Source organism: Roseivirga sp., from assembly GCF_034669765.1.
GTDB lineage: Bacteria > Bacteroidota > Bacteroidia > Cytophagales > Cyclobacteriaceae > Roseivirga.
This window is the reverse complement of sequence record NZ_JAXMOQ010000006.1, coordinates 1-57,418: the sequence shown is the minus strand read 5'-3', so window position 1 is coordinate 57,418 and position 57,418 is coordinate 1. Positions and strand designations below refer to the sequence as shown.

At 39.3% G+C, this 57,418-nt stretch carries 59 protein-coding genes and 1 tRNA gene (1 of these 60 cut by a window edge); 32 read left to right on the top strand and 28 right to left on the bottom strand.

Annotated features, from left to right (window positions below; all coding sequences use genetic code 11):
• From VOI17_RS12980 to VOI17_RS12935, 10 genes are all read left to right on the top strand, one after another.
• Positions 1-66: the 3' portion of a PP2C family protein-serine/threonine phosphatase gene (locus VOI17_RS12980; protein WP_323757648.1), read on the top strand. The gene continues 1,155 nt to the left of window position 1, outside the view; 66 of the gene's 1,221 nt are visible here — the last part of the coding sequence; the start codon falls outside the window, past its left edge; the stop codon is at positions 64-66.
• Positions 53-673 carry a polysaccharide deacetylase family protein gene (locus VOI17_RS12975; RefSeq protein WP_323757647.1) on the top strand — a complete coding sequence of 207 codons (621 nt, stop codon included), beginning with the start codon at positions 53-55 and terminating at the stop codon, positions 671-673. The genes VOI17_RS12980 and VOI17_RS12975 overlap by 14 nt, the downstream gene beginning before the upstream one ends.
• The gene (locus VOI17_RS12970) at positions 670-1,782 is read left to right on the top strand and encodes a glycosyltransferase (RefSeq protein ID WP_323757646.1); all 1,113 of its coding nucleotides are present in this window, start codon (positions 670-672) and stop codon (positions 1,780-1,782) included. Before VOI17_RS12975 ends, VOI17_RS12970 begins: the two co-directional genes overlap by 4 nt.
• The gene (locus VOI17_RS12965; RefSeq protein WP_323757645.1) at positions 1,779-2,549 is read left to right on the top strand and encodes a TatD family hydrolase; all 771 of its coding nucleotides are present in this window, start codon (positions 1,779-1,781) and stop codon (positions 2,547-2,549) included. Before VOI17_RS12970 ends, VOI17_RS12965 begins: the two co-directional genes overlap by 4 nt.
• Positions 2,546-3,595, top strand: coding sequence for an asparaginase (locus VOI17_RS12960; RefSeq protein ID WP_323757644.1), 1,050 nt, complete (start codon positions 2,546-2,548; stop codon positions 3,593-3,595). The genes VOI17_RS12965 and VOI17_RS12960 overlap by 4 nt, the downstream gene beginning before the upstream one ends.
• A 99-nt stretch (positions 3,596-3,694) precedes the next feature.
• Positions 3,695-3,781, top strand: a tRNA-Ser gene (locus VOI17_RS12955).
• A gap of 93 nt (positions 3,782-3,874) precedes the next feature.
• Entirely contained in the window at positions 3,875-4,669 is a 795-nt protein-coding gene (locus tag VOI17_RS12950) for a MotA/TolQ/ExbB proton channel family protein (RefSeq protein WP_323757643.1), read from the top strand.
• Between the two features lie 21 nt (positions 4,670-4,690).
• On the top strand, positions 4,691-5,053 hold the full coding sequence (locus VOI17_RS12945) for a hypothetical protein (RefSeq protein WP_323757642.1): 363 nt from the start codon (positions 4,691-4,693) through the stop codon (positions 5,051-5,053).
• Positions 5,054-5,059: 6 nt separating this feature from the next.
• Positions 5,060-5,728, top strand: a complete 669-nt coding sequence (locus VOI17_RS12940) for a biopolymer transporter ExbD (RefSeq protein WP_323757641.1) — start codon at positions 5,060-5,062, stop codon at positions 5,726-5,728.
• 1 nt (position 5,729) lies between these two features.
• Positions 5,730-6,194, top strand: a complete 465-nt coding sequence (locus VOI17_RS12935) for a biopolymer transporter ExbD (RefSeq protein ID WP_323757640.1) — start codon at positions 5,730-5,732, stop codon at positions 6,192-6,194.
• Positions 6,195-6,392: 198 nt separating this feature from the next.
• Here the strand turns inward: VOI17_RS12935 and VOI17_RS12930 are convergent, their stop codons facing one another.
• Together VOI17_RS12930 and VOI17_RS12925 are read right to left on the bottom strand one after the other, a co-directional pair.
• On the bottom strand, positions 6,393-8,027 hold the full coding sequence (locus VOI17_RS12930) for an amidohydrolase (protein ID WP_323757639.1): 1,635 nt from the start codon (positions 8,025-8,027) through the stop codon (positions 6,393-6,395).
• Positions 8,027-8,800: an AMP nucleosidase gene (locus VOI17_RS12925; protein ID WP_323757638.1), complete on the bottom strand. Its 774-nt coding sequence runs from the start codon at positions 8,798-8,800 to the stop codon at positions 8,027-8,029. The genes VOI17_RS12930 and VOI17_RS12925 overlap by 1 nt, the downstream gene beginning before the upstream one ends.
• 32 nt (positions 8,801-8,832) lie before the next feature.
• Here VOI17_RS12925 and VOI17_RS12920 point away from each other — a divergent pair, with 32 nt between their 5' ends.
• Together VOI17_RS12920 and VOI17_RS12915 are read left to right on the top strand one after the other, a co-directional pair.
• Positions 8,833-9,294: a type I restriction enzyme HsdR N-terminal domain-containing protein gene (locus VOI17_RS12920; protein ID WP_323757637.1), complete on the top strand. Its 462-nt coding sequence runs from the start codon at positions 8,833-8,835 to the stop codon at positions 9,292-9,294.
• Between the two features lie 16 nt (positions 9,295-9,310).
• A complete protein-coding gene (locus VOI17_RS12915) occupies positions 9,311-10,402 on the top strand; it encodes an alkane 1-monooxygenase (RefSeq protein ID WP_323757636.1) in 1,092 nt (363 codons plus the stop codon).
• Here VOI17_RS12915 and aroQ read toward each other — a convergent pair.
• Positions 10,399-10,821, bottom strand: a complete 423-nt coding sequence (gene aroQ, locus VOI17_RS12910) for a type II 3-dehydroquinate dehydratase (protein ID WP_323757635.1) — start codon at positions 10,819-10,821, stop codon at positions 10,399-10,401. The two genes, VOI17_RS12915 and aroQ, sit on opposite strands and share 4 nt — an antisense overlap.
• Here aroQ and xerD point away from each other — a divergent pair.
• Complete coding sequence (gene xerD, locus VOI17_RS12905) at positions 10,805-11,749, top strand: site-specific tyrosine recombinase XerD (RefSeq protein WP_323757634.1); 945 nt, start codon at positions 10,805-10,807, stop codon at positions 11,747-11,749. The two genes, aroQ and xerD, sit on opposite strands and share 17 nt — an antisense overlap.
• A gap of 2 nt (positions 11,750-11,751) precedes the next feature.
• Here xerD and corA read toward each other — a convergent pair whose 3' ends face one another.
• Both corA and VOI17_RS12895 read right to left on the bottom strand, forming a co-directional pair.
• Complete coding sequence (gene corA, locus VOI17_RS12900) at positions 11,752-12,867, bottom strand: magnesium/cobalt transporter CorA (RefSeq protein WP_323757633.1); 1,116 nt, start codon at positions 12,865-12,867, stop codon at positions 11,752-11,754.
• A 42-nt stretch (positions 12,868-12,909) separates the two neighbouring features.
• Complete coding sequence (locus VOI17_RS12895; protein ID WP_323757632.1) at positions 12,910-13,767, bottom strand: universal stress protein; 858 nt, start codon at positions 13,765-13,767, stop codon at positions 12,910-12,912.
• 164 nt (positions 13,768-13,931) lie between these two features.
• Here VOI17_RS12895 and VOI17_RS12890 point away from each other — a divergent pair, with 164 nt between their 5' ends.
• From VOI17_RS12890 to VOI17_RS12855, 8 genes are all read left to right on the top strand, one after another.
• Positions 13,932-14,975, top strand: coding sequence for a quinone-dependent dihydroorotate dehydrogenase (locus VOI17_RS12890; RefSeq protein WP_323757631.1), 1,044 nt, complete (start codon positions 13,932-13,934; stop codon positions 14,973-14,975).
• A gap of 80 nt (positions 14,976-15,055) precedes the next feature.
• Positions 15,056-17,575, top strand: a complete 2,520-nt coding sequence (locus VOI17_RS12885; protein WP_323757630.1) for an FtsK/SpoIIIE family DNA translocase — start codon at positions 15,056-15,058, stop codon at positions 17,573-17,575.
• 19 nt (positions 17,576-17,594) lie between these two features.
• The gene (locus tag VOI17_RS12880) at positions 17,595-18,233 is read left to right on the top strand and encodes an outer membrane lipoprotein carrier protein LolA (RefSeq protein ID WP_323757629.1); all 639 of its coding nucleotides are present in this window, start codon (positions 17,595-17,597) and stop codon (positions 18,231-18,233) included.
• On the top strand, positions 18,234-19,049 hold the full coding sequence (pyrF, locus tag VOI17_RS12875) for an orotidine-5'-phosphate decarboxylase (protein ID WP_323757628.1): 816 nt from the start codon (positions 18,234-18,236) through the stop codon (positions 19,047-19,049).
• Positions 19,050-19,073: 24 nt separating this feature from the next.
• On the top strand, positions 19,074-20,360 hold the full coding sequence (locus VOI17_RS12870; RefSeq protein WP_323757627.1) for a DUF2851 family protein: 1,287 nt from the start codon (positions 19,074-19,076) through the stop codon (positions 20,358-20,360).
• A 57-nt stretch (positions 20,361-20,417) separates the two neighbouring features.
• Positions 20,418-21,050: an acetyltransferase gene (locus VOI17_RS12865; RefSeq protein WP_323757863.1), complete on the top strand. Its 633-nt coding sequence runs from the start codon at positions 20,418-20,420 to the stop codon at positions 21,048-21,050.
• Positions 21,051-21,166: 116 nt separating this feature from the next.
• Positions 21,167-22,132 (top strand): rhodanese-related sulfurtransferase, encoded by a 966-nt coding sequence (locus VOI17_RS12860; protein WP_323757626.1) that lies wholly within the window; start codon positions 21,167-21,169, stop codon positions 22,130-22,132.
• 1 nt (position 22,133) lies between these two features.
• On the top strand, positions 22,134-23,000 hold the full coding sequence (locus VOI17_RS12855; RefSeq protein WP_323757625.1) for a nucleoside phosphorylase: 867 nt from the start codon (positions 22,134-22,136) through the stop codon (positions 22,998-23,000).
• A 5-nt stretch (positions 23,001-23,005) separates the two neighbouring features.
• On the opposite strand, the gene VOI17_RS12850 is transcribed toward VOI17_RS12855, so the two are convergent.
• A complete protein-coding gene (locus VOI17_RS12850) occupies positions 23,006-23,599 on the bottom strand; it encodes a hypothetical protein (protein WP_323757624.1) in 594 nt (197 codons plus the stop codon).
• A gap of 498 nt (positions 23,600-24,097) precedes the next feature.
• Between VOI17_RS12850 and VOI17_RS12845 the strand changes: the two genes are divergently transcribed.
• Positions 24,098-25,471, top strand: coding sequence for a M28 family peptidase (locus VOI17_RS12845; RefSeq protein ID WP_323757623.1), 1,374 nt, complete (start codon positions 24,098-24,100; stop codon positions 25,469-25,471).
• 54 nt (positions 25,472-25,525) lie between these two features.
• On the opposite strand, the gene VOI17_RS12840 is transcribed toward VOI17_RS12845, so the two are convergent.
• The 6 genes from VOI17_RS12840 to tnpA form a co-directional block, all read right to left on the bottom strand.
• Positions 25,526-25,987 carry a RidA family protein gene (locus VOI17_RS12840; RefSeq protein ID WP_323757622.1) on the bottom strand — a complete coding sequence of 154 codons (462 nt, stop codon included), beginning with the start codon at positions 25,985-25,987 and terminating at the stop codon, positions 25,526-25,528.
• Positions 25,984-26,463, bottom strand: coding sequence for a GNAT family N-acetyltransferase (locus VOI17_RS12835; RefSeq protein WP_323757621.1), 480 nt, complete (start codon positions 26,461-26,463; stop codon positions 25,984-25,986). Before VOI17_RS12835 ends, VOI17_RS12840 begins: the two co-directional genes overlap by 4 nt.
• Before the next feature lie 13 nt (positions 26,464-26,476).
• Positions 26,477-27,001, bottom strand: a complete 525-nt coding sequence (locus tag VOI17_RS12830) for a hypothetical protein (protein WP_323757620.1) — start codon at positions 26,999-27,001, stop codon at positions 26,477-26,479.
• 331 nt (positions 27,002-27,332) lie between these two features.
• On the bottom strand, positions 27,333-28,259 hold the full coding sequence (locus VOI17_RS12825; protein WP_323757619.1) for an adenylate/guanylate cyclase domain-containing protein: 927 nt from the start codon (positions 28,257-28,259) through the stop codon (positions 27,333-27,335).
• Positions 28,260-28,267: 8 nt separating this feature from the next.
• Entirely contained in the window at positions 28,268-30,136 is a 1,869-nt protein-coding gene (locus tag VOI17_RS12820; RefSeq protein ID WP_323757618.1) for an ABC-F family ATP-binding cassette domain-containing protein, read from the bottom strand.
• A gap of 470 nt (positions 30,137-30,606) precedes the next feature.
• Positions 30,607-31,068, bottom strand: coding sequence for an IS200/IS605 family transposase (gene tnpA / locus VOI17_RS12815; RefSeq protein WP_323757617.1), 462 nt, complete (start codon positions 31,066-31,068; stop codon positions 30,607-30,609).
• Positions 31,069-31,519: 451 nt separating this feature from the next.
• Between tnpA and VOI17_RS12810 the strand changes: the two genes are divergently transcribed.
• Positions 31,520-32,800, top strand: a complete 1,281-nt coding sequence (locus VOI17_RS12810; RefSeq protein WP_323757616.1) for an efflux RND transporter periplasmic adaptor subunit — start codon at positions 31,520-31,522, stop codon at positions 32,798-32,800.
• Between the two features lies 1 nt (position 32,801).
• On the top strand, positions 32,802-34,142 hold the full coding sequence (locus tag VOI17_RS12805) for an ABC transporter permease (RefSeq protein ID WP_323757615.1): 1,341 nt from the start codon (positions 32,802-32,804) through the stop codon (positions 34,140-34,142).
• Positions 34,143-34,197: 55 nt separating this feature from the next.
• Here the strand turns inward: VOI17_RS12805 and VOI17_RS12800 are convergent, their stop codons facing one another.
• From VOI17_RS12800 to VOI17_RS12740, 13 genes are all read right to left on the bottom strand, one after another.
• Positions 34,198-34,965: an alpha/beta hydrolase gene (locus VOI17_RS12800; protein ID WP_323757614.1), complete on the bottom strand. Its 768-nt coding sequence runs from the start codon at positions 34,963-34,965 to the stop codon at positions 34,198-34,200.
• Between the two features lie 273 nt (positions 34,966-35,238).
• Entirely contained in the window at positions 35,239-37,482 is a 2,244-nt protein-coding gene (locus tag VOI17_RS12795; protein WP_323757613.1) for a sodium-translocating pyrophosphatase, read from the bottom strand.
• Between the two features lie 202 nt (positions 37,483-37,684).
• Positions 37,685-38,311: a flavin reductase family protein gene (locus VOI17_RS12790; protein ID WP_323757612.1), complete on the bottom strand. Its 627-nt coding sequence runs from the start codon at positions 38,309-38,311 to the stop codon at positions 37,685-37,687.
• Entirely contained in the window at positions 38,312-39,016 is a 705-nt protein-coding gene (locus VOI17_RS12785) for an SDR family NAD(P)-dependent oxidoreductase (RefSeq protein WP_323757611.1), read from the bottom strand. It lies immediately after the preceding gene.
• Positions 39,016-39,711, bottom strand: a complete 696-nt coding sequence (folE, locus tag VOI17_RS12780; RefSeq protein ID WP_323757610.1) for a GTP cyclohydrolase I FolE — start codon at positions 39,709-39,711, stop codon at positions 39,016-39,018. Before folE ends, VOI17_RS12785 begins: the two co-directional genes overlap by 1 nt.
• A complete protein-coding gene (locus VOI17_RS12775; RefSeq protein ID WP_323757609.1) occupies positions 39,674-40,081 on the bottom strand; it encodes a 6-carboxytetrahydropterin synthase in 408 nt (135 codons plus the stop codon). Before VOI17_RS12775 ends, folE begins: the two co-directional genes overlap by 38 nt.
• Before the next feature lie 164 nt (positions 40,082-40,245).
• Positions 40,246-41,076, bottom strand: a complete 831-nt coding sequence (locus tag VOI17_RS12770; protein ID WP_323757608.1) for an SDR family oxidoreductase — start codon at positions 41,074-41,076, stop codon at positions 40,246-40,248.
• Between the two features lie 119 nt (positions 41,077-41,195).
• Positions 41,196-42,191 (bottom strand): glycosyltransferase family 9 protein, encoded by a 996-nt coding sequence (locus VOI17_RS12765; RefSeq protein ID WP_323757607.1) that lies wholly within the window; start codon positions 42,189-42,191, stop codon positions 41,196-41,198.
• An 87-nt stretch (positions 42,192-42,278) separates the two neighbouring features.
• On the bottom strand, positions 42,279-42,860 hold the full coding sequence (locus tag VOI17_RS12760) for a hypothetical protein (RefSeq protein WP_323757606.1): 582 nt from the start codon (positions 42,858-42,860) through the stop codon (positions 42,279-42,281).
• Entirely contained in the window at positions 42,844-43,995 is a 1,152-nt protein-coding gene (locus VOI17_RS12755; RefSeq protein WP_323757605.1) for a BF3164 family lipoprotein, read from the bottom strand. Before VOI17_RS12755 ends, VOI17_RS12760 begins: the two co-directional genes overlap by 17 nt.
• Positions 43,996-44,153: 158 nt before the next feature.
• Complete coding sequence (locus tag VOI17_RS12750; RefSeq protein ID WP_323757604.1) at positions 44,154-44,744, bottom strand: hypothetical protein; 591 nt, start codon at positions 44,742-44,744, stop codon at positions 44,154-44,156.
• Positions 44,734-46,080: a 6-bladed beta-propeller gene (locus tag VOI17_RS12745; RefSeq protein ID WP_323757603.1), complete on the bottom strand. Its 1,347-nt coding sequence runs from the start codon at positions 46,078-46,080 to the stop codon at positions 44,734-44,736. Before VOI17_RS12745 ends, VOI17_RS12750 begins: the two co-directional genes overlap by 11 nt.
• A gap of 95 nt (positions 46,081-46,175) precedes the next feature.
• Positions 46,176-46,511 (bottom strand): hypothetical protein, encoded by a 336-nt coding sequence (locus tag VOI17_RS12740; RefSeq protein ID WP_323757602.1) that lies wholly within the window; start codon positions 46,509-46,511, stop codon positions 46,176-46,178.
• A gap of 574 nt (positions 46,512-47,085) precedes the next feature.
• Here VOI17_RS12740 and VOI17_RS12735 point away from each other — a divergent pair.
• From VOI17_RS12735 to VOI17_RS12720, 4 genes are read left to right on the top strand one after another with little or no spacing between them, the layout of a single operon-like run.
• A complete protein-coding gene (locus VOI17_RS12735) occupies positions 47,086-48,321 on the top strand; it encodes a pitrilysin family protein (protein ID WP_323757862.1) in 1,236 nt (411 codons plus the stop codon).
• Entirely contained in the window at positions 48,321-48,962 is a 642-nt protein-coding gene (locus VOI17_RS12730; protein WP_323757601.1) for an O-methyltransferase, read from the top strand. The genes VOI17_RS12735 and VOI17_RS12730 overlap by 1 nt, the downstream gene beginning before the upstream one ends.
• A gap of 2 nt (positions 48,963-48,964) precedes the next feature.
• A complete protein-coding gene (locus VOI17_RS12725) occupies positions 48,965-50,869 on the top strand; it encodes a LysM peptidoglycan-binding domain-containing protein (RefSeq protein ID WP_323757600.1) in 1,905 nt (634 codons plus the stop codon).
• A 42-nt stretch (positions 50,870-50,911) separates the two neighbouring features.
• Positions 50,912-51,862, top strand: a complete 951-nt coding sequence (locus tag VOI17_RS12720) for a DUF3078 domain-containing protein (protein ID WP_323757599.1) — start codon at positions 50,912-50,914, stop codon at positions 51,860-51,862.
• Here VOI17_RS12720 and VOI17_RS12715 read toward each other — a convergent pair whose 3' ends face one another.
• A complete protein-coding gene (locus tag VOI17_RS12715; RefSeq protein WP_323757598.1) occupies positions 51,863-52,204 on the bottom strand; it encodes a hypothetical protein in 342 nt (113 codons plus the stop codon).
• Between the two features lie 305 nt (positions 52,205-52,509).
• On the bottom strand, positions 52,510-53,622 hold the full coding sequence (gene dnaX / locus VOI17_RS12710) for a DNA polymerase III subunit gamma/tau (RefSeq protein ID WP_323757597.1): 1,113 nt from the start codon (positions 53,620-53,622) through the stop codon (positions 52,510-52,512).
• A gap of 313 nt (positions 53,623-53,935) precedes the next feature.
• On the opposite strand from dnaX, the gene rplM reads away from it, so the two are divergent.
• From rplM to tsf, 4 genes are all read left to right on the top strand, one after another.
• A complete protein-coding gene (rplM, locus tag VOI17_RS12705; RefSeq protein WP_323757596.1) occupies positions 53,936-54,388 on the top strand; it encodes a 50S ribosomal protein L13 in 453 nt (150 codons plus the stop codon).
• A gap of 3 nt (positions 54,389-54,391) precedes the next feature.
• Positions 54,392-54,778: a 30S ribosomal protein S9 gene (gene rpsI / locus VOI17_RS12700; RefSeq protein WP_068414784.1), complete on the top strand. Its 387-nt coding sequence runs from the start codon at positions 54,392-54,394 to the stop codon at positions 54,776-54,778.
• Positions 54,779-54,802: 24 nt separating this feature from the next.
• On the top strand, positions 54,803-55,627 hold the full coding sequence (gene rpsB, locus VOI17_RS12695) for a 30S ribosomal protein S2 (protein ID WP_068414787.1): 825 nt from the start codon (positions 54,803-54,805) through the stop codon (positions 55,625-55,627).
• Positions 55,628-55,777: 150 nt separating this feature from the next.
• Positions 55,778-56,611, top strand: coding sequence for a translation elongation factor Ts (gene tsf / locus VOI17_RS12690; RefSeq protein ID WP_323757595.1), 834 nt, complete (start codon positions 55,778-55,780; stop codon positions 56,609-56,611).
• 78 nt (positions 56,612-56,689) lie between these two features.
• Here tsf and VOI17_RS12685 read toward each other — a convergent pair whose 3' ends face one another.
• Positions 56,690-57,055 carry a response regulator gene (locus tag VOI17_RS12685; protein WP_323757594.1) on the bottom strand — a complete coding sequence of 122 codons (366 nt, stop codon included), beginning with the start codon at positions 57,053-57,055 and terminating at the stop codon, positions 56,690-56,692.
• Positions 57,056-57,418 lie beyond the last annotated feature (363 nt).

The following is a 57,418-nucleotide window of genomic DNA, read 5'->3' as shown; positions in this document are numbered from 1 at the left end:
AAGGAAAATGCCTTTGCTGATGACCTTACTTTCTTATCTTGTAGGGTAAATAATGCTACTCCATAAAACACCCATATTTGTCCATTGGCTTTACCCAAACTTGATTTGGAAACAATCCAGTAAGGAGAAAGTCATTTATTTGACCTTCGATGATGGCCCAATTCCAGAAGTTACCCAATGGGTGTTGAAAACGCTTGATGAGTTTAAGGCAAAAGCTACTTTCTTTTGTGTGGGAGAAAATATTCACAAGCATCCCGATATTTTTAAGGAAGTGATTAAACGAGGTCATTCGGTAGGGAATCATACTTGCCATCACTTGAATGGCTGGAAAACTGATGCTACCGAATACCTTAAAGACTTCTTGAAGTGTGAAGAAGAGCTTCAGGAATTCGATAGGGGCGGAAGACTTTTTAGGCCTCCCTATGGTAAAATAACGGCTAGACAAATTAGGCAACTGTCCTCCCGCGAAATCATTATGTGGGACGTGCTCTCTGGGGATTTTTCTAAAAAACTATCTCCTGAAACCGTATTGAAAAAGAGTCTTCAGTATTCTAAACCAGGAAGCATAATTGTTTTTCATGATAGTTTGAAAGCATTCAAAAACCTTCAATATGCATTGCCTCGTTATTTAGATCATTTTCAATCGAAAGGTTTTACTTTTAAACCATTATGATTGTTGGTGTTTTGATTGTTGCTTTTGCGCTCATCTTACTGTCGGAGCTCTTTTTAATATTGAGTTTCAAAAACGACTTTATAAAAGCTACTGAAATTGACTCTATTCAAACATGGCCCAATGTATCCATTCTTATTGCTGCTAGAAACGAAGAAGACAATTTAGAGGCATGCCTTAATGCTGTATTGAATGTAGATTATCCTCAGAATAAATTTCGAGTGCTGATAGGAAATGATCAGTCTACGGACAATACCCAAATCATAATAAACCACTGGATCAATCAACGGCAAAATGTTAAATCAATCCCCATTCAATCTAATTTGAATGGGCTTATTGCCAAATCGAATGTTTTGGCGCAATTGGCCGCAAAAGCTGATGGTAAGTTTTTTGTCATTTTAGATGCAGACGCTACAGTAACCAAGCACTGGCTCAAAACCATGGTTGCTCAAGCAACTCAAGGCTTTGATCTTGTGAGTGGCTATACCGAGGTGAAATCTGGGAGTTATTTTTCTTCCCTTCAGAGAATGGACTGGCAAAATAGCATCCATACATTAAAGGTGTTTTCAGACCGCGGTAATACACTTACTGCTTTAGGAAATAATATGCTGATTTCAGCAGAAGCCTATCAATCAGTTGGTGGTTTTGAAGTTCTAGGTAAAACCAAAGTAGAAGATTTGAAACTATTGTTGGCAGCTAAGAAAATGGGTTTAAGAACTTTTCAACTTATAGTAAATGGAGCAGCCTTAACTGCCCCATTAAAAAGTGTTTTGAGTTATGTTGATCAGAGGAAACGGTGGTTGAGCGGCATTATGAGTTACAGAGCACTCTCTGGTGTAGGTTTTATTATATATAGGTTGATGCTGGTTGAAATGCTAATTGTATTATGTTTAGTATCTAGTTCAATAGCACAGGTTGCATTGATTTCTTTTTTGGTATTAAAACTTATGATTGAAAACATTAGGCAACACCAAGTTAATAGTGCCATGGATGAAGTTGCCGTTAAGTTTAGTCTATTCAAACCATTTATTATTGCTCTTTTAGATACATTTGCCCTTGTTGTTTTAGTGCTGAACCCTAAGATCAGCTGGAAGAAAAGAAACTTTAAATGATGATTGAAACCCACGCCCATATTTATGCCGATCAGTTTGAAAAGGACATAGATGAGGTGCTAGATAGAGGAAGAGAAGAAGGTGTTTCCAAAATTTACATGCCGAATATTGATCACACATCGATTGATGGAATGATGGAGTTGGAAGAGAAGTATCCAGGTTTATGCATCGCTACCATGGGGCTTCATCCATGCTCTGTCAAAGGCGATTTCCAAAAGGAACTTTATATTATTGAAGAATGGCTTGGGAAGCGTGAGTTTGTTGCCATTGGTGAAATGGGTACTGATTTATACTGGGACAAAACTTTTATCAATCAACAAGTGGAGGCTTTTAAAATTCAGGTGGCTTGGGCAAAACAATACGAGAAACCGATTATCATTCATTGCCGAGAGTCACTAGACATGACCATTGATTTGGTAGAAAGCCTTAAAGAAGATAACCTGACAGGAGTTTTTCATTGCTTTACTGGCTCTGCAGCGCAAGCGGAGCGCATCCATAAACTGGGTTTTTATATTGGTTTAGGTGGTGTCGTCACCTTTAAAAACAGTGGTATGGATGAAGTCATTCCAGAATTAAATATGGATCATGTGGTTTTGGAAACTGATAGCCCATATTTGGCGCCTGTACCCTACAGAGGAAAAAGAAATGAGCCATCGTATTTAAAAATGATAGCCCAAAAAATAGCAGATTTAAGGCAGGTTGGGGTGGAGGAAATAAAAGCCAATACTACTATAAATGCCAATTCATTATTCAAAGTACAGTCATGATTTCAACCTTAGAATTTTCTCCAAACCCGAAAGCATCTATACTAATAGTATACACAGGTGGCACATTAGGGATGGATTATGATGAAAATGGAGCATTGGTGCCTTGTGATTTTGAGCGCGTTGTAGCTAGAATACCTGTGTTGAAGGAATTAAACATTAATCTTTCTGTAATTTCATTTGATCCTCCGATTGATTCATCGAATGTTAAAATTGAACATTGGGTACAGATTGGTCAAACTATTAAAGATAATTATGCTACTTACGATGGTTTCATTGTATTGCATGGTACAGATACCATGGCGTATTCCGCTTCGGCCCTGAGCTTTATGCTTCAAGGATTGAACAAGCCTGTGATTTTTACAGGAGCTCAATTGCCCATTGCATCACCAAGGTCGGATGGAAGAGAAAACTTTGTTACCGCCCTAGAAATCGCTGCAGATAAGAGGGATGGAGTACCGGTGGTTTCGGAAGTTTGTATCTTTTTTAACCACTTATTGTTGCGAGGCAACCGTTCAAAAAAAGTTGAGAGTCGTCATTTTGATGCTTTTGAGACGGAGAACTACCCCTCTCTCGCAGAAGCAGGTATTGTAATAGACTATAATTACGCTGCTCTAAAGGCATACAACCCTGCTGCTGAACTTCTTTTTTATCCTGAATTAAAGGATGAAATTGTTATTTTAAAGCTGTTTCCAGGTATTAACGAGCAGGTGGTAAGTCATTTATTGAATACCCCTTCTGTTCAGGGAGTGATCATGGAGAGCTATGGTTCGGGTAATGTTCCGCACCAACCTTGGTTTTTAGACTTGTTGGAAAGTGCTGTAAACAAGGGAGTTGTTGTGTTGAATGTCTCACAATGTAATGGAGGCAACGTTATTCAAGGTAAATATGAGGCCAGCAGTGCTTTAAATCGCATAGGTATTATCAGTGGCGGAAACTTAACAACAGAGGCGGCTACAACGAAAATGATGCACTTATTTGGTAGAAGCTCTGAATTAGATGAACTTAGAAAAAAATTGGTTACTCCGATTTCGGGTGAAATGAACTGATTTTTAATCACGGACAAAAACAAAAATCAATTTGCATTAAGTTTATTTTATTGATTTATTTGTCACCTTGCGATAAGCGCATTTGTTGATAAAAGTTGAGGAGAGGTGTCCGAGTGGCTGAAGGAGCACGCTTGGAAAGCGTGTATACTCGAAAGGGTATCGAGGGTTCGAATCCCTCTCTCTCCGCATGATCAACTAAAAACTTAAGTATAATTTCTTTTAACAATAATTATTAATAATTTAGAAACCGTTTTAACCTTTATTAATCAAAACTAGACTATGAAAAAGTTATTCTCACTATTGATGATCTTAGGCGTTCTGTCGATTGGATTCAATGCTTACGCTCAAGATGATGCCCAAGATGGAGCAACAGAGCAAGTAGAAAACACCATTCCAGAATCACCTGACTATTCAGATGAATTGGCAGATATGCCAGAAGAGTCTTTAGACCAAGTCATCAAACAAAAATTTATTGAAGGAGATCCTAAGTTTATGTCTCCAGTATTAATCTGTTTAATTCTTGGTCTTGCGATCTCTATTGAAAGAATTATCAGCCTTAATATGGCAACTACCAACACAAACAAGCTTTTGAGCAAAGTAGAAGATGCTCTAGAGTCTGGAGGAGTTGAAGCTGCTAAGGAAGTGACTAAAAACACTAGAGGCCCAGTGGCATCTATCTTTACTCAAGGTCTTATGAGAATGTCAGAAGGAATTGAAATGGTTGAAAAATCAGTAATTGCTTATGGCTCTGTAGAAATGGGTAGATTAGAAAGAGGTCTAGTTTGGATTTCACTATTTATTTCATTGGCTCCAATGTTGGGTTTCATGGGTACTGTAATTGGTATGATTGGTGCCTTCGATGCTATTGAAGCAGCCGGTGATATTTCTCCAGGATTGGTTGCTGGAGGTATTAAAGTAGCCCTTTTAACAACAGTTGGTGGTTTGATCGTTGCGATTATTCTTCAATTGTTTTACAACTACTGTGTTTCTAAAATCGATTCAATTGTTAACTCAATGGAAGACGCATCAATCTCTTTGGTTGATTTGCTAGTGAAGCACAATTTATCTAAGTAATTAACCTGTAAATAGATTATTATGGATCAGGACCAATTAATTAATTTAGGACTATACGCATCCTACATTCTGCTTGCAGTAGCAACGATTGCTGCTATTGTGATGAACTTAATAAACTCTCTAGGTAACCCTAAGAGTTTAATAAAAAGCGGAATTGGGATAGTTGTCTTAGGATTGGTATTCTTTATTGGATACTCAATGGCACCTGCTGAGATTGATCTTGTTAGCCAAAAAGCTTTTGACGCTAACAACATTGACCCTTCTGCAGCATCTACGTTAACTACCTATAAACTTATAGGTGGAGCAATGACCACAACTTTGGTACTACTTATAGTAGCCGTTGTAGGTTTAGTTTATTCGTCAATCGCTAGAGTCGTTAGATAATTTATTATGGCAAGAAGTAAGAACAGAGGAGGTCAAGAAGTGAATGCAGGCTCAATGGCCGACATCGCTTTTCTATTATTGATATTCTTTCTAGTGACTACTCAAATCGCCACCAACAAAGGTTTGACCTTGTTACTTCCTCCTAAACAGGATGAAGAGGAGCCAGAACCAGTAAAGCAACAGGAGAGAAATATCTTTAAAATTCAGGTAAACTCTCTGAATAAGCTGTTGGTGGAAGGAGAGACACTAGACGACCCAGCACTAATAGGGGATATGGTTTATGATTTCATTTTGAATTTCGGAAATATTTCTGACGTTGAGAAAGGCCCTACGGGTGAGAAAGTAAGCGATAGACAAACCTATGAATCTTTGCCTTCAACGATGAAAGCATACATTAACAACAGTTTGAGATCAGATAAATCATCTGATGGACCAAATGCGGCTATTGTATCGCTTAAAGCGGATAGAGGAAGTAGCTATGAGATTTTTATTCAAATTCTGGATCAGCTAAATGCTGCCTATAACCGAGTATATGGTGAAAGGGTAGGTTTAACCGATGAGGAGTTTAGAAAATTGAATAGAAACGATCCAAGAGATTTGGATTTATATGAGAGAGCTCGTTCAGGAATTCCTAAAGCGATCTCAATTGCAGAACCAAGTAAAGTAGGAGGCTGATATGTCAAAGTTTAAAAAGAAAAGTGAATCCACTCAGGAGATTCCAACTGCGGCATTGCCTGATATTATCTTTATGCTTTTGTTTTTCTTCATGGTAACCACCGTAATGAGAGAGACTGAGGTTTTGGTAAAACAAGAAATCCCAAGGGCTGAGCAACTAGTGAAGCTTGAAAAGAAGAAACTTGTTACCTATCTATACGTGGGAGAGCCTAAGGAACCGGAAATTTTCGGTACTGAACCATTGGTTCAAGCCAACGATGCGTTTATCGCTATTGATGGTATTGTTCAGTGGGTGAACACGGAGAAAGATCAACTTAGTGAAGTTGAACGTGATCAAATTACGATTTCTCTTAAGGTAGATAAGGATACCAAAATGGGGATTATTGTTGATATTCAGAATGAATTAAGAGAAGCCAATGCTCGTAAGATCATTTATGCAGCTCCGAAAAAGACAGATAATAACTAGTTTTGAGAAACTATATTTTAGAAAAGGCTACCATTTGGTGGCCTTTTTTTTGATACATATCTGATCATCCAGAGTATTTAATAATGGTTTCAACCATTATTAAATACTTACAAACAATATAGCCCACGGTTTAGACCGTGGGCTATATTGTAAATGTATTATATGAACCGTTTTTAACTTCAGCCCTAGGCTTTTAAATCAAAACACCTTCTTTCCGTTCAAGTAAGTAGCTTTTACTTTTAAGTTTCGTAGCTCAGACTCTGGAGCTTTCATCATGTCCTTTTGGGTGAAGATGAAATCTGCAAACTTGCCTACTTCAATGCTTCCCTTTTCGTTTTCTTCAAAATTGGAATAAGCTGCCCAAATGGTCATGCCCCTTAAGGCTTCTTCTCTGCTAAGTTTATTTTCAGCCTGCCATCCGCCTTCAGGCCAGTTTTCAGCGTCCTGACGGGCAACCGCAGCATGAAATCCGTACATCGGGTTAATGTCTTCCACAGGGAAGTCACTACCTAGTGCGATATAACCGTTTTGGTCAAGTAAGTCCTTAAAGGCATAAGCCGTTCGTACTCTTTCTTCTCCTAGTCTTTCAGCAGCCCAATACATATCTGAAGTCGCATGGGTAGGTTGAACTGACGGGATAATGTTATACTTGCCGAATTTTGGGACATCTTCTTTAGAAACGACCTGAGCATGTTCAATTTTCCATCTTAAATCGTTGCCTTCAGGAAGGTATTTGCCATAGATGTCTAGAATAACACGATCAGTCCTGTCGCCAATACAATGAGTGTTCATCTGAAAGCCCATGTCATAAATGGTTCTTGCTAACTCATCATAGTTGGCTTCAGTCTCTAAAAGGAAACCTGCGTTTCCTGGATCATCAGAGTATTCACTTAAAAGATTTGCGCCACGAGAACCTAAAGCACCATCGCCATACACTTTAAAAGAGCGCACATTGAGGTAATCTGTTTTGATCTTGCCCTTCTTTTTAAAATAGTCTATACTCTGTTCCGATGGAGCAACCATGGCATAAAGCCTCATGTTTAGTTCGCCTGATTTGTTCAGCGAATCGATTAATTCAATTGTGCTTACTTCTAAACCAGCATCAACAACACCCGTAAGCCCAACTGCGAAACAATTCTGCTGTGCCATGATAAGCGCTTCAATTTGGTCGGCACGGGTTTGCTCAGGAATGTACTTACCAATCAGGTCCATGGCGTTGTCCACCAACAAGCCAGTAGGCTTTCCGTCCTTGTCGAAATAGATTTTACCTCCGGTTACTTCTTTTGTGTTGCCGAAAATCTCGCTTTGGCTCATGGCAGAAGAGTTTGCTAAAGCCGCATGACCATCCACTCGTGAAAGGAAGACAGGAACATCTGGAAATAACTTGTCTAGCTTTTCCTTGCTCGGAAATTCTTTATTCTCCCAGTCATTCTGATCCCAACCACGCCCTACAATCCATTCATCGTCTGGATATTTTTCACGGTGTGCTTGAAGTATCTCCAAAATTTCATCAAAGGACTTTGTGCCTACTAAATCAGCATTTTTCAACCCTAAACCGTATCGGTAAAAATGCGCATGAGCATCAATAAGTCCTGGGTAAACAGGAGCACCTTCTAGGTTAATGGTTTCGTCAGACTCAAAGTCTTTCAGAATGTCTTCGTCCGATCCAACACCGATAAACTTTCCATCTTTTACTGCAAATGCAGTGGCAACGGTAAACTCATCATTTACTGTGTAAACGGTTGCATTATGAATGATTAAGTCGGCCTGTTGTTTCCCACCACATGACCACAGTAGAAAGGTGACTGCGGCAATTGCTAATAGTTTTTTCATTATTCGAATCTTAAATGTTTTACAGAATCACCAGAATCTCTGAGTTCTCTGAGTGAATCAATTCCTATTTCTAAATGGTCGTTTACGAAATTTGAAGTAACTTTTTTGTCACTTTCTTCCGTTTTTACTCCTTCTGCAATCATTGGATTGTCAGAAACTAAAAGGAGGGCGCCATGTGGGATCTGATTTACAAAACCTACCGTAAAAAGTGTAGCAGTTTCCATATCAACGGCCATTGCTCTAATTTTACGGAGGTACTTTTTGAAAGCCCTGTCGTGTTCCCACACCCTACGGTTAGTGGTATAACAAGTGCCTGTCCAGTAGTCGCGCTCGTGTTTCTTGATCATTGAAGATACGGCTCTTTGCAAACGGAAAGAAGGTAGTGCGGGGATTTCTGGCGGCATATAGTCATCGCTTGTGCCTTCGCCACGAATGGCCGCAATTGGTAGTATTAAATCACCAATGGCAGTTTTCTTTTTCAAACCACCACATTTACCCAAAAAAAGTACGGCTTTAGGAGCTATAGAAGAGAGTAAATCCATTACGGTGGCCGCCATGGCACTCCCCATTCCAAAGTTTATAATGGTGATGTTTTCTGCCGTTGCTGATTGCATTGGGCGACCTACACCATTGATTTCAACCCCAAACTTATCGGCAAACATTTCTACATAGGTAATAAAGTTAGTCAGTAGAATGTACTCTCCGAAGTCTTCATTGGGAACCCCAGTATAGCGGGGGAGCCAGTTTTCAACAATTTCTTGCTTAGTTTTCATGTATAAGTTTTGGGTTCAGTTACATTTGTTCGATGGATTCACTCAACCTGCCGGCTTATGAATATCGCCTCGATAAAAGGGACGGCAAATTAGTTATTTTTGACCCTATACGGAAGAAATTTGTTGTACTTACCCCAGAAGAATGGGTACGCCAACACTTTATTCATTTCCTCACTGGTAGTTTGGGGTACGCTATGAGCCGAATGAGTGTAGAGACGGGCAATAAGTACAATCAGCTACAAAAACGTTCCGACATTCTGTTCTATGATGAACACATGAAGCCGCTTGTGATTGTGGAGTGTAAGGCACCTTCCGTAAAAATTAACCAAAACGCTTTTGATCAAGTGGCGGTATATAATAAAACACTCCAAGCCAAATTGTTGATTGTTACCAATGGAATGGTACATTACGCTTGTTGGTTCGATGAAGAAAAACAGAAGGTAAGTTTCTTGGATGAAATACCTAGCCTTCAGGAGTTGAAAGCCATGATTTGATTTCGTATTTTTCAATATGAGTTGGATCAAGCGAATCGGTTTTCTTACTGCTTTTATAATTCCTGCGCTTGCCATCCTCGGTTTTTACCTTGGCGGTTGGTGGAATTACCTCACTATTTGCTTTGTGTTCGTATTGATTCCTTTGGCTGATTTCCTTATTGGTGAAGACCCCGAAAATATGGACGATACCGATGCTTTAATTATTTCTGAACAATTCTATTATCGTTTCATCACTTACATCTGGGCCATTTTTCAATTGGCCTTTTTGGTTTGGGCATCGGCTAAAGTAGCTTCCACTACCATGGAAGTCCATGAATGGATTGGTTTTGTGCTGAGCTTTGCCTTAGTAACAGGCGGAATAGGTATTACTGTAGGGCACGAACTAGGTCATAAGAAATCTGCTTTGGAGCGTTTTTACTCCAAGCTCATTTTAATGACCGTTTGCTATATGCATTTCTATATCGAACATAATCGCGGACATCATGTGCATGTGGCTACTCCGCAAGATCCTGCAACCAGCAGAAAAGGCGAAGGCTTTTATCGCTTTTGGTTTCGTTCAGTGGTTGGTAGTTACCGCAGTGCTTGGAATATTGAAAAGGCAAGCTTGAAAAGAAAGGGAGAGAAGGTATGGTCATTGAAAAATGAAATGATTTGGTTTACCATACTTCCCGTTTTATTGGCTGTGACTTTAACATTGTTGGCAAGCCTTTGGCAAGGGAAGTTGGTTTGGGAAGTGCCTGTTTTCTTCTTTACCCAAGCCATTTTGGCCTTTAGTCTTTTGGAAATTGTGAATTACATTGAACACTACGGCATTGTAAGAAAGGAGATTTCTCCTGGGCGTTACGAAAGAGTCAACCCGATGCACTCCTGGAATTCAAATCATAGGTTGAGCAACTTTTTTCTGTTTCAGTTACAAAGGCATTCCGATCACCATGCGAATGCGATTAAGCGCTATCAGGTGTTAATGCATTATGAAGAATCTCCTCAGCTGCCTTCTGGCTATCCAGCCATGATTTTAATGGCGGCATTTCCTCCTTTGTGGTTCGAAAAAATGAATCCTAAACTGAAAGACTGGGAAGAGAAAGTGTATTTAAAAGATGTTGATTAAGACTTAGTGCTTAGGTAATAAAGCGCCATATCGTAACCCTTCAAACCAAAACCAGTAATCATTCCTGCGCATTCTTTAGTGATAAGGCTTAAATGCCTATATTCTTCTCTCGCGTGAATATTAGAAATATGGACTTCGGCCACGGGAGTGTTTATGGCTGCGATGGCATCTGAAATGGCCACAGAAGTATGTGTATAACCTCCACCATTGAAGACGATACCATCATAAGAAAAACCAACTTCATGTAATTTGTTGATCAATTCCCCTTCCACATTGCTTTGATAGTATTCGAGTTCTAAGTCGTTGAATTTTGCTTTAAGCTTTTCGAAGTAAGTCTCGAAGCTTTCGTTGCCATAAACGGTTTTTTCTCGGGTGCCCAATAAATTTAAATTTGGGCCATTGATGATGATGATCTTCATTTTGTCGAGGGGTTACTTATCTTTAGCTGTGGCTTGGGAAATATATATTCAGGAATACGAAAACTACTTAAAACTGGAACGGTCGCTGTCCGAAAATTCGGTTGAGGCTTACGTTCACGATGTGGTGAAGCTAAAACAGTTTCTGGAAATATCCAATCTAGATATTACGGCACAGCAAGTTCGGGCGAACCATCTGCAAAATTTCATAGAATACATCAACGAATTGGGCATGAGTGCCCATTCGCAAGCTCGTATTATTTCTGGACTCAAGTCTTTTTATAAATTCATGCTTTATGAGGGAGAGATAGATGTGGACCCTACTGCTTTATTGGAGGCTCCTAAATTGGGCAGGAAGCTACCCGATACACTTGATATTCATGAAATAGATAAGATTTTGGCTGCCATCGATCATTCTAAAGCGGAAGGAATGCGCAATAGGGCCATGCTCGAAACGCTGTACAGTTCGGGCTTGCGTGTTACCGAACTTATCAGTCTTAAAATTTCCAATATTCATTTCGAGATCGGTTTTTTGAGGATTCTAGGCAAAGGAAATAAGGAACGTTTGGTGCCCATTGGGAGAGAGGCGCTGAAACACATTAACATGTACCGAGAGGAAGTTAGGGTGCATCTAGATGTCAAACCTGGGCATGAGTCTTTTCTGTTTTTGAACCGCAACGGAAAACAACTTTCCCGTCAAATGGTATTTATAGTAATTAAAGACTTGGTAGCCAAAGTTGGTCTTCATAAAACAGTGAGTCCACATACTTTTCGTCATTCTTTTGCGACTCATTTAATTGAGGGCGGGGCTGACTTAAGAGCCGTTCAAGAAATGCTTGGTCATGAATCGATTACTACCACGGAAATTTACACGCACTTAGATCGCGATTACCTGAAGCAGATTATCAAAGATTTTCATCCAAGAAGCTGAGACTATAGCCAGCCTTTCCTTTTGAAATAATAGATCATTCCACTTGCCACAGTGAGAATAGCTCCCCAGAATATAGGGTAGGCATATTTATAAGTTAACTCAGGGAAGTTTTCGAAGTTCATTCCGTAGATACCAGCCATGAAAGTAAGCGGAATAAAAATAACCGAGAAAATGGTAAGCACTTTTAGAATGTCATTCAACTTGTTGTTCATTTGGTTATTGTAATGATCCATCAAGTCTTTTAACTCGTCCATATATAGCTCCACATTTTCTGTTAGGTGCGTGGTATGGTCTAATAAATCCTTCAAGAAGGGGGAGGTCTTTTTGTCTATTAAGCTGGTTTGAGACTTATTGAAATTAATCACACTTTCTTTGATTGGGCGAACCGTTCTGCGCAGCCAATTCACCTCCTTTTTCAAAGTACTTAGTCGATTAATAAAACTAGGGTGGGGCTTGCTCCTTAATTCATCTTCTAAGTCATCAATTCTGTCCGCATACATTTCAATGATGATGAGGTAATGATCCACGATTACGTCCATTAAAGCAAAGGATAAGTAATCGGGCTTGCGCGTGCGAATTTTGCCTTTGGCATTTCTTAAACGATCGCGAACGCCATTAAAAACATCTCTCATATCCTCCTGAAAAGTGATAATGAAGTCTTTACCCACCACCATGGCAAACTGCTCATGCTTAATCATTTCGTTCTGCGTCATTACCATTTTACAGATTTGGAAGAAATAGTGGTCGTATTCTTCCCACTTTGGCCGTTGACCAAGGTTTAAAATATCTTCCAATGTAAGGTTATGGATATCGAAATGGTCACCGATTTCTCGTATCAATTCAACATTATGCAAGCCTGTAACATTGAGCCATAGATTTTTACCTTTTAGGTCAAGCTCATTTAATTCAGCAATTGATTGGAGTTCCTTTTCTTCGCAAGATTCCACATTATAGACCATTGCCTGAAGAAGGATTTCTTCATCTCTCTTCTCGCCAGTGTATAGCAAAGACCCTGGCATTAGGTTGGATTTTTCTTTCGATACCCTCGGTCTTCTTATGATGTCCAAAGGGATTAACCTAAAGAGGTCTATTGGGTTTCTGGATTTAATCTTTCGCATTTTATAATCTATAGTAAGCTGAAAAAGAGAGTTGGGTGCTTTTTATTCCGTTTTACGCAAGTTTAAGGTAAGTATAGGGATGTTAGACTTGGTGATCAGGTATTCAGTAATGTTGCCCATCAGTAATGTTTTTATGTTTTCCTTATGGTAAGAAAAAAGAGCAATCATATCGCTTTTAAAGAAATCGGCCGCATACAAAATACCTCTATTTATCGACTTTGCATTGAATACTTCTACAGAATGATTGACTATCCCATGTCTCTCTAAGAATTCAACTTTCAGTTTGTTGATCTGTAATGTCGTTTTAAAATAGGCCTGCGTGTTAATATAAACAAATGTGAGTTCTGCATTGAATGATTCTGCAAACTTCATCAAATCGGGCATTGCTGGCGAATAATCATCCGTCAAGTTGGTAGGGATGAGAATTCTTTTGATCTCAAAACTGTCTTGTGCATTATTGATGGTCAGTACTGGGTTTTTTGCCAGCGCTGCAATTTTTTCCGGATGCGTTCTTCTAAAAACTTCATCAAAACGTTCGTGCTCGTAATTGCCCACAACAGTTAAGTCAAAAGCTTCTTCTGCTACCAACTTAGCGATTTCATTTGGGGTGTCATGTACCTTTAGTTTAGAATGAATAGTAATTCCGCGGTCTTCATATTTTTGAATGAGCCGCTTCATCTTCTCTTCATTAAGGGATAGGATATCATCTAAAAACTGCTGACCAGTTGGGGTTTTACTTTTGTATTCCCCCAGTTCGTCTAAATAGACAGATAATGCAGCTTTTACAATGTGCATCATATATACTTCGCTGTCTAGCTTTTTTGCTATTTGGCAGGCAACTTCCAAAGCCCGGTGTGATTTTTCAGTAAAATCTATTGGAACAAGAATTCGCTTGTACATGAGTTTTTATTTTTTGGATATCAGAAATCTGAAATCTTGCATAATCTTCAAAAAAAGGAGATTCTAAAACAAGTTTTTGCCTTTCGGAAAACTTAATAACTCTAAAATCTTAATTCTTTTTTATCGTTCCCAATGAAGCCGTACTTTTGATAAAATTTTCAACTTTGTATAAATCAGTTATTCGTCCCTTCCTTTTTGCTAAACCCGCAGAAAATGCACATCATTTTACTTTTGGGTGGCTTAAGCGTCTTTTTAAAATCCCTGGAGCAGCCTCTATTGCAAAATCACTCTACGACTTTGAAGATAGTCGATTAGAAGTAAAAGCTTTTGGACTCAAGTTCAAAAATCCAGTAGGCCTGGCTGCTGGCTTCGATAAGGACGCAAAGCTGTTTGATGAGCTTTCGGCTTTTGGCTTTGGCTTTATAGAAATAGGAACTCTGACTCCAAAAGGGCAAGAAGGAAACCCACAGCCTAGACTTTTTAGGTTGCCTAAAGATCAGAGTTTGATCAATCGAATGGGCTTCAATAATCAAGGGGTTGAGGCGGCCGTTGAGCGATTGAAAAGAAAAAGAACCAATGTGCTGATTGGTGGGAATATTGGTAAGAACAAAGTAACCTCCAATGACGAGGCAGTGAACGACTATCTATCGAGCTTCGAAACGCTTTTTCCTCATGTAGATTATTTTGTAGTGAATGTGAGCTCACCAAACACTCCAAACTTAAGAGAATTACAAGAAAAGGAGCCGCTCAAATTGTTGCTCATGGCATTGGAGGCTGCTAATAATTTAAAGCAACTTAGAAAACCAATTTTATTGAAAATTGCTCCGGATCTTACTCCAGAACAGCTCGATGATATTGTCGAAATTGTTGAAGAAACGAAGATTGACGGTATCATCGCTACTAACACTACCATTTCAAGGGAAGGTTTGGTGACCGAAAAAAGCGAAATTGAAAAAATTGGTGCAGGAGGATTAAGCGGAAAGTCAGTAAGAGATCGTTCTACTGAAGTGATCCGTTATCTTCATCAAAAATCTGGAGGCTCTTTTCCAATCATTGGAGTGGGAGGGATAAATACCGGAGAAGACGCAATTGAAAAGTTAAAAGCGGGAGCAACCTTGGTTCAAGTGTATACTGGATTCATTTATGAAGGCCCTGCAATGATTAAGAAAATCAACAAAGCCATTCTGAAATGGAAGTTTGTTGAGTGATCTTAAGATGTTTTAGTCAATCCGTCTAAAGGATTCATAAAATTCAATTATTTTCGTAACTATAAGGGAAGTACTTTTTCATGGCCAAAAACACCTACAAGTCCAATACATTTAAAAACACCAAACAAGAAAAGAAGGAATCCAAGGGATTTAGCCTCAAGGGGAAACTACGGTTGGGTTTCATAAAAGACCGAAGAGTTCAGCTTACAGTAGGTTTGTTTTTGCTACTTTCTGCAGTCTTCATTTTTGTTGCTTGTGTAAGTTACTTGTTCACAGGTAAGGCTGATCAAAGCGTGATAGAGTCCATCGGTGAAACTGGAATGATTGCTTCTGGCAAAGAGGCTGCCAATTGGATGAAGCTTTGGGGTGCTTACGCTTCACATTTCCTTATTTTTAAATGGTTTGGTGTAGCAGCCTTCCTTATTCCTCCATTTTTATTTGTTGGAGGCTACAAAATCGTATTTGGAAAGGCCCTCGTCAATATTCAACGTGCCTTTATCTTTGTCGTATTCTTCCTATTGTGGATTAGTCTACTGATGGGCTCCATGATCAAAGGAGGTTCTGGAGTGTCTGAATGGAGTTTCTACAGTGGAGGCTTAGGCTATGAGCTCGCTGTTATATTTGACAACCTCATGGGCTACGGAACACTTCTTTTGCTAGTGTTTACATTTCTGGTGTTCGTTATTTTCTTCTTCGACATTAAGCAGATTTTCTTAACCAAAAGCACTTTGTCTGATTTGGATAATGCTGATGAAGAGAAAGAAACCATTGTTACGGAAACGAGAGAGACCATAAAAGCGGAGGATTTAGGGGAAGATCTAGATGATGATGACCTTGAGTTATCTAGCGAAGCAGACCTTGAGGATTGGGTGATTGAGTTGAAAGGGGAAGAAAAAAAGCCCTCAGAGGATAATTCCATTGAGCTAGAATTGTCTAGCGAACTAGAGAAAGAGTCAGATCCTGAAGAATTAATTGTAGAAAAACCTTTGGCTGAAAACCGTCCAATTTCTCCATTAGAAAAGAAAGACGAACTTTCGTTTGAAGTTGAAATTAATCATTCGTCAGAAGCACTGGTTGAAAAAGCAGGAAACTATGATCCCACGTTGGATTTGGCCAAGTATAAATACCCTACCATTGATTTATTGAAAGAATATGGCCCAGCAAAAATTCAAGTAACAAAAGAAGAGCTACAAGCTAATAAGGATAGGATTGTAGAAACACTTACCAATTTCAAAATTGGAATTTCGAGTATTAAGGCCACTATTGGTCCAACAGTAACACTTTACGAGATCATTCCAGAAGCAGGAGTTAAGATTTCTAAAATCAAAAACCTTGAAGATGATATCGCCTTGAGTTTGGCTGCTTTGGGGATTCGTATTATTGCGCCAATTCCAGGGAAAGGAACTATCGGTATTGAGGTGCCAAACAAGAACAAAGAGATGGTTTCTATGCGATCTGTAATCGCAACGGACAAGTTCATGAACAGCGATAAGGCGCTTCCTATTGTATTAGGGAAAACCATTTCCAACGAAGTTTTTGTTACAGATTTGGCCAAAATGCCTCACTTGTTAATGGCTGGAGCTACTGGTCAAGGTAAATCTGTTGGTTTGAATGCTATTCTAACTAGCTTACTTTATAAGAAGCATCCTTCTCAATTGAAGTTTGTATTGGTAGATCCGAAGAAGGTGGAGCTCACCATTTACAATAAAATTGAAAGGCATTTTCTGGCTATGCTGCCAGATGGTGAGGAGGCTATTATTACCGATACTAAAAAAGTAATTAATACACTTAATTCATTGTGTATTGAAATGGATCAGCGTTACGATTTACTAAAAGATGCCGCTTGTCGTAATATTAAAGAGTACAATCAGAAATTCGTAGATCGAAGATTAAACCCTGAAAAAGGGCATCGTTATTTGCCTTACATTGTACTTGTTATAGATGAGTTGGCAGACTTAATGATGACTGCTGGAAAAGAGGTTGAAACTCCTATCGCACGTTTGGCACAATTGGCCAGGGCCATTGGAATTCACTTGGTAGTGGCCACACAGCGACCATCAGTAAACGTAATTACGGGTATTATTAAAGCAAACTTCCCTGCTCGACTTTCATTTAGAGTAACTTCAAAAATTGATTCTCGAACGATTCTCGATACTGGTGGTGCAGATCAATTGATTGGTCAAGGTGATATGTTGCTTTCCATGGGATCTGAAATCACTAGAATTCAATGTGCATTTGTAGATACGCCAGAAGTAGACGACATTTGTGACTTCATTGGAGGTCAGCAAGGCTACTCATCTGCTTATGTGCTCCCAGAGTTTACGGGAGATGATGGAGATAGTAGCACAAGTTCGGTTGATTTATCAGATCGGGATGCAATGTTCAATGATGCGGCTCGACTAATTGTATCGCATCAACAGGGAAGTACTTCTCTAATTCAACGTAAGTTGAAGTTGGGTTATAACAGGGCGGGAAGAATTATTGACCAGCTGGAAGCAGCTGGAATTGTGGGCTCTTTTGAAGGCAGTAAAGCAAGAGAAGTTTTAATTTCAGACGAACATAGTTTGGAACAGTTATTGAACAGCTTGGATAATAACTAATTCCTTAGAATAAGATACGATGAGAAGAATACAAGGATTTTTGATAGTGATGATGATTTTCAGCAGTACGCTGATGGTGGCGCAGGATCCAAAGGCCGTTTTAGATAAAATGAGTGCAACCTATAAAGCCATGCCTGGTTTTGAAATAGAGTTTGTACAGAGAGTAATGAGTGAGGCGGAGGTACTTGATAGGTTTTCTGGTACTGCCGCAGTTTCAAAAGAGAAGTTTATGATTAAGTTCAGAGATCAGCATATCTATTGCAACGGTCCTGTACTTTGGACTTACTTGGTTGAGGCACAAGAGCTGACCATAACCAATTTTGAACCAGAAGAGACCTTTATCAACCCTACCAATATTTACGATATCTATAAAAAGGGTTTTACTTACACTTATAAGCGTTCCGAAAATATGGGCGGCTCGTTAGTGGATGTAGTTGAATTGGTTTCTACCGATGAAGACAGTGATTTCACGAATATCATCATGTATATAGACAAAAAGACCAGCTACCTTAAAGCTTGGGATTTGATTGACTATGATGGTATTAAAACCGCTTTTGAAGTGGCCAACTTTAAACCAAGTCAGACTTATGCGGCTGGCTTTTTTGAATTCGACTCAAAGAAAAACCCAGTGCAACACACTGAAGACTACAGGAACTAAATGACCAGAGCAGAGCTTTTCGGCCAAATTCAGAAAAAGAACTCGTTTTTATGTGTTGGCTTAGATACCGACCTGAATAAAATACCCAAGCATTTACTAGATACCGAAGACCCGATCTTCGAGTTTAATAAGCAAATTATAGATGCTACGGCCCAATATGCCGTGGCCTATAAACCAAATATTGCTTTTTATGAAGCTTACGGTGTAAAAGGCTGGCAAAGCTTAGAAAAAACAATCGCATATATTCCTAAAGATATTTTCATTCTGGCCGATGCGAAGCGTGGAGATATTGGTAATACCTCTAAAATGTATGCCAAGGCTTTCTTCGAAAATATGGATTGCGATGCGCTTACTGTTGCTCCTTACATGGGAGAAGATTCGGTAAAGCCTTTTCTTGAATTCAAGAACAAGTGGGTAATTCTATTGGCGCTTACATCGAATGTTGGGGGAAAGGACTTTCAGAATTTAGAGCTTACTCAAGGAGGTGAACTTTATGAAGAAGTACTTCGGAAAAGCCAAGAATGGGGTTCTGCTGATCAGCTAATGTATGTGGTAGGAGCTACCAGAGCAGAGGCATTAAGGAAAATTCGTAAGATAGTGCCTGATCATTTTTTACTTGTTCCAGGTGTTGGCGCCCAAGGTGGAAGCCTGAAAGATGTAGCCCAATTTGGGATGAATAGCCAGTGTGGGCTCTTGGTAAATTCAAGTCGCGGAATTATATATGCTTCGCAAGAAGGTGACTTTGCCGAGGTGGCAGGAGAGAAGGCACACGAGTTACAGTTAGAAATGCAACAATATTTATCTGATTTTTTGTAATTTAAAAAGCTAAAAGGCTTTTTAATGTTACCAGAATCCTTTCTTCATTTCGTTTGGCGATATCAATACTTCAATACTTCTGCCATGAAGTTAGTTTCTGGTGACCAGTTGAATATTATAAAAACTGGATACCTTAATCATTTGGCTGGCCCTGATTTCAAAGAGGCAGAAGTAAATATTGAAGGAATTCAATGGCACGGCTCAGTCGAAATTCATGTCAATGCTTCCGATTGGTATGCGCACAAACATCAAGGTGATACCAACTATGATAATGTGGTGCTTCATGTAGTTTGGGAGAATGACAGACAGGTGTTTAACCGTGAGGATAAGCCGATTCCTACATTAGAACTGAAAGGCTTGGTGAAGCCCATGGTGTTAGAGCGCTATCAAAGCCTGATGGATAATGAAGATTCAATTCCATGTGCCCGACATCTAAACAACACTAAATCCATCACCAGACTTTCAATGTTAGAAAAGGCCCTGGTAGAAAGGGTGGAAGAGAAGTCTCATGACTTCAATTCTATATTGGAATCCAGTGCACATGATTGGGAAGAGTCGGCTTACCATTGGTTAGCCAAAGGCTTCGGCTTTAAAACCAATGCGAGCAATATGTTGCGTTTGGCGCAAAGTGTTCCATTAAAAGTGCTTACAAAGCATTCGAACCAGCTTTTTCAGATCGAAGCCTTACTTTTTGGGCAAGCAGGGTTTTTAGATGTAGATGTTTCTGACGAATATGCCTATCAGCTTCAAAAAGAATATAGATTTCTGAAAGCCAAATATGAATTGAAACAAAAGATAGGCTATAATGAGTGGCATTTCTCTAAAGTTAGGCCAGCCAATTACCCAACCATAAGAATCGCTCAATTAGCGGCCTTGGTGATTACTTACCCTCATATTTTTTCATTCTTTTCCGAACTTGAAAACCGAAAGGAGGCCATTGATAAACTAGATGTTTTACAATCGGACTACTGGTGTACTCATTATGCCATAGATAAGAAATTGAGCAAACGCTTGGGCGGATTGACTAAGAAATCGAAGGAAAATATTATCGTAAATACTGCCATTCCTTTTTTGGCTGCATTTGCAAAATACAAAGATGATAGTACTTACTTAGATAAGGCATTGAATCTACTTTCGTCCATTAAAGCCGAAAGTAACCATATTACCGAATTATGGAAAACCTTGGGCTGGAATGTGTCTTCTGCTTTCGATAGTCAAGGATTGATTCAACTTCACAATGCTTATTGTATCCCCAAAAAATGTATTGAGTGCAATATTGGAATATCATTGGTGCGTAATCCTGCAGTCTAGTATCCTTAGAATTTAACTCAAAAAAAGCTAACTTTGCCGCCCGAAAAAGGAGAAATTATGGACAATCCAGTAATTATATTTGGTGCGAATGAAATGGGTAAAGCTACCCTCGAAATATTTGAAAGTAACGGGGTTGTGGTCTACGGATTTTTGGATGACGATGAGTCGAAACACGGCCAAGAATTGAACGGAGTGTCTGTTTTGGGAAAAACCGATGATGATGGCTTTTTGAAATTGATTGGCAAAAAGTGCGAAGGCTTTATCGCAGTGGACGACCGTGAACTTAGAAAAGGTTTGGTGAAACTGATGGTAGAGCGCAGAAAGAAAATGCCAGTGAATGCTATTCATCGTAATGCGGAAATAGCTACTTCGGCACACATCGGCCATGGCAACTTTGTAAATAACGGAGTGGTGGTAGGCTCGAATGCTAAAATTGGCAATCACTGTTTATTGAATACCAACTCAACTGTTGATTTCAGTGCTACACTAGGTGATCTAGTACAAGTGGGTGCGGGGAGCGTAATCGGAAACGAAGCTGAAATTGGAGACAATGTGTTTATTGGCTCTGGCGTTACGATTGTCTCAGGTATTAAAGTAGGTAAGGGGGCACGAATTGGAGCGGGTTCTGTGGTAATAGCAGAAGTAAAGGCCAATGCTACCGTATTCGGAAACCCAGCCAAAGAGGTTTAGCGAGTTTCGATTTTAAATTTATGATGTGCAAAATTAACTGAGTAAGATTCTTAATTCTAAAATCAGACCTCTACAATAGAACAAAAATTCACCCTACTTGAAATAGGGCACGAGCTATGGGAAAACAATATTCAATTTTACTGTATTACTGCTATGCCGATATCCAGGATTATGAGGCATACAGAGAAGAACATCACTTGTTTTGTGTTGAAAACAACCTGCGTGGTAGAATCATTATTTCGCCAGAAGGTCTCAATGGAACCGTTTCTGGACTGAAGGAAGACTGTGAAAAGTACATGGCTTATGTACAGTCAGATGCCCGTTTTTCAGACACAGAATTTAAAGTAGAAGCCCACGAAAAAATGGCTTTTGCGAAATTACACGTTAGAGTTAAGCCCGAAATTGTACACTCTAGTTTAAGGCATATCAACCCGCGTCAGAAGACTGGTACCTATGTGGAACCAAACGAGTTCAAAGAAATTCTTAGAAATCAACCAGAAGACACTGTGATACTTGACGTTCGTAGTGATTATGAGCATAGCGTTGGTAGATTCAAAAATGCACTTACCTTGGACATTGAAAACTTTAGAGATTTTCCTGAAAAGGTGAAAGAGATAGAGGGATTGAGAAACAAGAAGGTTATCACCTATTGCACTGGAGGTATTAAGTGTGAAAAAGCCAGTGCCTATTTATTGGAGCAAGGCTTTGAAAACGTATACCAACTCCATGGTGGAATTATTAAATATGGTATTGAAGCAGGTGGTGAAGATTTTGAAGGAAAGTGCTATGTTTTTGATAACCGTATTACGGCCGATGTCAACAAGATCAACCCTTCGGTAATTTCAAAATGCCATGTTACCGGAGTGCTTACAGATAGAATGGTGAACTGTGCCAACCCAACTTGTAATGCACATATTCCAATGTCGGAAGAAGCAGGTTGGCTTATGGATGGGTGTTGCTCGGAAGATTGCCGTCAAAATCCTGAAAGAAGACCTTATGATGGAACGGGGTATTACCAAAAGAATACCAACCATTATAACCCATTAAAAGGGGTGAAAAGAGAGCCAGCTAAACTAGATTAACGTGGAGAAAAGGACTATTCCCGAATCGGAACTTATTTTAACAGACGAGGGCGCCATTTATCATTTAGGCTTACATCCTGAAATGGTAGCCGATACTGTCATCGTAGTAGGAGATCCTGCCCGAGTAGCTAAAATCAGTAAGTATTTTGATCGAATAGACTTTCAAGTTACCAACCGAGAGCTTGTTACCCATACGGGAGAATTAAAGGGCAAAAGAATCTCGGTCATCAGCTCTGGAATGGGTACGGATAATGTTGAAATCCTCATGACTGAGCTTGATGCCTTGGTCAATGTAGATTTGAAGAAACGTCAGGTAAAGGATAAGCTTAAAACTCTTAAAATAATCAGGATCGGAACTTCAGGCTGTATGCAGTCTGATATTCCATTGGACTCGTTTTTGGTGTCTAAAGCAGCCTTGGGGATGGACTCTCTGATGTCTTTTTATCCTTGGGTGGAATCAGAGGAGGGGCAAGTGATTGGCAACAAAGTGCAAAGGGCATTGGACTTACCTATTAGACCATATTTGTCAGAAGCTTCTCCATTGTTATTGAAAGAGTTTCAAGGGACACAAATGTACGGTGGGGTAACTGTAACCGCTCCAGGCTTCTATGCTCCTCAGGGCAGGGAAATCAGGCTTAGGCCATTTCTTCCAGACTATCTCGATAGGCTTTCAAAAATAAGCACCTCTTTTGGGCAAATCACTAACTTCGAAATGGAAACGGCTGGCTATTATGCCATGGCTAAAATGCTGGGCCATGAAATGATTAGCTTTAATGCACTAATTGCGAATAGGCCTAATAAACAGTTTTCATCTAATGCAGAGAAAACAGTGAATGACCTAATTGAATGGGTTATTGAAAGGCTTTAGGTCAGCTACTTTTTTGGCTTTAATTTACCTTGAAGTAATAAGTTAAACTCTTCACAAGTCAATACCCCATTGGTAGAATAGGGGCAGGTTCTGTAAATATTCTCACCCAGCCGATCTTTTGTAGTAATGATATCATCGCCTTTACATACGGGGCAAATAATATTTTCATGTCCTGAACAGCTGATTGTATTTAAGTAGAAAAATTTGGTATTGGTTTCTACGGTTGCTCCCGTTGTTCTGTTGGTCCTAAATTCCTGTTCAGATTTATCCAACAATGCAATAACCTCTTCTGAATATTGGCCAGATGAACCCTTCAGCTCTAGATACTTGCTGAGCCAATCTATACTCTGGCTATAATATTTAAGATAGAAGGAGTTCTTTCCAAAGTAATAGCAGAAATCAGAAGAAAGGACAGTAATTTGATCTAATGCCACCATAAAGTATTTGTCGGCTTCCAAATACTTTTCTTGGTTCATGTAAGTCACGGCCGTATCGATATATCTTCTAGGGTCTTGAAATAAATGACTTTCTTTTTCTTGCCCAAAAACGTTTTGAATCAGAATAAAAAGAAAGATAGTAGAAATGAAGAGTTGCCTCATAGTGAATATTTAAACGCCTAAATTAAGAAAGTTTAGACATTAAAAAGCCTCGGAATTACCGAGGCCATATGTTTTAACAGTTTTTGTGAACTGTTAGAATTCAAAAATGAATTCTACTTCGTGCTTTTCTTCAACCTTGGCAATACAAATTTTTTGCTGGCCAATGTCGCGATGCCAATTCCTGTGGCAACAATTGCGGCTGTAAATAATAATGTTTTAGTTCTCATTTTCGTTTATTTGGGGTACTTGTACTCCTAAGACAACCTTTGTGCCAATAATGTTCCTGCTCTAAGAATATTATTTTTTTGTCTTTGGTTTACATCTAAGTAACAACTAGCATTAGTCTTCTCCCTTATCTTAACTTTACTTAAATTTAATTTGTTCTTAGATTTTTGGGGTCTTTATATTTTGCCTGAAAAATTAGTTTTCCATTGGTCAAGTATCGCTTTTTATCCCAGTTAAATGATGTTTATATTTCAACAATTAACCTGTTGACTTATGAAGATTAGAAATTATTTATTTGTGCTTTTGAGTTTTGGCTTCTTTTTGAATCCACTGGCGGCTCAACAAACCGCTCCTCCCCAAACCGATGCTAGATTCTACGACATCGTTGAGTCTGCTTCTCCAGAAAGAATTGAAGCTGACATTCGTAAGCTAATCAGCTTTGGTACCCGTAATACGTTTTCAGACACCGTTTCTCAAACCCGCGGCATTGGAGCTGCTAGAAGATGGATCTTCTCTGAATTCGAGAAAATATCAAAAGAATGCGGAGGCTGTCTTGAAGTTTTCTACCAAAAGGATTTTGTGGAAAAAACAGAAGGAAGCCGAGTTCCTCACTCGGCTTGGGTGGTGAATGTTGTCGCTGTTTTGAGAGGAACTGAGTACCCAAATAGTTATGCAATGATGTCCGGTGATATTGATTCACGCTCATCTAACACAATGAACTTTGAAATTGATGCCCCTGGCGCGAATGATAATGCGTCTGGTATGGCTGGAACGATAGAAGCCGCTCGTGTACTTTCCAAGTATAAGTTTAAGCATAGCATAGCCTTCGTTGGCCTTTCTGGTGAAGAACAAGGTTTGTTCGGTGGTGCTGGCTTGGCCAAATATGCACAAGAGAATAACTGGGAAATTGTCGGAATCTTGAATAACGACATGATCGGAAACATTGAAGGCGTTGATGGAGTAATCAGTAACCGTGATTTCAGGATTTTCTCTGAGCCTACTCCGGCCAATGAAAGTGAAGGCCTAAGAAGAGCCAGAAGAACCGTTGGCGGAGAAGTAGATGGTAACTCTAGGCAATTGGCCAGGTTCATTTATAAGCAAGTACAGACTTACATGCCAGAAATGAACCCGATGATGATTTACCGTTTGGATAGATTTGGTCGTGGAGGACATCATCGTCCATTCAATGACTTGGGTTTTGCTGGAGTACGTATTATGGAAGCGCATGAAAACTATGTGCGTCAACACCAAGACGTACGAACTGAAAATGGAATTGAGTACGGAGATGTGATTGAAGGCGTAAATTTTGATTATGCCGCTAAACTCACTGCCGTTAATGCGATTTCATTGGCAGGTTTGGCTTGGGGTCCAAAACTACCTGAGGATGTAAGAATTGGTGGAGCTGTTCAGCCTTCTACAACCTTACAATGGAAAGAATCAAATGATCCGAATATTATTGGGTATAAGCTTTACTGGAGATTGACGACTTCTCCTACTTGGGATAATTCAAGATTTGTTTCTGGGGTGAATGAATTCACCTTAGAAGGTATCGTGATTGATAATTATTACTTTGGAGTGGCCGCTGTAGCAAAGAACGGAAGTGAATCACCTGTGGTATTCCCATATCAGCAGATGAGAAGAAGATAGAAGGTATAAAGCCTAATCGAATATAGAATGAAAAGCGGCTAATGGCCGCTTTTTTTATGATTCAGTAATTGTAAAGCTCGCAGTTAACCCAACACTGAAATTTCTTGGAAGAGATTGAACGCCAAAAATGGCTCGACTATGTCTGCCTTTTTCTTCCAAAATTTTGACAAAAAGATCAGAAGCGCCATTCGCAACTTTGGGTGATGCATCCCAATTATGTCCCGATTGAAAGTAAATGTCTATATGGTTTAAACCCACTAATCTGTTGAAGCCTACTTTGCTGTTGATTTGAGCCAAGACATTCAGGGTGCATAGTTCCATAGCATGATAGCCATCTTCTGTACTGAGCTCATCTCCTAATCGTCCTTGATACAAAAATTCTTCATTCATAATTGGAAACTGTATGGCCACATAGGCAATGTTTGCTCGGATATTAACCGACACATAATTGCCTCCAGGAATAGAAGCCTCTGGGAGCGTAAGATTGAGTTTTTTTAAGTTTTCTAGTGGGTTCATCGTTCTTGAAAATTCTGTTTGACCATTTTGTAATTATTGATACTAATTCCATCAACCTTCATCCAGTTTTCTTTTACTACTTGGAATCCTCTTTGCTCAAAGAAAGGCTTAGCAGTTTTACTCACATTGGAATAGAGTTCTTTTACACGACATGTCTCGGCCTCCTTTTCTAAGGCATCCATCATTAGATTGGCAATTCCTTTTCTCAGGTGTTTGTAATGCACATACATCATATCTATGTAGTTTCCATTTTCCAAAGAAGCAAAACCTACTATTTCATCATTAATAGTGGCTACTATAAAATACTGTCCCTTAATACGTTTTTCCCAACGCTCATCGTTTTGAGCGGAAGCCGCCCAAACTCTAATTTGCTCAGGAGAGTAATCGTTAATACAAAGGGATTCAATCGTGCTTTTATAGAGCGCTTGAAGTTCAGGAATGTCGGCTGTTTGGGCTGGTCTTAGGATAGGGGGCATTTTATCAGAAGTCTTAACTAGGTTCCCAAAAATCAATACGTTTCAGTTTTCCTTCAGAAAAGAACAAGAGTAATGCAGCGTCAACCAAATTTCCGTTACTATCGGCAAAGGGGATGCCGCAAACGGTGTATGAGGCCGGGTCTTTATGAATTTGGATTGGTTCGGTGGAGGCACAGTCCTCTGGAAAGTATGCCTTGGCGTCTTCAATGGTAGTTTCCTTTGTAAAGGTCATATCTCCAAGCACCACCTTTGTAATACGGTTGTCGAACTTAATCACATTTAGATCACAAATATTTGAGCTCACATAATATTCATAATAAGTTCCTCCGATATACACTAAAGAGTCAGCTTCAGACATACCCATATTTTCTGGAACTGGATTGATACTGTCAATGGGTACTCCTGAGGACTTAATTTCATCTAAGGTCATTTTAGCCTTTAATACACCATTCATTTCAAAGAAACCGAACTGAATAGCTTGAGCATTCAAAAGAGAGGTGAATCCAGTTAACAATATTATGAGGAGGGCTTTTTTCATTTCAGTTAGTGTTGGTGGTTTTAGAAACGATGTTCATGAATTCAGGTTTCTGGTAAATGTAAAGAACTCTAGGAATACCGATCCATGTCCTTCATAAAGCGCCTTCTATCTCTGCGTTGGTTTCTGTTTATGATAAAGAATAGGAGTGGGCCTATTAAAAAAGCTGTGAATAATGGAAGTTGAAATACTCTAGATTGATTGCTCTTACGAGCCGATCGCTGTTTTAAAAATTGTAGAAAACTGATGGTGTAAACCACCATTATCAGAACGCAAATAAGAATCCATGCTGTTGTGCTCATATCCAAAAATACAAACTTATTGTAATTACAAACTAGACCAGTACTGTTGGGCTTACGTACTCTAAGGAATAAACTTTATGGCTTCCTTTCTTGCCCTTTACCTCTATTTCGTATTCCCCGTTTACCACGCAGCAAGTTTCAAATTTTTTGAAGAGGGCTTCAGAAATTAGAAAATCTGTATTTAATGTTTTGTTGGCTTGTTCGATGCGCGAAGCGAAATTCACGGTATCGCCAATGGCAGCTTCTTTTTGCATGCCTTCTATACCAATGGTGCCCCAAATTACTTTACCAGTATGCGCTCCTAAGCGAATTTTGAAAGAAGAATTCACTAAATCGTGTACTTCTGTATCAAATTTTTTAATGGCTTCTTGAAGTTCGAAACCTGCACTGATCACATTTTTTGTATGATTCGGCTGGTGATCTAAACCAAAAATGGCCAAGAAACCATCACCGTAATAGTCGAGAATTCTGCCATTATGTTTTTTGATGATATTGCCTGCAATATAGAAATAGCGGTTGAGCACATGCACCACGTCATATGCGGGTGTACGTTCGCTAAAGGCAGTATAATCGGCAATGTCCACAAAGAGTACTGAGGCATCAATTACTTCTCCCAAACTTCGAGGGGCGCTTGACATGCCTGAGCTTAGAATAATGTTTTCGTCTATTTTATCCAGAACTAGCCTACGTGCTTTTACTGGGCCGCATACCGTGGTTTGACATGCTAATCTTATTTCTGGCCCAAATTTAAGTACGTCTGCTAATTTCTGTTCCTTCTCGTTTCTAGGGTTTACGTTTTCTAATCCTTCATTAATATAAACCCGGCAGGTAGAGCATTTGGCTTGCCCGCCACAAGCGTGCGCATGATCGATACCCATTTTAAGCGAGGCGTCCAAAATGGTTTCACCATGCTCGCAGTCTACTGTTAGTTTATCTGAATTAAGAATTAGCTCAGCCATAAATTAGATTACATGTACTCAGAAAGCTCAAGCCAGCGCATTTCCTTCTCCTCTAAATCGTTATTAATCCTTTCTAGTTCCGTTGCCCACTCAGTTAATTCCTCATGATTAGTAGAACCCCCTATTATTTTTTCATTCAGGACTGCTTTTTGCGCTTCTAGCTTGGCCATTTCTTTTTCTATCGTATCAAACTCTAGCTTTTCTTTGTACGATATTTTTCGCTGTTCTTTTTTAGGGGCTGGAGCAGCGGGCTTCTCAACGGCCTTAGGCTTTGGTGCATCTTTGGCAGCTACTTCTTCTAAACGCCAATCGGTATAATTACCGTTATAATCTCGGATGTCGCCTTGGCCGTCAAAAACAAAGAGGTGATCGACTAATTTGTCAACAAAATACCTATCGTGAGATACAAGCACCAAGCAACCTTCGAAATTCTCCAGGAAGTTTTCCAAGGTGTTTAATGTAATCAAATCGAGGTCGTTGGTTGGCTCATCCAGAATCAAGAAATTTGGACTTTTGATCAAGATTTTAAGCAACTGAAGTCTACGCTTTTCTCCACCACTCAATTTACCAATGGGTTTGTATTGCACTTCGGGTGGGAAGAGGAATCGAGTCAAGAATTGAGAAACCGGGATGCTCTGGCCTTTTCCGTACTCTACAAATTCAGCAATTTCTTTCGCAAATTCAATCACCGTTTGAGCATCGTTGAACCTTAGCTCTTGCTGACGGTAATAGCCTATTTTAGTGGTTTGGCCTAAATCAATCGACCCTTCATTGGCTTCTAAATCACCTACGAGTAAACGAAGGAAAGTTGTTTTTCCACTTCCGTTTGCACCAACAATTCCTACACGGTCTTTTCTTGGGAAAACGTAAGAGAAATTATCGATCAATTTCTTGTCGCCAAAACCATGGCTGATTTTTTCAATTTCTAATACTTTTTTACCCTGACGAGAAGCCGTGGCACCCAATTCCATGCCTGTGGTTTTTGCACCAGAGAAGGCCTTTGATTTAGTTTCTTCAAAAGCATCTACTCTGTACTTGGCTTTTGTGCCTCGGGCTTTTGGTTGCCTTCTAATCCAATCCAGTTCTTTTCTGTAGAGGTTTTGAGCTTTCTCTACCGATGAAGCTTCGGATTCATGGCGCTCCGCTTTCTTTTCTAAGAAATGCCCATAATCACCTTTATAACGATAGAGTTTTCCTTGCTCGAGCTCTACAATTTCGTTCGTTACTTTTTCTAAGAAATACCTATCGTGAGTAACAAGAATCAAGGCCATATTGGCTTGACTCAAATAACCTTCTAACCATTCAATACTGTCAATGTCCAAGTGGTTGGTAGGCTCATCCAGAATTAACAAATCTGGTCTTTGAATAAGCACTTGTGCCATGGCCACCCTTTTCTGCTGACCACCGGATAGTTTACTTACATCGGCTTCCAGATCTTTCAAGCCAAGCTTACCTAAAATCTGCTTTACCTGACTTTCTTGATCCCAAGCATTCAAAGCGTCAATGCGTTCGATAACGGTTTGCATTTCTTTGTCATCGTAATCACCACGTTCAGCCTTGATCATCACTTTTTGGTACCGATTCAAAAGCCTAAGGGCTTCGTCATCGCTATCGAACACTGCATCGAGTACAGTTTGACTGGTTTCGAACTTTGGGTTTTGTACCAATGAGCGCACCACAATGTCGTTTCGGAAAACTACATCACCGGCATCCTGTTTTTCTACACCAGTAATAATTTTAAGCAGTGTGGATTTCCCAGAGCCGTTTACGCCCACGAGGGCAATCTTTTGGCCTTGATCGACACCAATGGAAATGGCATCAAGTATTTTTCTGTCACCAAATGTCTTGGTGATATTTTCTAACGAAAGGTAGTTCATTCTTGAATGGAATTCTTAGTGGCGCAAAAGTAACCAAAGAAATGGGTAACGATGTGTTTTTGCCTAATCAAGGGAGAATTAAATGCGAAGAACCAGCCTTTTCATGAAGGTGTCGCTCCTCTGGAGCTAAAGTATTCTTCACGTTCCAATGTGTATTACAAATATTCCGCTCCTACGGAGCTGGGGTGTTTCACCTCTTTGTCTGGTATTCAATAAATGTTTCGCACGTTGGGGCAGGTGAATTTGTTTTATTATTCCGTTATGAAGGTGTCACCTCGCTGGGGATGGCGTATTCTAAACATCCCGCTGTGTCTTACAAAAGTCAAGATAATAGGCTGTTTCTACTACGGAGCCCTTCTGGAGCTGATTAATTCGGATAGAAACGTCTCATTGGGCTCCAGAGGAGCCTGATTTTTGTAGAAATCAATCGGTAGCTGTACCCACCCCACCAAGCTCCAGAGGAGCGACACCTAATCAAGCCAATTAAATAAATATTGATCGTCAAATTGGATATTGAATTTCGTAAGAAAATCATGGTATTCCTGTTTGAATGTTTTTTTCCTGTGATGCTCGCGCTGGTTCAAAATGTAATTCACAACCGTATCTAATTGGCTTTTTGCATAGCTAAAAGCACCATATCCTTCTTGCCAATTGAATTTTGATGTAGTGTATTTGTTTTCATTTATCCATTTGGTAGAACTGGATTTAACGTCTCTGGCCAAATCTGAAATTGATTGGGCAGGGTTCAATCCAACCAATATGTGACAATGATCGGGCATGCAATAAATGGCTAATAACTTATGATCGTTTTTGGCGATAATACCAGAGATATACTTCTCCAACGGTTCTCGAAGATTCGCATTGATTAAAGCGTCCCGATGCTTTACCGCAAATACGTATTGTATTAATATTTGTGTGTAGGTGTTTGGCATAGCTGATTTGGGTTTCACTCCTATGGAGCTAGGTTAATTATACATTGGTTTGTTTTATAATGGTATCGCCCCTCTGCGTCTGGGATGTTTTTAATTACATACTAATCTATTTTTTTCTACTAATTAGTCTAATTGTGTTTTTTAACTAGTAGAGTACAAAAAATAAGAACCAGCCTCTAAAACCCCGACTTTCTGGTGCTAACAACCCGTAGAGTTTTGCTGCCATTCTTAATCAAGATGCTGTTTAAAACAAATTGGCCAATCAATTCATCTTAATTGATAAAGCGAAAGTTTAACTGTGGATATGAGGTAGGCTAGTGCTTTAGTTTTTGTTAAAACACAATAAGTATTGTATTTATGGTGTTTTGGTATTTTAAGAAAAATTAACATCGGAAAAGTAATATATTTAACTATATTCACAGTTCAAAAGGTCAGTCAAAATAACAACATAATGAAAAAACGTAATCTGATAATCGTTATCGGCATTTTTGTCGCGGTACTTATTTTTTTTATCACCAAAGTAAATAAGGGGTCAGCCGATTCAAATGAGGTCTTCGCCAAAGTTCAACGAGGACAATTCAGGTCTGAAATTACAGCTTCAGGAGAGTTATTCGCAAAAAGTTCAGTAGATATTCTAGGGCCGGGCGGAATGCAAAGTGCAGGTATATTCCAAACCACACTAGAGCATATTATTCCAGAGGGAACGGTAGTGAAAGCTGGGGATTATGTGGCGCGTTTAGACCAAACGGAGCTAGGTACAAGGTTACAGCAAAGACAAAGTGATTTTACTGTCACCTCTTCTGACTTCACTCAAGCGAAGCTAGATACTGCAATAGAGCTACGTAAAGCCAGAGATTTGATGGATAACCTACTTTATGAGATTGAAAGAAAGAAATTAGTGCTAAAAAACTCTCAATATGAGCCCCCTGCAGTGGTGGCAGAGAAACAAATGGAATTAGACCGAGCAGAAAAGCAGTTCTTGGTTGAAAAGGAGAATTACGAACTTCAGCGACAGAAATCTGTGGCAAAAATGAAAGGAGCTGCCGCCAAAATGCAGGATGATAAAGTCAAACTAGACAACTTAATGTCGTTACGCTCCCAGTTTACTATTATGGCACCCGAAGCTGGAATGCTGATTTATAAACGCGACTGGCGTGGAAGCAAAATGGGGGTAGGGGCACAAGTTGCCGCTTGGGATCCCGTGGTGGCGACATTACCCGATCTAACTCAGATGGTATCAAAGACCTTTGTGAATGAGGTCGATATTAATAATATAAAGAAAGGGCAGCGGGTTGAAATAGGTTTGGATGCCTTTCCAGATAAAAAGCTAACGGGGCAGATTTTGGAAGTGGCTAATATGGGGCAACAGCGGCCTAACTCTGACTCTAAAGTGTTTGAGATTATGGTGGCAGTAAATGAATCTGATACCACCTTAAGACCGGGCATGACAACAAGCAATAAGGTAATAGCCGAAGTTTTAGAAGACGTTCTTTTTATACCAGTAGAAGCGGTTCACAGCCAAGGCGACAGCATTACTTATATCATTGCCAAAGAAGGACTGAACATTACTAAGCATGAAGTGCGGCTGGGTAAGTCTAACTCGGATGAAGTGGTTGTTCTTGGTGGAATTGACGAAGGGCTTACTGTTTATTTGTCTGATCCTAGCGGCATAGAAGAAAAACCCATCAAACGTATTTCTGAAGGGGGAAAGGCTATCGCTAAAAAGGACTGATATGCTTGGGAAAATCCTTTCAAATTTGGCGATTGCTTCAGAAGCAGTATTGTCAAATAAAATTCGTAGTGTCCTCACTGCTCTAGGGATCATATTTGGAGTAGCCGCAGTAATTGCCATGATGGCCATCGGCTCAGGAGCTCAGCAGGAAATTCTTGAACAGATAGAATTGGTGGGTGTTAACAATATCGTTATTACGCCCATTATTGAACAGAGTGAAGGTGAACTGGATGAAACTGCTGGAGCAGTTGGTACTCAAAAAGGGAAAAAGAACCTTTCATTAGGGCTCAACTTCATGGATGTAGAAAGCATCAAAAACATAATTCCGGGTATAGACATGGTCAGTCCAGAGATTGTTTTAGAGACCGAGGTTTCTAGACAGGGTTTTAGACGTTCGGCAAAACTGGTTGGGGTTGAAAATACCTACTTCGAAATCTCAGGCTTCGAACTTGATGAAGGAGAATATTTTAATAGTGAGCATTTAAAGAAGGGTGTTCCTGTTTGCATTATAGGGAAGTCCATCAAGTCGAAATTTTTTAGTCGAGAGGAACCTATTGGCAAATACATTAAGGTGGGCCGACATTGGCTTAAGGTAATTGGTGTATTAGAAGAGCGGATTATTTCAGATAAGAGCATGTCGAACCTTGGGATTCGCGATTATAATATGGACATCTATACGCCTCTAAGTACAGCATTGGTCAGATACGAGAACAGGGCAATGGTAACGAATGCTCTCATTCAACAAGCCCGAATGAACAATGCTCAAAATGCAGGCAAAACGGATGTTAACTATCATCAACTCGATAGACTCGTGCTCAAAGTGTCTGATACGGAACAAATGAATTCAATAGCGCAAGTGGTTTCAAAAATGCTGAAGCGCAAGCATAGTCAAGTGGTAGATTATGAAATCAGTATTCCCGAATTGCTCTTAAAGCAGCAACAACGGACCAAGAACATCTTCAATTTTGTATTAGGGGGAATTGCTGGGATTTCGTTACTGGTAGGTGGGATCGGTATTATGAATATTATGCTGGCCTCAGTAATGGAAAGGATTAAAGAGATTGGTTTACGCATGTCGCTTGGTGCTACCAGACTCGATATCATCTTTCAGTTTCTTTTAGAAGCCGTAATGATCAGTTTTTCAGGTGGAGCCATAGGGGTGCTATTGGGCTTAGGTGCTGCTTTTGGTATCGCAGAACTGGCTGAAATCCCAACCATCGTAAGTCCCTTTTCCATTTTACTATCGTTTGGAGTTGCAGTGACTGTAGGAATTGTATTTGGAATAGCACCAGCCAAAAGAGCAGCAGAGCAAGATCCTATTACCTCGTTGAGGTATGAGTAATCAATAGAAAGGAATAGACACAAAAAAAGGCTACTGGAAACGGTAGCCTTTTTGATTATTTTTTATCTCTATTTTTAGATAGAAAGGCTTTCGATTTTATAATGAACTCATCTTTGGTTTCACCTTCATGAGCACCATGGGCAACGTTTGGCAATATCCAAAGGTCAGATTGGGGAAGGTTTTTCTTTACCCTAGCTACTTCTGATAAATCCATACCCTCATCATCATCACCCACCATGATCAATACTTCAGGTTTTATTCTTTGTAATTCCTCGTCACTTAACCTGACAGTATAATTCTTGAATTGCTCCATGAGGGCTTTTATTTGATCGTCTGAACGATGGTCCGTAGCAAGCCAAGGGAAATTGTCTTTATTCTCAAAAGTGAATATTTTCTGGTACTCAGGAAAATCATTTATCGTCCAGGTGCCCACTGCACCAATTGTAATCATTGACTCTATCAAAGGAGGGTTAAACAGGGCGAGTTGATATAAAATGTCTCCACCAAAGCTGAACCCAATGGCCTTTATTTTTTCTAATTGGAGGTGCTCAGCTAAAGCGTTAATGTCCTCAGCCACTGATTTTATGGACAATTCTTGCTTGAAGGCCTCAGATTTTCCGTGCCCAGTTAGGTCAATTAAGTATACCTCATACTCTTGCTTAAAATCTTCGACATAAGGTCTCCATGATTTGGAGGACTGTGTATAACCGTGTAAAAGAAATAGTGGCTCACCTTCACCGTAAACCTCATAATAGATGCTTTTTCCATTGACTATTGCGGATGCGGATCTTTTGGCTTTTTGAGAAAATATATCAGTTGACATTGAAAGTAGTATAGGTATAATAAGCGCAATCTTTTTGATTGTGCTTAAGGAGTAGGGTGGATTGTAATCTATCATTTGAACGTCAAATATGGCTTTTCCCTTGAAGAGAACCAACTTTCATTTTGGTACAGATTGATTTTGCTATGGTCAATCGCTATGGGGTTTCAATAAATTAGGAGACTCATAACATAGGGTTTGGAGTATCAAGTATGAATTCACACAAAAAAAGGCTACCGTTTCGGGTAGCCTTTCAATTCTATATTTTGTTGAGTTTTAGTTTAACTCAGTCACCACTTCAGTAATTTCTACTGCTGGGGCGTCAATAATAATTTCTTTTACTTCAGCTTTGCTGTCGTCATTAGATTCTCCATGACCTGCTACCAATAGTGGAGCGATTACTAATCCAATCAAACAAGTAAGTTTAATCAAGATGTTCATTGATGGACCAGAAGTGTCTTTGAATGGATCACCAACAGTATCTCCAGTTACAGCTGCTTTGTGAGCTTCTGAACCTTTGTAAGTCATTTCACCATCAATCATAACGCCAGCTTCGAAAGATTTCTTAGCGTTGTCCCAAGCGCCACCAGCGTTGTTTTGGAAAATAGCCCAAAGCACACCTGATACAGTAACACCAGCCATGTAAGCACCAAGAGGTTCAGCACCCATGATAAATCCAACAAGGATAGGGAAGATGATCGTAATAGCACCTGGCAACATCATTTCTTTGATGGCTGCTTTGGTAGAAATGTCCACACATTTTGCGTATTCTGGAGTGGCCGTGCCTTCCATAATACCTGGAATTTCTTTGAACTGTCTTCTTACTTCTTTTACCATTTCCATGGCCGCTTTTCCAACAGATTCCATTGCCAAGGCAGAGAAAATAACAGGAATCATACCGCCAATAAATAAGGCCGCCAAAACATCGGCTTTAAAGATGTTAATTCCATCAATGCCTGTGAATGTAACGTAAGCAGCGAAAAGCGCTAGGGCTGTTAATGCAGCAGAAGCAATCGCAAATCCTTTTCCAATGGCCGCAGTAGTGTTACCCACAGCATCCAAAATATCTGTTTTCTCACGTACGTCAGAAGGTAATTCACTCATTTCGGCAATACCACCAGCGTTATCCGCAATTGGTCCGAAGGCATCAATCGCTAATTGCATTGCAGTTGTTGCCATCATAGCAGAAGCAGCAATAGCTACACCGTAGAAACCAGCCAATTCGTAAGCACCCCAAATGGCACCTGCGAAAAGAATAATTGGTCCGAAAGTAGATTTCATCCCTACAGATAAACCTGCGATAATGTTAGTAGCAGCACCTGTAGAAGAGTTTTGAATAATGCTCATTACTGGTTTTTTACCAATAGCAGTGTAGAATTCAGTAAGGAAAGAAATTAATCCGCCTACTACTAAACCTACCAATACAGCTCCGAATACACGGATAGAAGAAATTTCAAGAATGCCTTCACCGAAGAAACTCATTTTCATGGTTTCAGGTAAAAGTAGATCGATTAAGAAATAACAACCGATAGCTGTCAATACAATAGAAATCCAGTTACCACGGTTTAAAGCAGATTGAACCTCTGCTTCTTTAGCGTTATTGTTTGATACTTTAATAAAGAAAGTACCGATCAACGAAAAGATGATTCCTGTACCAGCAATTACCAAAGGAAGCAAGATTGGGCCAATGCCACCGAATGCATCATCAACTGATCCGCCCATATCTCTAATGATATAGTTGCCCAATACCATTGAAGCCAATACTGTAGCCACATAAGAACCGAAAAGGTCTGCACCCATACCTGCAACGTCACCTACGTTATCACCTACGTTATCGGCAATAGTAGCAGGGTTTCTTGGATCATCCTCAGGAATACCCGCTTCAACTTTACCCACAAGGTCAGCGCCAACATCGGCTGCTTTGGTGTAGATACCACCTCCCACACGGGCAAATAATGCAATTGACTCAGCTCCTAAAGAGAAACCAGCAAGAGCTTCTAATACGATTGTCATTTGATAAACGCCACCATTCGCCATATCGCTATCCATAAAGAAAGCGAACAATAGAATGAAAAGCATGCTTAGTCCGAATACGGCTAAACCAGCAACACCAAGTCCCATTACAGTTCCGCCAGTAAAGGCAACTTTTAGGGCTTGTCCTAGGCTAGTTCTAGCAGCTTGGGTAGTTCTTACGTTGGCAGCAGTAGCGATTCTCATACCGATGTTTCCGGCCAATGCTGAGAAGAATGCGCCAATGATAAAGGCAAAAATTATGAAGTAGTGAGTGGTTTCAACCAAGGTAGAGATAACTCCTAAAAGTATACCTGCAATCACTACGAAAATAGCGAGTACTCTGTACTCAGCGCTGAGGAAAGCCAAAGCTCCTTCACGGATGTAATTGGCAAGGTCTTGCATTTTTTTATCCCCTGCATCTTGCTTGTGTACCCATTTCGACTTAACGATCATTACTAACAAGCCGACTAGCCCGAGAAGTGGGACTAAATAAATCAGATTTGACATTTTTAATTATCAGTTTTATAAAAGACGTGCAAAGATAGTAGTTGCCTTTACAAAAAGAAAAACTATGTCAATTAAAGAATAGCGATGAGAACATAGCTTTAAAGCCTTCAATAAGCAATTTAAAGAAGCCTTTCCTTAAAAAGCTCGAAATTGATCTCTCAAATTGCCGAGTGGCATTTAAAAAAAGGAGCAGTCGAAGTTTTTAATCTAGTCTCTTTGGGGGAAGGTCAGGCTTGGCGTAAGCTAATCTACCGATAGTATTGGTGTCATGGTAACTATCCAAACCTATCATGGCTAATGTATTGGCCGCCTCAATATTCAAATGTCCATCTTTAGAGAGTAGGCCATCTTCAATAATTAGCGTTTTGATTTGACCAATAACCAGAATGGTTTTATTGGCCTGTATTAAAAGTTGCTCTTTGAATTCCAAGCCTATCTTGATCTTACTTTCCTCTACAAATGGTGCAGAGAAGTCGTTAGAATATTGTGCTGTTAATCCAGTCGCTTCAAATTCACTCTTTTCCCATCGGGCACTGGTCCAATGAGCTTGCTCCATCATTTCTTTGTTGACTAGATTGATAGTGTATTCTTTTGTTTCTAGAATATTCTCCAGCGTGTGACGAGGAACGGAATGAGGTCTAAATAAAACTCCCATTAATGGAGGCTTGGCTCCTACATGCATTACCTGAGTAAATAAACCCAAGTTCGTGATGCCCGATTTACTCTTTGTGCCTATTAAGTGGGGTGTTTTAAAACCCGAAAGGCAATTAATCAAGTTGGTTCGGAAACGCTGTTCTAACCCAAGAATATCGGAATATGAAAGCTGCATTTAAGTTTTTAGCGTTGACATTCCGCCATCTACTCCTATGATTTGGCCTGTGATCCAGCTGCCCTCGTCAGAAAGTAATAGGGCAGTTAAGTGACCTAGGTCAGAAGGTTGGCCATACCGACCAATGGGATGTCTTTTGTTTGAGGCTTCTTTCTTTTCGTCTGTCGCCAATAGTCTTTCTGCTAGCGGAGTATCAGTTAATGAGGGTGCTAATACATTGACACGAATACCCATAGCAGCCCATTCAGCCGCAAGCGATTTGGCTAGTCCCTCTACCGCGCCTTTTGCAGCGGCAATTGAGGAGTGGAAGTTCATTCCTGTATTAACTGCCACAGTACTGTATAATATAACTGAAGCGCCTTCGGCTTTTTTTAGTCGGCCCATGCAAGCTTGTAATACTTTTATGGCACCAAAGAGATTGATGTTTAGGTCCGCTTGAAAGTCTTCTGGTTTAATTCTGTGAAAAGGCTTTAAGTTGATGGATCCAGGTGCATATACAACTCCATGTAAAACTTCAGGAAGTCCGTCAAGTTCGTTCCTCATTTCATTAACATCCAACCTTATATAGGTCATACCAGAAATATCAGGTTGATTTCTAGAAGCAACGAAAACATTAGCCCCTTTTTCTACACTTATTTCAGCGACACTTTTACCAATGCCTGAACTGGCACCTACCACAAGTATATTTTTACCTGATAGACTCATTAGGCCTTTGAATTAATGTAGCTCAAAAATTCATTTTTGGTTGCCTTTTCCTTAAACCTGCCATGAAACTGGGCGGTTACTGTGCTACTGTTCACATCTTTCACACCTCTAGATTGAACGCAAAGGTGATCGGCATCCATGATTACAGCTACGTCTTCTGTTTCAAGCAAAACTTTCAGCTCGTTCGCGATTTGAACAGTGAGCCTTTCTTGAACTTGTGGGCGTTTTGCATAATACTCAACAATGCGGTTGATCTTAGAAAGTCCAATCACTTTCCCGCTAGAAATGTAGGCCACATGCGCTTTTCCAATAATCGGCACAAAATGGTGCTCACAATTAGAATAGAAAGTGATGTTCTTTTCTACCAGCATTTCATTGTACTGGTATTTGTTTTCGAAAAGGGTGACTTTGGGTTTGTTGGCAGGACTTAGTCCGCTGAAAATTTCTTTGATATACATTTTGGCCACGCGCTTTGGCGTTCCCGCAAGGCTATCATCGGTTAAGTCAAGACCCATGATTTCCATGATCTCCTTAAATTTCTTTTCAACGAGTTCTTGTTTCAAATCATCGTCCATGTCGAAAGCATTCGGAACCATTGGCGTTTCATAAGAAGTACCCACGTGTTCGTCTCCAATCTCCTCAATACTGCTATATACGTTAAGCGGGGTACTCGACAAAGTTCCGTTCTGTTTCATAGAGTCTTATTTTCAATTCTAATTTGTTGTCAATTTCTGGGCGCAGTAAGTTGTAGATCACCACCGCTATATTTTCCGCTGTTGGATTTAAGTTTTTAAATTCGGGTACATCCAAATTTAAATTTCTGTGATCGAACTTATCTGTTACATGAGCTTTAATAATGTCCTTAAGGATTTTCATGTCGCATACATAGCCCGTTTCAGGATCTTGCTCCCCCACAACTTTTACAATGAGCTCATAATTATGTCCATGGAAAGAGGGGTTATTGCATTTTCCGAAAATCTCATCATTCTTCTCTTCAGTCCATTTAGGGTTATGAAGTCGATGAGCAGCATTAAAATGCTCTTTACGATAAACAGCTATTTTCATTTTGGTAATTTATAACGAGTAAGAAGTGTGCTTACTACTTTTTTTATTCACGGGTAGCCAACATTGGGTTCACCGATTTTGTTCAAAGAACGATAGAAAATAGTTGAACAAAAAATCTAAATTCTAATAAATCAACAAGTTAGCGAGTGGAATATTTTCGTTATCTAAACTTTAAGCTTTAACTCGGTGGCGAATTGTCTATTATCGGCTCGTTTAGCGTGGTTTTTTCGCTGAATATTTCCCACCATATTGGTCACTCTATTGCGGCTCAGAAGCCTAGGTAGAAAAGCGCTCAATTTATTCCAAACACCAGGAACCGCCACCGGATGACCTTTGATCATGCTTGAAAAGGCAAAGTAGGCCACATCTTCGGCTGTGGCGATGTTGAATTTTATATTGGGATCTTCATTGCCATTCGCTTTCGCGAAGCCTGTTTTGGTCATGCCAGGGCATAATACGGTAGCTGAAACGCCTGTGCCCTTAAGTTCATTAGCTAAAGCTTGGGTAAATGAAAGCAAATAAGCTTTTGAAGCATGGTAAGTAGACATGAGTGGGCCAGGTACAAAAGCAGCTACGGAGGCATTATTCAATATATAACCTTTTTTTCTATAGGTCATGCCAGGAAGCACGAGTTTTGTCAGGTGGGTTGTTGTCACCATATGTACATTGAGCATGGCTTCATCTTTTGCCCAATCTGTTTCCATAAAGTGCCCGAAGTTTCCAAAGCCAGCATTATTGAATAGGATTTCGATAAGGAGCTGCTCGTCAATAATATATTGGTGAATTTTTTCAGCAACACTTTTTTCGGCCAAGTTGCAAACGAAAATATGAATGTCAGTTTGAGAGAACAGCACAGAGAGTTCTGCTTTTTTTTCAGTCAATGCCACTTCGTTTACATCGATAAGAAGCAATGAATAGTTGGCTTGAGCAGCGATTTTAGCGAATTCGAATCCAATTCCACCGGCAGCACCGGTAATTAAGGCGGTAGTTTTCATACGGTCAGTCCTTTGCCAAAAGGCAGGGGTTAGAGAGAATAATAGGTAGCAAGAATAACCATTTTCTTTTTTTTAGTCTAAAATCCCGCTGTTTAATTGTTTGAAGGGTGTCTTCTGGTTTAGGGTTGACTATCTAAAAGAAGCGTATCTATCCTAATATCTTTACCGCATTTAAAATGGCCTTTCGGGCACTCTTTAAAACCATGCAGCCCGCAAGGTCGGCAGTCTAGCTTTTCTGAAACTTCAGCAATTCTAGCGTTTTCGGCCAAAGGCCCAAAACCAAATTCTGGAACAGTAGAGCAGTAAATAGCAGTGGTTTTAGCATTCATGGCAGATGCTAAATGCATCGGGGCAGAGTCGTTTACATAATTCATTACTGCATCTTTCATCAGTGCAGCGGACTGAAGTAAATTCATTTTTCCGCAAAGGTTCTGCGCTTTTGGGTTTTCGCTTTGGACAATGATTTCATCACAAAGCGCAACATCGTTAGGGGCGCCAATCAAATAGATCTTGCCTGAAAAATTGAGCGCTTGAATTAATTCCACCCATTTCTCTTTAGGGAATTGTTTGGTAAACCAAACCGAGGCGGGTGCCATGCAGATGAATGGTTCAGCTTTATAAACAGCTACTTTTTCAAAATCGGAAGTGGAAGGGTAAAGTACTGGGCGCTGAAGCTGGTCATCGGTAATGGCTTTGATCAGCTCATTGTTGCGTTCCACCTCGTGTGTTCCTTCTTCAATTTCATGAGTTACCTTTTTAGTAAAAGCCCAAGCAAAGGGGTTTTTATCAAAGCCGACTTTTTCCTTGGCGCCACTAAAAGCAGTGAGCATTCCCGAATTGGCAAAACGCTGAACGTTCACCACCAAATGGTATTTTTCCTTTCTGATTTTACCGAGGAGCTTAAAGAGGTTGCGGTACTTTCCTCCTTTTTTATCCCAAACCAGCACTTCTCCCAGTTTCGGGTGGTTGTTTAAAAGAGCTTCATTTCCTTTACGCAACAGAAAATCTATTTTGGCTTCTGGGTAATACTGATGCAGCTTTTCGATCAGCGAAGTCGCCAAGATTACATCACCAATAAAGGCCGTTTGAATGATAAGGATCTTTCCGTAAGTCATAAGCTGGCAAATATAGTGCTTTACATCTTGCGTGTTCAAAGATGTTGAAGGACTTTGGGCAAAATGATGACCATTTGCGGACTGAGTTTATTCAACAATCGATTGCAAATAAGCGGAAAAGAGTTCCATCTCGTCAAACTCTGGAACGAAAACTCTAGACACAAGACCTTCTTGGCTTATTAGAAAGACATAAGGTTGGGAGGTGTAATCAATTTCTAGGTCTATTGTATTGTCTATTTGTATTGGGAAGAACTTTAAGTCAAAGTCCTGCATCAAAAGATTGATGCTTTGATAACTGGTAGATACAACCACATCAAATGGGATATTCTCTTTTTTTTTCAATAAATCATTTATGTGTACTAAACTTTGACTGACGCAATCGTTACAATTATTTTCATGAATCCTTAATACTAGTAAGGGGCGCTTTTTTTGCAGGAGTAATGAATCTAAATTGTCTAGTGTTTTCCCTGAGTCTAAGAAGCCAAGAGTCAAATTGGAGATAAGCTTATCCTTCCTTTCTTTCACAATAAGATGATTGTCATTAACTACACCCATGGCTTGTTGAAGCTCGCTGATATACTTGTTTCCAGATGCTAGCTTACTCATCATTAGTACGTTTAAGATTACTAAACAACCGAGGGCTACATAGGATTTATTTATTTTTTTCATAGATTAAATTTGGAAGGGTATAAGATACAATCATGTCATCTTCATTTTCAGGGTAGCCATCAATAACATACATTTTCCGTGTTTTCTCATCCACGAAGAATGTACCCAAACTAGGTTTGTCCAGTTGAGCATGATAAACGGGGTTTCCTTTCCAATCGAAAACCTGAAGTTGTATATTTGGATAATTGGTTGTTAGCCCACCAAAAAAGTCAATGTCTTGCTGTGAGGTTACATTAGAATATGAAAAGTATATCAGTTTTTCTGAGCTATAGCCAAAGCCATAGTAAGATTTTGTACTCAGTGGGATAAGTCTAAAATCATCCCTTAAGTCAACTTCTTGAACCTCTATATTATCCTCTTGTACCACTGTCAAAACGTTGTCTTTCTTCACGTTTATAATGTCGATTCTATCATAATACCGCATTCCAGAGGCTATTTGATTTGTAGCTGCGTTGAAAGTTGTTTTGGAAGAGTAAAGGTAGCCCATCTTCTTTTTAGGCTCTTGTAGTTTTTGTTCTGGGAAATTTGCAGTCCATTTAATCTTCTTGTCCCTCATATTTAAGTGGAAAAAGCGTCCGGCTTCAGGGTCGCCAGAAAAAGCAATAACATCCCCTTCCACTGTACCAACAAATTCAGTGTCGGAAATCGCATAAATGTCTTTATACGTCATTGCCAATTCAGGGGGTAATTTATAAGAGAGGATAGGTTCAGTATTAACATCTTTGAGCATTCCGCTGAGGCTTATTTTCTTCAATTTGAAGGTACTAAAATCTGAAAACCATAAATAAGTTTCGTTATTCTCTACTACTGACTGACCGTAAAATTTTAGTGTCCGTACTTCTGCAGGGCCGTCCCCCCTTCTTCCGTATCGTGCAACTAAAGACCAGTCAGAAAGCTTGTAAAAGTGAACCGCATATTCTGATTTCTCGTCCATAATTACCACCAAGTCATCTATTAAGTGAATGGAACGGGGGTAAAGGACTTCATTGATTTGAACTTTTGAGTGCTTAAGGTTCTCGCTTTTAGGGAAGGACTTATATATCTTAATATCACGGGTCTGAGCATAACCGTATCCACAAATCGTAAAAGTGAAAATCAAAAGCGCAGCTGCACGTGTGTTTATAAACTTTGGCATAGGCTTTAAAAGCTTTTTATGAAAATTTCTACTCTGGCTTTTCGCTTTTTGGCTCTGAATTTATCTGTTCAGACTTTAGTTAAAAACCATATAGGCTAAGTTACAGTTCTTTTTAGTACTCTAATAAAAATTATGTATTTTGACTTTTACACGATGTATTAAAGTCCTCTGGTTCCTGACCTGAATACAGCAGAAATCGCATTAAAGTACGATTCATTTAGTGGTTCAATGCCTCTAATGGGAACAAATGTATGATTGACAATGTGATTTGAATTAATGGTGAAGTAGTAAGGCGCATTGACCTCATCTGCAGGGAGTTTTAATTCTCCATAATCAATAGTGAAAATAGGTATGCCAGATCCTGAAAGCCCTTTGGTCATAAGTTTTAAGTTTCTTTCGGATTCAAATGATGCAAATACCACAATCTGATTTGTATTTAATTTTGCCTTGAAAGATAAAATTTCTTCAAGTTCAACTTCAATACAAAGCCCACAATTACTGTCGTTAATTCTTAAAATGGCTAACTCGTTATGTGCTCTCAGCAATGAATCAAACCGAACCTTGTGATCAACAGATACCAAATTGTCTTTGATGTTCAGAATTGAAGAATTTGTTTTCTGTTCAAAAAACAAGTCAGTTGCTATCACATCAATAAGACCTGAATCTGCTGATTTTAAAGCCTCTTTGTCGTTTGAAGTACAAGCAACTAGGCAAAAGAACAAAAGGACAATGGTTTTGTTATTGATCATTTATATTGTTGAAATCAGGCTCTACAAATACCAAAACGGGGTTGTCATCTGGGTCTAAGCTTTTTGCTAAGTCCAGGTAGTTAAAGCCGTTTTCTTGAATGTAACTGTTCAAATAAAACTCGTACTGTTCATCTAAGCTAAGTTCAGGGCGACTTTTCCCGTTATCAGCGATTACTGCTTTATGAATTCCTTCTGTAACCCTCAAATATTCTTCGACTGCATCTTTAGGTTCCATTACATAAATTAGAAAAGTATTGTCATTACCTATCGGTGGATTAACAATCGCTCCAGCTAATTGTCTGAAGTCTGATTTTTGAAGAGAGAAAGCCTTGTGTATTTTTTTACTGTAAAAGGTATGTGTAAAAGTGTTATAAATAGGTGTTACTGAATATGTGTAGTCTATGGTCTCTCTAAAAGTATCAGGATAAGGGAGCAGACCTTTCTTATGTCTATCTCTGATTTTTCCTAGCTCACCTTTCTGAAAAATATCCTTATTGGGTGATTCCTTGCCATAATCCATTACGTATTTTGGAAACACTCCATTTTGATTAAACGAATATATGGTGTCATTGAAGACCATATTGATAAGGAAATCATTATCACTTCCATTTGTTAAGTTCTGACGGGCTCCAAAGTTTAGAAAAGCTGTGTTAGGTGTATTTGGTATATGTTGAGATATTATTTTTACTCCATTATCTTTAACTTCTTCAGCAATTAATAACTGATGGTTAAGTCCGTCAACTTGTCCATAGCGCTCCTCATTAAAAAGATATGGGCCTATGAAGAGCAAGTATTTATTTTCGTCCAATGGTGTAAATGCCTTGAGTAGAAAACCAAGCTTTAGGGTAGATTGGTAAAATCCAGTATTAGCATCGTACCGTTGAATAATACCCCTGGTATTATCAAGTACTTCTATCGTGTTTTTGAATTCATTAAACCCGATATACTTTATAGATCGGTATTCTTCAGGGCCACCGCCCGATCTGTCAATTTTAAAGTCAAATTTTCCATCATGAAAAAATACTAGAATAGAATTAGTACTGCGGTCTGCAACAATATATCTTGAATCGGTCAAGACGAATTCATCTATTTTCCCAAAGAGTGACTCGTCAGTGGTCTCAAGAGGAGTAAATCGGATGTTCTTCTTGAATATGTCTTGGCTTTTAATTTTTGTTGGAGTGGTATTGACAACAATTGGTGCCGGAATATTATCAATATCTTTGTATTTGTTTAGCTCAAGACTATTAAGGTCTGCATGGTAAATCAGAATTTCTTTCTTATCAGATTGACATGATAGGACACTATAAAGGAATAAGAGAATGGTTAACTTTCTCATTGAAAGAGCTTTATTTTTATGAAATTAGAAATATTGCCCTTGCACTAAACCAACTATATAGAATGGTTGAAAACTAAGGGCAGTATTGTAATTATTTAGTCTATCCGTGTATATGATTCATCAATTTCACATCGAACACTACATACGTACCATATTGAAGCGTCCGAACAAGTGCCTTGATTTCCTCTATAAGGAACTGTTTCTCTTCCCTCCTTAACTGAAACTCCTTGTCGGTTGATTGTGAATTCTCCTCCAGTTTCTATTCTTATGTAAAAAACGCAGGGTTCTTCTCCTCCGCTCTCATCTGATCGCCACTTTATTTTGGCATCAGCTTGGTTGATGAAGTTTAATCCCAAATAGGGGATTGATAAACAGGTTACAGTTAGTAACGCAATGACTAAAATGATTTTTTGTTTGATCTTGTTTTTCATGGCTTTGTTTTTATGTTTTGAATATTGAATAAATTAAAGTTTTGATCTATGTTGTTATAGTTTATTCATAATGATTTTGTGTGATCATAAATGGTTTCTGTCTTTGTGTTTAATTACTGAAATTAAAAGATGTTTAGAATATAAAAATAGTACTTGTCTATTATATTAATGATTTTAAACATTAAAAGTCACCCTTGATATCTATTTTTTTTAAATGACAAAGTATTATTGGTGTGAATGTATTCCGCCTTGATTTCAGATAAGTATTACTTATAAGTGTCTGATTTATAGTTTTTTAATTTGGTTTTTGTGATGTTCTACTAAATGTGAGTTCTTGAGGAGAGATATTACTTGATTTAAATCTTGAATTTTTACTCAAGATGGTCTTTGGGTGTATATTAAATGAGCTATCGGTAATTTTTCGAAAGCTCATTTAAGGTTAGTTGTCAAACCTCTCTAACGCACTTTAATGAATGATCTCCAACAGTATTTTATCGACAAAAGGCGGAAGACCTATCTTTAATATTCTTTTCTCTTAAAACTTATACCTTTGTCGTTTCAAGGAGATTCTGCGATGGTTGATTACAATGTTTTTACTTTGCCCAATGGCATTCGTGTAGTGCACAAAGAGGTGAGCAATACCAAGATTGTCCATTGCGGATTTGTGTTGGATATTGGTAGTCGTGATGAACGCGAAGACCAATTGGGGATTGCCCATTTTTGGGAGCATATGGCCTTTAAAGGCACCAAAAAACGAAAGGCTTATCATATCTTGAACAAGCTCGATGCCGTTGGCGGAGAGCTGAATGCATACACCACCAAAGAGAAAATCTGTTTCTATGCTTCCGTTTTGGACAAGCATATGGAGTCGGCTTTTGAACTGTTACAAGACATTACCTTCGATTCTATTTTTCCTGAAAAGCAGATAGAAAAGGAACGGGGCGTAATTCTGGAAGAAATGTCCTTGTATCATGATAGCCCAGAAGATGCTATTCAAGATGAATTCGATCGAGTTATTTTTGGAGATCACCCGCTTGGGAAAAATATTTTGGGTACTTCCGATAGCGTGAAATCTTTTCAGCGAGAAGATTTTAAGGTTTTTCTGAAAACCAATCTCAATACAGAACGAATCGTTTTTTCCTGCGTGGGCAATGTGTCGTTAAAGAAAATTCAGAAACTAGCCACCAAATACTTCGAACCAATTCCACACCATATTGGACAGAGAGAACGTGTTCTTTTTGGTGATTATGTAGCCAATAGCGAAATCATTACCAGAAATATTACGCAGGCCCAATGTGCCATTGGTTGTACGGCTTACCCTATTGGTCATCCCAAACGACTTCCATTTTATATGTTGATGAACATTTTGGGCGGCCCAGGCATGAACTCCAGATTGAACTTGGCGCTGCGCGAAAAGTACGGTTTTGTCTATAGCATAGATGCCAGTTATCACCCTTTCTCAGATACAGGTCTGTTTTCCATTTTCTTCGGCACAGAAACGGGGCAAGTGGAAAGAGGAAGAAAATTGGTGTTGAAGGAATTACAAAAACTAAGAGAAGTGCCTTTAGGTACTATGCAGCTGCATATGGCCAAAGAGCAAATATTGGGGCAATTGGCCATGGGTGAAGAAAACAATACTGGCTTAATGTTAATGATGGGTAAAAGCATTCTAGATAAAAACAGAATTGACAGCCTAGAGTCTATTTTTGATAAAATTAGAGCGGTATCGTCATCTGACCTTATTGAAGTCGCCAACGAGCAACTGAATGAAAATCAATTGAGCCATTTAACCTTTTTACCAGAGCACTAATGGAGTTTATTCCCGAAGATATTCAGCGTTATGTTGAAGCCCACACCGATGCAGAATCGGAACTTTTGTTGGACTTGAACCGCGAAACCCACGCCAAAGTAATGATGCCGCGTATGCTTTCAGGGCATTTGCAGGGCAGGGCTTTGTCGATGATCAGCCATATGATCAAGCCGTCTAGGATTTTAGAAATCGGTACCTATACAGGTTATTCTGCCCTTTGTATGGCGGAAGGTTTGGCAGAAGGAGGGAAGCTAATTACACTGGATAAGAATGAGGAGTTGGAAGAAATGGTGCGTGGCTATTTCGAAAAAGCTGGATACGCGGATGCGATAGATTTCAGAATAGGGAATGCTATTGAGCTAATCCCTGAAATAGAAGGACCTTTCGATCTGGTTTTTATTGATGCCGATAAAGCTAATTACTACAATTACTTTAAATTAGTGTTTGAAAAAGTTCGCTCCGGAGGCTTCATAATAGCCGATAATGTGCTTTGGAGTGGGAAAGTCGTTCAAACGGAAAAGAAAATCGACAAGGATACGCAAGCAATCTTAGATTTTAACCGTTTGACCCATGAAGATGATCGCGTTGAAAATGTACTTTTGCCGATCAGAGATGGGTTAATGATTTTAAGGAAAAAATAAAAGTGATAAAATACATAGCGTCAATCATCATCTTTTTGATGGCTTCGTTGAGCACATTCGCGCAAGCCCCAATGGTTGTCCCCTCTGAAATGGAGTTTGCAGGTGTCAAACTCAAAATCACCAGCAGTGCAAAAAAAGAGATTGAGGAAACCCTCGATTTGCTTACACGAAGTCAATACCACTTTCAATTATTGGTAGACCGTTCCAATCTCTACATGGGTATAGTGGAGGAGGTTTTGAAAAAAGAAGGAATTCCTGACGATTTCAAGTACTTGGCCATTCAAGAAGGTCAGTTTGTTTCCGATGCAGTATCCACTGCTAATGCTGTAGGTTTTTGGCAGTTTAAAAAAGCTTCAGCACAAGAACTTGGCCTGAGGGTGGATGGTGTTGTGGATGAGCGAAAACATATCATAGCTTCAACTGTGGGTGCAACTAAGTATTTCAAAAGAAGCAATTTCGTTTTCGATAACTGGCTGTGGTCCATGCAGTCTTATTTGCAAGGTTTAGGTGGAGCCCAAAGAACCATTCCTGAGAAAGATTATGGAGCGAAAAGAGTTGAGATTAATGCCAAGACACATTGGTATATCAAAAAGTACATTGCACATAAGTTGGCCTTTGAGGGCTTTGTTGGTGAGGGCCGAAAGCACCCAGAATTACAATTGGCTACTTATGAGGGGCGGGGTAAAACTTTGCGTGAAGTGAGTAAGGAAGTCAATGTTGATATAGACGAACTCAAAAACTTAAATAAATGGCTAGTGAGTTCCAGAATACCCGATGAGAAATCATATAAAGTAATCTACCCTGTTAAATCAGGTAGCCGTCCCATTGTTCAAAACACCGAAGAGCCGAAGCGTGATGAAGTTAAGAAACCTACTCAATCCACGCAAGCTGGAGTAACCAAGCAGCCATCTAAAGAGAGTACTTATTCTAGTATTAGGCCAGTTGAAGGGAATATAGGAGCGTTTCCTCATGTAACAGGAAATATCAGAAACGAATATGAGCCTGACCAAATTGAGGTGAATGGAATTGATGCAATTCGGGCAAAATCAAGCGATAATATTGAAACGCTGGCGAATAGGGTAGGCAAGAGTGATTCGAAAATAAGGAAGTATAACGACCTAGGTGACAATAGTAAAGTGACCGGTGGAGCATATTACTATATTAAGAACAAGAAAAATAGAGGTAAGGTACATTACCATATTGTGCAGCCGGGTGAAACCCTTTGGCGTATTTCGCAAGACTACGGTATAAAGTTTAAAAAATTGCTTCAGAAAAACAGGATGAGGGAGGCTGAAGAGCTTAAGGTTGGAAGGGTATTGTGGTTACGTTTTATTAGGCCAGCCAATGTCCCAATTGAATATACAGATGTGATTTTACCTAAAGATAATCCGATCCCTGAAGATAAGATGATTAAAGAGGTAAGCTCACCGGAACAATCAAATGGAAAACAGACTCAAACAATCCCTGAGAAAAAGTTAGATTTTGAAGAAGAGGAATCGGTCGAGGATATTGAGATTGGCGTTACACGAAAAGTATTGATGGCTACCGCTTCAGATACCATAATTACACATGTCGTTCAGCCGAAAGAGTCCTTTTTTGCCATTTCTCAGAAGTATGGCATTGAATTGGATGACATCATCGACTGGAATGGACTCAATGTAATGGATGGCCTTCAGGTAAATCAAGCGCTTAGGTTGGTGGTGCCTAAAGCTTACTTCTCGAAACTAAAGGAGGCGACAAAGACCATAATTAAAAGGGAAGTTTACCACGAAGTACAAAAAGGAGAAACCCTTTGGGGGATTTCAAAAAAATATAATGTTACCATTGAAGATATTCTTAAATGGAACAATAAGACAGATAATAACCTTGATTTAGGCGAACGCCTTAAAATTCTGCAAGACAACTAAAGACTAATAGAATCATTGAATAGTTTTGTGCGGATTTTGGAGATGAAGAGAAGAATGAATCGTTACCTACTAGTTATATTTATTTTACTGACCTCTATTTCGATTGTTAACGGGCAAGACGAGATAGATTTCTTACTGCCCCCCGATTCGGAGCCACCACCAGCGGACACCATTAAATATTGGAAGAATGGGGGTAATTTTAATTTCAACCTTCAACAAGTAGCACTAACCAACTGGGCTGCTGGAGGGGAATCTTCAATTGCAATAGGTACAAAATTCGAGACATTTGCCAATTATGAGAAGGAAGGGGCGGTATGGCAAAACCGTTTTAAAATTAGTTATGGTTTAATTAGGAATGGAGATGCTAAGAGCCGCTTTGTTAAAACGGATGATCAAATTATTCTGAATTCTAAATACAGCCAGAAGTTCACTGAAAGAATGCTTTTGACAACTTCAATTAACTTCCAAACCCAGATGGATGAGGGATACAAGAGTAAAAAAATAGCAGGAACAGATCGGATTGAAAGAACATTGATTTCGAACTTTATGGCGCCAGGTTATTTGCAAGCTTCTTTGGGACTTTCCTATAGAGATGAAAAGGCTATTACCGCAACATTGGCTCCTTTTACTGGCCGTTTTACTTTTGTACTTAATGATTCTCTTTCGAATGCTGGCGCTTTCGGTATTAACCCCGGGGATCAAATCAGGCCCGAAGCAGGGATAAGTTTAACAGGAACTTATAAGAAAGACGTATTGGAGAATGTATCCTTTTTGGGGAACTTCAACCTGTTCTCTAATTATGAAAAGTTTCCAAATACGGTAGTCAACTTGGAGGCTTCTTTTAGACTTAAGGTTAATAATTACCTATCTACCAATATCAGTTCACAGTTGATTTATGATGATGATATCACACTTACACGTAATGATGGAACCAAGGGACGGGATATTCAGATCAAGAATGTAATCAACGTAGGAGTTACACTGGGCTTTTAGCTAAAACTCGGGGTCTAAACCTAACCGTTCTTGAAGGTCTTTTAGAGCAGGGTATTTCTTCTTGAGGTGCTCAAACTTTTCTTTATCCGTGTAAAGCATTTTCTCTCGGGCTACATCCACAATTTCTGACTTTAATAAAATACTGTCGTTTTCAAGTCCATCTCTCAAAGCCATCAATAAATCACCTCTGAATTTCTCAAAACTTGACTCAGATGCTCCATTGGAAATCTGTATGGTGACTATATTGCCTTTCAATTCATAGGGCTCTTGAAGAAGAAGTAACTCCAGCTTATTGTCTTCTTCTTCTCTTTTCGCTTTGAAAGTATTCCAAACGCTATTCAAATTTTCAAGAGTGAAGTCCTTATTTCGATTTGAAACTGGTTCTGCGGGCGCTTCTCCTTCTGTCGGTTCTTCCTTTTTGTTGAGTTGATTTTTTAAGTCAGAAAGGGAAGGGATGCTAATGGTTTTTGAAGGAGTCTTTGAAGGTACTTTGACTATAGGGCTAGGTGCTGGACTCGCTTGTGGAGTTGGGGCTTCACTTGGAGTCTCTTTAACTTCCTCAACTACTGGCGTTGCTACAACATGCTTTGTCTCGGGCGTTTCTTCCTTAGGAGCTAGTGGTGCTTTTGCTTCTTCGACCTCTTCAGTTAGGATTTTTTTTTTGAAGCGTCTTCCGGTGCAACCTGTGCCAAGCGAATGGCAGATGTAAGGTGCGCCATTTTCACTAAAGCCAATTCAACATGAAGTCGTTGGTTTTTGCTGCCTTTATAACTTAGGTCACACTGATTGGCAATGTTGAGGGCCGTAAGTAAGAAAGATATCGGAGTGACATCGGCTTGAGCTTTATAGCGCTGCTTAATGTTGTCAGAAACTTGCAGCAATTGAATGGTTGCATTGTCTTTGCAAACCATCAAATCCCTTAAATGACTGGCGAGCCCCACAATAAAATGATGACCATCAAAACCATTTCTCAGAATTTCGTCAAAAGTCAACAACACATTAGAGGTGTCTTCTTTGAAAAGAAACTCCGTCATTTTGAAGTAATAGTCGTAATCGAGAATATGGAGGTTCGAGATCGTGTTTTGATAAGTAACCTTTTGCCCGTGTGAAAAAGTGACGATAAGGTCAAACAGAGAAAGGGCATCTCGCATTGCACCATCTGCCTTTTGAGCAATGAGGTGAAGTGCCTCATCTTCCGTGTCTATTTTCTCCTTATCAGCAATCATTTTGAGCTGAGTAGAAATGTCGCTGACTTCAATTCTGTTAAAATCAAAAATCTGACAGCGAGAAAGGATGGTAGGAATTACTTTATGTTTTTCAGTGGTAGCCAAAATGAAAATGGCATAAGATGGTGGTTCTTCCAAGGTTTTCAAAAAAGCATTAAATGCTTGATTCGAAAGCATATGAACCTCATCTATAATATAGACTTTGAATTTTCCTTGTTGAGGAGGGTATCGTACCTGATCGATTAGATTTCGAATATCATCTACTGAGTTGTTCGATGCTGCATCAAGTTCATAAATATTAAAGGTGTCGTTACCTTCCAGAGGGTTGTCAATGTTTTGATCATTGATCATTCGGGCAACAATTCGAGCACAAGTAGTTTTGCCGACCCCTCTTGGTCCGCAAAAAAGCAAAGCTTGTGCTAATTGATTATTATCGATCGCATTTTTAAGTGTAGTAGTAATATGTCCCTGTCCGACTACTTCTTCAAAGCCAACAGGTCTATACTTACGTGCGGAGACAACAAAATTTTCCATCGCTGCAAGATATAAATCTTCGTTAAGATGTTTCAAAAAATGACTTCAAAGATTTCTCGACTTTTCCATTAAATTTGCGCCCGGATAAATAAGAGGTAGGATAGTCTCTTTTTTCTTTCAACCGAAAAATGTTTCAATAGTCCATTCAAGTGCCTAATCAAGGCTAAATATTGGAGTGAAAAGATATATGAGGCGAAAACCGCTAATTTATTTACGGGGCAACGTTGGAATTAAAAAAGCAAACTTCTATCTTTGTGTCCCTTTTCAAGCAAAGGAAGAGGTAAAGTATTAAAAGTCAATTAAATATACCGAAGTGGATACACTAAGTTATAAGACGGTTTCGGCTAATAAAGCTACTGTAGAGAAAAATTGGGTAATCGTGGATGCGAGCCAAAAGTCGCTAGGTAGATTATCAAGTGAAGTTGCAAAAATGATCAGGGGAAAACACAAGCCTGGTTATACCCCAAATGTAGATTGCGGTGATAACGTGATTGTGATCAATGCCGACAATGTAAAGTTGACAGGTAAGAAATGGGATGACAGAGTGTATCTACGATATACCGGTTACCCAGGAGGTCAAAGAGAAACAACTCCGAGACAACTAAAAGCCAAGTCATCTAGATTGTTAGTTGAAAGAGCAGTTCGCGGTATGTTACCAAAAACAAGATTGGGAAGAGCACTTTTCAACAACCTATATGTTTATGAAGGTGCTGAGCATGTACATGAGGCTCAAAAGCCACAGGAAGTTAAATTATCAATAAGCTAGTTAATGGAAATAGTTAACAAAATTGGAAGAAGAAAGACCTCTGTTGCAAGATTGTACATGGAGTCTGGAAAAGGTGAATTCAATATCAACGGAAAAACATTGGAGAATTATTTCCCTTCTGATGTTCTTCAGATTATTGTAAAACAACCTTTGATGCTCGTGGAGCAAAATGGGAATTTCGATTTCAAAGTAAACGTTAATGGTGGCGGACCTAAAGGTCAGGCTGAAGCGATTAGACTTGCCATTTCTAGAGCACTTTGCGAAATTGATGCTGAAAACAGGCCTCCTTTGAAGAAAGAAGGTTTCCTTACTAGAGACCCTAGAATGGTTGAACGTAAGAAGCCAGGAAGAAGAAAAGCGAGAAGAGCATTCCAGTTCAGCAAGCGTTAATACGAATTATTATCAAACTTATATATGTCTAACAAATTAGAGTACAAAGACTTACTTGATGCTGGTGTCCACTTTGGTCACTTAACGAGAAAGTGGGATCCGCGTATGGCGCCATACATCTTCATGGAGAGGAATGGTATCCATATTATCGATCTTAATAAAACTCTTAATTGCCTCGAAGAAGCATCATCCGCAATTAAGAACATTGTCCGCTCAGGAAGAAAGGTAATGTTTGTAGCCACTAAGAAACAAGCCCAAGGGATTGTTGCTGAAGAAGCTGCAAGATTAAATATGCCTTACGTAACCGAAAGATGGTTGGGTGGTATGTTAACCAACTTCGCAACGATTAGAAAATCGTTGAAGAAACTTCAGGGTATCGACAAAATGATGAAAGAAGAGTCTTATAAAAACCTTGCGAAAAGAGAAAGGTTGATGAAGACTCGTGAAAAGGAAAAGTTAGAAAGAGTATTGGGCGGTATTACCGACCTTACAAGACTTCCTGCTGCCTTGTTCATCGTTGATATTAAAAGAGAGCACATTGCAGTAAACGAAGCCAAAAAGCTGAACATTCCTGTATTTGCGTTAGTAGATACTAACTCTGATCCAAACAAAGTAGATTTCCCAATCCCTGGTAATGATGATGCCTACAAGTCTGTAGAAACTATCACTAAGGCTATTGGTAGAGCTATTGAAGAAGGATTGCAAGAGCGCAAGAATGAGAAAGAGGAGAAAGATAGAGAGAAGGCTGAGCAAGAAAAAATAGCTGCTGATAAGGCAGAAGCGAAAGCGGCTGACAAGACAGAGGCGAAAGCCGAAGACAAGTCAGAATCTAAAAAAGAAGAAGCTTAAATCGATTAAGATTAACTCATATAAAAAATTGAACATTGAAGCTTTTTCGGTGTTCAATTTTTGTTTTAAACCGATAAGCTTGAGGTGAATACACTGACCAAAGCTTGAGGTTCTAACTGATTTTAGGAATAATATTTAAAATATATACAAATGGCTATCACAGCAAAAGAGGTTAACCAATTAAGACAAATGACCGGTGCCGGCATGATGGATTGTAAAAAGGCATTAGTTGAATCTGAAGGAGATTTCGATAAAGCAATTGAAATTCTTCGTAAGAAAGGTCAAAAATTATCTGAAAAAAGAGCAGACAGAGAAACTTCTGAAGGTTCTGTTTATGTAAGATCTAGCGAAGATGGCTCTGAAGCTATCCTTATTGCTTTTACATGTGAGACTGACTTCGTAGCTAAAAATGCTGATTTCCAAGCTTTAGGAAATGAGATCGCAGATGCTGCAATTGCTAACAAGCCTGCCGATCTTGAAGCGCTTAATGCACTTAGCTTAGGTAGCTTATCTGTACAGGATAAAGTAACTGAGCTTTTAGGTAAAATTGGTGAGAAGCTAGAAGTTTCGGTATACGAAAAGCTTTCTGCTGACCAAGTAGTTTCTTACATTCACTCTACAGGTAAATTGGGTGTTTTAGTAGCTTTAACTGGTGTTGGTAGTGCCGATGTTGCTGAAGCGGGTAAAGACGTTGGGATGCAAATCGCAGCCATGAAACCAGTGGCTGTTGATAAGGATGGTGTTGATTCATCAGTTATCGAAAAAGAAATTGAAATTGGAAAGGATATTGCAAGACAAGAAGGAAAGCCAGAAGCTATGCTTGATAAAATTGCGGAAGGTAAATTGAACAAGTTCTTCAAAGAAAATACGTTGTTGAGCCAAGCTTTTGTTAAAGATCCAAAAGTAAATGTTCAGCAGTACCTTGATTCAGTAAACAAAGGTTTAACTGTATCTTCTTTCAAAAGAGTAGCTATAGGAGGTTAATCCCTATTGCATTTATAGAATTAAGAAAGTCCATCAATTTGATGGGCTTTCTGCTTTTAATACCATCTTTTAAGGTGATTATTTATTGAAGTACTCTTCTACCGTTTCGAGTAATTCATTGAGTCCAAAAGGCTTGCATATATAAGCATTAGCCCCATGTTGAAGGCCATGAAGTAATTCCTGCCCGTGATTCTTTACGGAAAGAAATATAATTGGAATTTCATGTATTTCTGGATCTTTTCGTATTTCATGAAGCATCTCATAGCCATTCATTAAGGGCATATCTATATCACTTAATATTAGACCTGGCTTCTCTGTTTTAGTAAGCGCAAGGCCCTCTGTGCCATTTTTAGCTAAAACAGTCTGATAACCTTCTAATTCTAAAATCTCACTGAGATTGTCAAGAATCATAGCGTTATCTTCTACTAAAAGTATCTTTTTCATATTCCTGCGTGTTGAATTTAAGCTTTTTGGCTTTAAAAGCTTCACGTTTATTAAACTTCAATATCCGAAATTTTAATTGTCTGAAAATCTCATAAGGTTTACTTGTGTTTGTACAAATAATTAGGTGATCTTATTGCGTAAATCACATGCGGATTTATCCTGCTAGAATAGAAGTTTTGTTAAAAAAAGTAGGGACATGGGGTATTAGCGCTTTGGTTTGGGGCGCTGCCTTGACATGTATCGTCCTGAAATAGGTTGACTCAATTTAGTGATTTAAATGATTTATAGTTTTTCCATTTTCTCTCTAAGTAGCCTTGTTTTTTATGGGCTTCATTAGGTGTTAACATCTCAATACTTCTATGG

What these genes read in the sequence shown, in the direction of transcription:
- VOI17_RS12975 (WP_323757647.1), top strand. Translation starts at nt 53, where the DNA reads ATGCTACTCCATAAAACACCCATATTTGTCCATTGGCTTTACCCAAAC.
- VOI17_RS12970 (WP_323757646.1), top strand. Translation starts at nt 670, where the DNA reads ATGATTGTTGGTGTTTTGATTGTTGCTTTTGCGCTCATCTTACTGTCG.
- VOI17_RS12965 (WP_323757645.1), top strand. Translation starts at nt 1,779, where the DNA reads ATGATGATTGAAACCCACGCCCATATTTATGCCGATCAGTTTGAAAAG.
- VOI17_RS12960 (WP_323757644.1), top strand. Translation starts at nt 2,546, where the DNA reads ATGATTTCAACCTTAGAATTTTCTCCAAACCCGAAAGCATCTATACTA.
- VOI17_RS12950 (WP_323757643.1), top strand. Translation starts at nt 3,875, where the DNA reads ATGAAAAAGTTATTCTCACTATTGATGATCTTAGGCGTTCTGTCGATT.
- VOI17_RS12945 (WP_323757642.1), top strand. Translation starts at nt 4,691, where the DNA reads ATGGATCAGGACCAATTAATTAATTTAGGACTATACGCATCCTACATT.
- VOI17_RS12940 (WP_323757641.1), top strand. Translation starts at nt 5,060, where the DNA reads ATGGCAAGAAGTAAGAACAGAGGAGGTCAAGAAGTGAATGCAGGCTCA.
- VOI17_RS12935 (WP_323757640.1), top strand. Translation starts at nt 5,730, where the DNA reads ATGTCAAAGTTTAAAAAGAAAAGTGAATCCACTCAGGAGATTCCAACT.
- VOI17_RS12930 (WP_323757639.1), bottom strand. Translation starts at nt 8,027, where the DNA reads ATGAAAAAACTATTAGCAATTGCCGCAGTCACCTTTCTACTGTGGTCA.
- VOI17_RS12925 (WP_323757638.1), bottom strand. Translation starts at nt 8,800, where the DNA reads ATGAAAACTAAGCAAGAAATTGTTGAAAACTGGCTCCCCCGCTATACT.
- VOI17_RS12920 (WP_323757637.1), top strand. Translation starts at nt 8,833, where the DNA reads ATGGATTCACTCAACCTGCCGGCTTATGAATATCGCCTCGATAAAAGG.
- VOI17_RS12915 (WP_323757636.1), top strand. Translation starts at nt 9,311, where the DNA reads ATGAGTTGGATCAAGCGAATCGGTTTTCTTACTGCTTTTATAATTCCT.
- xerD (WP_323757634.1), top strand. Translation starts at nt 10,805, where the DNA reads ATGATGATGATCTTCATTTTGTCGAGGGGTTACTTATCTTTAGCTGTG.
- aroQ (WP_323757635.1), bottom strand. Translation starts at nt 10,821, where the DNA reads ATGAAGATCATCATCATCAATGGCCCAAATTTAAATTTATTGGGCACC.
- corA (WP_323757633.1), bottom strand. Translation starts at nt 12,867, where the DNA reads ATGCGAAAGATTAAATCCAGAAACCCAATAGACCTCTTTAGGTTAATC.
- VOI17_RS12895 (WP_323757632.1), bottom strand. Translation starts at nt 13,767, where the DNA reads ATGTACAAGCGAATTCTTGTTCCAATAGATTTTACTGAAAAATCACAC.
- VOI17_RS12885 (WP_323757630.1), top strand. Translation starts at nt 15,056, where the DNA reads ATGGCCAAAAACACCTACAAGTCCAATACATTTAAAAACACCAAACAA.
- VOI17_RS12880 (WP_323757629.1), top strand. Translation starts at nt 17,595, where the DNA reads ATGAGAAGAATACAAGGATTTTTGATAGTGATGATGATTTTCAGCAGT.
- pyrF (WP_323757628.1), top strand. Translation starts at nt 18,234, where the DNA reads ATGACCAGAGCAGAGCTTTTCGGCCAAATTCAGAAAAAGAACTCGTTT.
- VOI17_RS12870 (WP_323757627.1), top strand. Translation starts at nt 19,074, where the DNA reads ATGTTACCAGAATCCTTTCTTCATTTCGTTTGGCGATATCAATACTTC.
- VOI17_RS12865 (WP_323757863.1), top strand. Translation starts at nt 20,418, where the DNA reads ATGGACAATCCAGTAATTATATTTGGTGCGAATGAAATGGGTAAAGCT.
- VOI17_RS12860 (WP_323757626.1), top strand. Translation starts at nt 21,167, where the DNA reads ATGGGAAAACAATATTCAATTTTACTGTATTACTGCTATGCCGATATC.
- VOI17_RS12850 (WP_323757624.1), bottom strand. Translation starts at nt 23,599, where the DNA reads ATGAGGCAACTCTTCATTTCTACTATCTTTCTTTTTATTCTGATTCAA.
- VOI17_RS12845 (WP_323757623.1), top strand. Translation starts at nt 24,098, where the DNA reads ATGAAGATTAGAAATTATTTATTTGTGCTTTTGAGTTTTGGCTTCTTT.
- VOI17_RS12840 (WP_323757622.1), bottom strand. Translation starts at nt 25,987, where the DNA reads ATGAACCCACTAGAAAACTTAAAAAAACTCAATCTTACGCTCCCAGAG.
- VOI17_RS12835 (WP_323757621.1), bottom strand. Translation starts at nt 26,463, where the DNA reads ATGCCCCCTATCCTAAGACCAGCCCAAACAGCCGACATTCCTGAACTT.
- VOI17_RS12830 (WP_323757620.1), bottom strand. Translation starts at nt 27,001, where the DNA reads ATGAAAAAAGCCCTCCTCATAATATTGTTAACTGGATTCACCTCTCTT.
- VOI17_RS12825 (WP_323757619.1), bottom strand. Translation starts at nt 28,259, where the DNA reads ATGGCTGAGCTAATTCTTAATTCAGATAAACTAACAGTAGACTGCGAG.
- VOI17_RS12820 (WP_323757618.1), bottom strand. Translation starts at nt 30,136, where the DNA reads ATGAACTACCTTTCGTTAGAAAATATCACCAAGACATTTGGTGACAGA.
- tnpA (WP_323757617.1), bottom strand. Translation starts at nt 31,068, where the DNA reads ATGCCAAACACCTACACACAAATATTAATACAATACGTATTTGCGGTA.
- VOI17_RS12810 (WP_323757616.1), top strand. Translation starts at nt 31,520, where the DNA reads ATGAAAAAACGTAATCTGATAATCGTTATCGGCATTTTTGTCGCGGTA.
- VOI17_RS12805 (WP_323757615.1), top strand. Translation starts at nt 32,802, where the DNA reads ATGCTTGGGAAAATCCTTTCAAATTTGGCGATTGCTTCAGAAGCAGTA.
- VOI17_RS12800 (WP_323757614.1), bottom strand. Translation starts at nt 34,965, where the DNA reads ATGTCAACTGATATATTTTCTCAAAAAGCCAAAAGATCCGCATCCGCA.
- VOI17_RS12795 (WP_323757613.1), bottom strand. Translation starts at nt 37,482, where the DNA reads ATGTCAAATCTGATTTATTTAGTCCCACTTCTCGGGCTAGTCGGCTTG.
- VOI17_RS12790 (WP_323757612.1), bottom strand. Translation starts at nt 38,311, where the DNA reads ATGCAGCTTTCATATTCCGATATTCTTGGGTTAGAACAGCGTTTCCGA.
- VOI17_RS12785 (WP_323757611.1), bottom strand. Translation starts at nt 39,016, where the DNA reads ATGAGTCTATCAGGTAAAAATATACTTGTGGTAGGTGCCAGTTCAGGC.
- folE (WP_323757610.1), bottom strand. Translation starts at nt 39,711, where the DNA reads ATGAAACAGAACGGAACTTTGTCGAGTACCCCGCTTAACGTATATAGC.
- VOI17_RS12775 (WP_323757609.1), bottom strand. Translation starts at nt 40,081, where the DNA reads ATGAAAATAGCTGTTTATCGTAAAGAGCATTTTAATGCTGCTCATCGA.
- VOI17_RS12770 (WP_323757608.1), bottom strand. Translation starts at nt 41,076, where the DNA reads ATGAAAACTACCGCCTTAATTACCGGTGCTGCCGGTGGAATTGGATTC.
- VOI17_RS12765 (WP_323757607.1), bottom strand. Translation starts at nt 42,191, where the DNA reads ATGACTTACGGAAAGATCCTTATCATTCAAACGGCCTTTATTGGTGAT.
- VOI17_RS12760 (WP_323757606.1), bottom strand. Translation starts at nt 42,860, where the DNA reads ATGAAAAAAATAAATAAATCCTATGTAGCCCTCGGTTGTTTAGTAATC.
- VOI17_RS12755 (WP_323757605.1), bottom strand. Translation starts at nt 43,995, where the DNA reads ATGCCAAAGTTTATAAACACACGTGCAGCTGCGCTTTTGATTTTCACT.
- VOI17_RS12750 (WP_323757604.1), bottom strand. Translation starts at nt 44,744, where the DNA reads ATGATCAATAACAAAACCATTGTCCTTTTGTTCTTTTGCCTAGTTGCT.
- VOI17_RS12745 (WP_323757603.1), bottom strand. Translation starts at nt 46,080, where the DNA reads ATGAGAAAGTTAACCATTCTCTTATTCCTTTATAGTGTCCTATCATGT.
- VOI17_RS12740 (WP_323757602.1), bottom strand. Translation starts at nt 46,511, where the DNA reads ATGAAAAACAAGATCAAACAAAAAATCATTTTAGTCATTGCGTTACTA.
- VOI17_RS12735 (WP_323757862.1), top strand. Translation starts at nt 47,086, where the DNA reads ATGGTTGATTACAATGTTTTTACTTTGCCCAATGGCATTCGTGTAGTG.
- VOI17_RS12730 (WP_323757601.1), top strand. Translation starts at nt 48,321, where the DNA reads ATGGAGTTTATTCCCGAAGATATTCAGCGTTATGTTGAAGCCCACACC.
- VOI17_RS12720 (WP_323757599.1), top strand. Translation starts at nt 50,912, where the DNA reads ATGAAGAGAAGAATGAATCGTTACCTACTAGTTATATTTATTTTACTG.
- dnaX (WP_323757597.1), bottom strand. Translation starts at nt 53,622, where the DNA reads ATGGAAAATTTTGTTGTCTCCGCACGTAAGTATAGACCTGTTGGCTTT.
- rpsI (WP_068414784.1), top strand. Translation starts at nt 54,392, where the DNA reads ATGGAAATAGTTAACAAAATTGGAAGAAGAAAGACCTCTGTTGCAAGA.
- rpsB (WP_068414787.1), top strand. Translation starts at nt 54,803, where the DNA reads ATGTCTAACAAATTAGAGTACAAAGACTTACTTGATGCTGGTGTCCAC.
- tsf (WP_323757595.1), top strand. Translation starts at nt 55,778, where the DNA reads ATGGCTATCACAGCAAAAGAGGTTAACCAATTAAGACAAATGACCGGT.
- VOI17_RS12685 (WP_323757594.1), bottom strand. Translation starts at nt 57,055, where the DNA reads ATGAAAAAGATACTTTTAGTAGAAGATAACGCTATGATTCTTGACAAT.